Source organism: Chryseobacterium taichungense (assembly GCF_900109935.1).
GTDB classification, from domain to species: domain Bacteria; phylum Bacteroidota; class Bacteroidia; order Flavobacteriales; family Weeksellaceae; genus Chryseobacterium; species Chryseobacterium taichungense.
On the sequence record NZ_FOBV01000006.1, the window covers coordinates 56,822 to 114,492 of the forward strand.

General features: G+C 37.3%; 57 protein-coding genes and 1 pseudogene (2 of these 58 running past the window's edge). 24 read left to right on the top strand and 34 right to left on the bottom strand.

The features are described 5' to 3' along the window. The 8 genes from BMW64_RS13585 to BMW64_RS13620 form a co-directional block, all read right to left on the bottom strand. Positions 1-498, bottom strand: partial view of a beta-carotene 15,15'-monooxygenase gene (locus BMW64_RS13585; RefSeq protein WP_090000502.1) — the 5' portion only. 843 nt of this gene lie to the left of the window's left edge; 498 of the gene's 1,341 nt are visible here — the first part of the coding sequence; its start codon is at positions 496-498; its stop codon lies off the left edge, out of view. 6 nt (positions 499-504) lie between these two features. Continuing rightward, positions 505-912: a hypothetical protein gene (locus BMW64_RS13590; protein ID WP_090000503.1), complete on the bottom strand. Its 408-nt coding sequence runs from the start codon at positions 910-912 to the stop codon at positions 505-507. Continuing rightward, positions 881-1,312 (bottom strand): DUF6804 family protein, encoded by a 432-nt coding sequence (locus tag BMW64_RS13595; RefSeq protein ID WP_090000504.1) that lies wholly within the window; start codon positions 1,310-1,312, stop codon positions 881-883. The genes BMW64_RS13590 and BMW64_RS13595 overlap by 32 nt, the downstream gene beginning before the upstream one ends. Positions 1,313-1,318: 6 nt before the next feature. Then, positions 1,319-1,828 (bottom strand): SH3 domain-containing protein, encoded by a 510-nt coding sequence (locus BMW64_RS13600; protein ID WP_090000505.1) that lies wholly within the window; start codon positions 1,826-1,828, stop codon positions 1,319-1,321. Positions 1,829-1,869: 41 nt separating this feature from the next. Beyond that, positions 1,870-2,229 carry a YegP family protein gene (locus tag BMW64_RS13605; protein WP_090000506.1) on the bottom strand — a complete coding sequence of 120 codons (360 nt, stop codon included), beginning with the start codon at positions 2,227-2,229 and terminating at the stop codon, positions 1,870-1,872. Positions 2,230-2,462: 233 nt separating this feature from the next. Then, entirely contained in the window at positions 2,463-3,128 is a 666-nt protein-coding gene (locus tag BMW64_RS13610; RefSeq protein WP_090000507.1) for a response regulator, read from the bottom strand. Positions 3,129-3,141: 13 nt separating this feature from the next. Further along, entirely contained in the window at positions 3,142-4,815 is a 1,674-nt protein-coding gene (locus BMW64_RS13615; protein WP_090000508.1) for a tetratricopeptide repeat-containing sensor histidine kinase, read from the bottom strand. A 63-nt stretch (positions 4,816-4,878) separates the two neighbouring features. Then, the gene (locus tag BMW64_RS13620; protein ID WP_090000509.1) at positions 4,879-5,079 is read right to left on the bottom strand and encodes a hypothetical protein; all 201 of its coding nucleotides are present in this window, start codon (positions 5,077-5,079) and stop codon (positions 4,879-4,881) included. A 384-nt stretch (positions 5,080-5,463) separates the two neighbouring features. Here BMW64_RS13620 and BMW64_RS13625 point away from each other — a divergent pair, with 384 nt between their 5' ends. The 14 genes from BMW64_RS13625 to BMW64_RS13695 all read left to right on the top strand — a co-directional run bounded on the left by BMW64_RS13625 (position 5,464) and on the right by BMW64_RS13695 (position 22,847). Beyond that, positions 5,464-6,243: a hypothetical protein gene (locus tag BMW64_RS13625; RefSeq protein WP_090000510.1), complete on the top strand. Its 780-nt coding sequence runs from the start codon at positions 5,464-5,466 to the stop codon at positions 6,241-6,243. 72 nt (positions 6,244-6,315) lie between these two features. Beyond that, entirely contained in the window at positions 6,316-8,103 is a 1,788-nt protein-coding gene (locus BMW64_RS13630; protein WP_090000511.1) for a metallophosphoesterase, read from the top strand. Positions 8,104-9,471: 1,368 nt separating this feature from the next. Continuing rightward, on the top strand, positions 9,472-10,425 hold the full coding sequence (locus BMW64_RS13640) for a C-type lectin-like domain-containing protein (RefSeq protein WP_090000513.1): 954 nt from the start codon (positions 9,472-9,474) through the stop codon (positions 10,423-10,425). Positions 10,426-10,452: 27 nt separating this feature from the next. Beyond that, positions 10,453-11,184: a DNA-binding domain-containing protein gene (locus tag BMW64_RS13645; protein ID WP_090000514.1), complete on the top strand. Its 732-nt coding sequence runs from the start codon at positions 10,453-10,455 to the stop codon at positions 11,182-11,184. A gap of 1,615 nt (positions 11,185-12,799) precedes the next feature. Beyond that, positions 12,800-13,174: a VOC family protein gene (locus BMW64_RS13650; protein ID WP_090000515.1), complete on the top strand. Its 375-nt coding sequence runs from the start codon at positions 12,800-12,802 to the stop codon at positions 13,172-13,174. 280 nt (positions 13,175-13,454) lie between these two features. Beyond that, a complete protein-coding gene (gene hflX / locus BMW64_RS13655) occupies positions 13,455-14,684 on the top strand; it encodes a GTPase HflX (RefSeq protein WP_090000516.1) in 1,230 nt (409 codons plus the stop codon). Then, on the top strand, positions 14,684-15,313 hold the full coding sequence (locus BMW64_RS13660; RefSeq protein WP_090000517.1) for a DUF4919 domain-containing protein: 630 nt from the start codon (positions 14,684-14,686) through the stop codon (positions 15,311-15,313). Before hflX ends, BMW64_RS13660 begins: the two co-directional genes overlap by 1 nt. Before the next feature lie 26 nt (positions 15,314-15,339). Next, a complete protein-coding gene (locus BMW64_RS13665) occupies positions 15,340-16,620 on the top strand; it encodes a cation:proton antiporter (protein WP_090000518.1) in 1,281 nt (426 codons plus the stop codon). A 60-nt stretch (positions 16,621-16,680) separates the two neighbouring features. Then, complete coding sequence (locus BMW64_RS13670; RefSeq protein ID WP_090000519.1) at positions 16,681-17,397, top strand: DNA alkylation repair protein; 717 nt, start codon at positions 16,681-16,683, stop codon at positions 17,395-17,397. Between the two features lie 13 nt (positions 17,398-17,410). Beyond that, on the top strand, positions 17,411-18,079 hold the full coding sequence (locus BMW64_RS13675) for a hypothetical protein (RefSeq protein WP_090000721.1): 669 nt from the start codon (positions 17,411-17,413) through the stop codon (positions 18,077-18,079). A gap of 14 nt (positions 18,080-18,093) precedes the next feature. After that, entirely contained in the window at positions 18,094-20,133 is a 2,040-nt protein-coding gene (locus BMW64_RS13680) for a hypothetical protein (protein WP_090000520.1), read from the top strand. Next, positions 20,133-21,362, top strand: a complete 1,230-nt coding sequence (locus BMW64_RS13685; RefSeq protein ID WP_090000521.1) for a hypothetical protein — start codon at positions 20,133-20,135, stop codon at positions 21,360-21,362. The genes BMW64_RS13680 and BMW64_RS13685 overlap by 1 nt, the downstream gene beginning before the upstream one ends. Before the next feature lie 11 nt (positions 21,363-21,373). Next, the gene (locus tag BMW64_RS13690) at positions 21,374-21,712 is read left to right on the top strand and encodes a DUF6122 family protein (RefSeq protein WP_090000522.1); all 339 of its coding nucleotides are present in this window, start codon (positions 21,374-21,376) and stop codon (positions 21,710-21,712) included. Between the two features lie 64 nt (positions 21,713-21,776). Continuing rightward, complete coding sequence (locus BMW64_RS13695) at positions 21,777-22,847, top strand: calcium:cation antiporter (RefSeq protein WP_090000523.1); 1,071 nt, start codon at positions 21,777-21,779, stop codon at positions 22,845-22,847. 14 nt (positions 22,848-22,861) lie between these two features. Here the strand turns inward: BMW64_RS13695 and BMW64_RS13700 are convergent, their stop codons facing one another. Next, on the bottom strand, positions 22,862-23,242 hold the full coding sequence (locus tag BMW64_RS13700) for a group III truncated hemoglobin (RefSeq protein WP_090000524.1): 381 nt from the start codon (positions 23,240-23,242) through the stop codon (positions 22,862-22,864). 120 nt (positions 23,243-23,362) lie between these two features. On the opposite strand from BMW64_RS13700, the gene BMW64_RS13705 reads away from it, so the two are divergent. The 4 genes from BMW64_RS13705 (at position 23,363) to BMW64_RS13720 (ending at position 25,764) form a co-directional block, all read left to right on the top strand. Then, complete coding sequence (locus BMW64_RS13705; RefSeq protein WP_090000525.1) at positions 23,363-24,334, top strand: ion channel; 972 nt, start codon at positions 23,363-23,365, stop codon at positions 24,332-24,334. Continuing rightward, positions 24,334-24,822, top strand: coding sequence for a YkgJ family cysteine cluster protein (locus tag BMW64_RS13710; protein ID WP_090000526.1), 489 nt, complete (start codon positions 24,334-24,336; stop codon positions 24,820-24,822). The genes BMW64_RS13705 and BMW64_RS13710 overlap by 1 nt, the downstream gene beginning before the upstream one ends. A 121-nt stretch (positions 24,823-24,943) precedes the next feature. After that, positions 24,944-25,291 (top strand): hypothetical protein, encoded by a 348-nt coding sequence (locus tag BMW64_RS13715; protein ID WP_090000527.1) that lies wholly within the window; start codon positions 24,944-24,946, stop codon positions 25,289-25,291. Between the two features lie 179 nt (positions 25,292-25,470). Further along, a complete protein-coding gene (locus tag BMW64_RS13720; RefSeq protein ID WP_090000528.1) occupies positions 25,471-25,764 on the top strand; it encodes a hypothetical protein in 294 nt (97 codons plus the stop codon). A gap of 178 nt (positions 25,765-25,942) precedes the next feature. On the opposite strand, the gene gdhA is transcribed toward BMW64_RS13720, so the two are convergent. The 3 genes from gdhA to BMW64_RS13735 all read right to left on the bottom strand — a co-directional run bounded on the left by gdhA (position 25,943) and on the right by BMW64_RS13735 (position 29,438). Continuing rightward, positions 25,943-27,301 carry an NADP-specific glutamate dehydrogenase gene (gene gdhA, locus BMW64_RS13725; RefSeq protein WP_090000529.1) on the bottom strand — a complete coding sequence of 453 codons (1,359 nt, stop codon included), beginning with the start codon at positions 27,299-27,301 and terminating at the stop codon, positions 25,943-25,945. Between the two features lie 190 nt (positions 27,302-27,491). Further along, entirely contained in the window at positions 27,492-28,601 is a 1,110-nt protein-coding gene (gene dprA, locus BMW64_RS13730) for a DNA-processing protein DprA (protein WP_090000530.1), read from the bottom strand. Positions 28,602-28,667: 66 nt separating this feature from the next. Beyond that, on the bottom strand, positions 28,668-29,438 hold the full coding sequence (locus BMW64_RS13735) for a rhomboid family intramembrane serine protease (protein ID WP_090000531.1): 771 nt from the start codon (positions 29,436-29,438) through the stop codon (positions 28,668-28,670). A 243-nt stretch (positions 29,439-29,681) separates the two neighbouring features. Here BMW64_RS13735 and BMW64_RS13740 point away from each other — a divergent pair, with 243 nt between their 5' ends. Next, positions 29,682-30,608: a DUF3078 domain-containing protein gene (locus BMW64_RS13740; RefSeq protein ID WP_090000532.1), complete on the top strand. Its 927-nt coding sequence runs from the start codon at positions 29,682-29,684 to the stop codon at positions 30,606-30,608. A gap of 257 nt (positions 30,609-30,865) precedes the next feature. On the opposite strand, the gene sufD is transcribed toward BMW64_RS13740, so the two are convergent. The 7 genes and pseudogenes from sufD to BMW64_RS13775 form a co-directional block, all read right to left on the bottom strand. Continuing rightward, a complete protein-coding gene (gene sufD / locus BMW64_RS13745; protein ID WP_090000533.1) occupies positions 30,866-32,170 on the bottom strand; it encodes a Fe-S cluster assembly protein SufD in 1,305 nt (434 codons plus the stop codon). A 51-nt stretch (positions 32,171-32,221) separates the two neighbouring features. Continuing rightward, positions 32,222-32,620 carry a four helix bundle protein gene (locus BMW64_RS13750; protein WP_090000722.1) on the bottom strand — a complete coding sequence of 133 codons (399 nt, stop codon included), beginning with the start codon at positions 32,618-32,620 and terminating at the stop codon, positions 32,222-32,224. 31 nt (positions 32,621-32,651) lie between these two features. Then, positions 32,652-33,395: a Fe-S cluster assembly ATPase SufC gene (sufC, locus tag BMW64_RS13755; RefSeq protein WP_090000534.1), complete on the bottom strand. Its 744-nt coding sequence runs from the start codon at positions 33,393-33,395 to the stop codon at positions 32,652-32,654. A gap of 236 nt (positions 33,396-33,631) precedes the next feature. Next, positions 33,632-34,036 carry a GxxExxY protein gene (locus tag BMW64_RS13760; RefSeq protein ID WP_090000535.1) on the bottom strand — a complete coding sequence of 135 codons (405 nt, stop codon included), beginning with the start codon at positions 34,034-34,036 and terminating at the stop codon, positions 33,632-33,634. A 93-nt stretch (positions 34,037-34,129) separates the two neighbouring features. Then, the gene (sufB, locus tag BMW64_RS13765) at positions 34,130-35,578 is read right to left on the bottom strand and encodes a Fe-S cluster assembly protein SufB (protein ID WP_090000536.1); all 1,449 of its coding nucleotides are present in this window, start codon (positions 35,576-35,578) and stop codon (positions 34,130-34,132) included. Between the two features lie 63 nt (positions 35,579-35,641). Then, a pseudogene (locus tag BMW64_RS13770) lies at positions 35,642-36,036 on the bottom strand (four helix bundle protein). A 32-nt stretch (positions 36,037-36,068) separates the two neighbouring features. Continuing rightward, entirely contained in the window at positions 36,069-36,398 is a 330-nt protein-coding gene (locus tag BMW64_RS13775) for a HesB/IscA family protein (protein WP_090000537.1), read from the bottom strand. Positions 36,399-36,542: 144 nt separating this feature from the next. On the opposite strand from BMW64_RS13775, the gene BMW64_RS13780 reads away from it, so the two are divergent. Beyond that, positions 36,543-37,370 (top strand): GLPGLI family protein, encoded by an 828-nt coding sequence (locus BMW64_RS13780; RefSeq protein ID WP_090000538.1) that lies wholly within the window; start codon positions 36,543-36,545, stop codon positions 37,368-37,370. 47 nt (positions 37,371-37,417) lie between these two features. Here BMW64_RS13780 and ypfJ read toward each other — a convergent pair whose 3' ends face one another. Next, positions 37,418-38,269: a KPN_02809 family neutral zinc metallopeptidase gene (gene ypfJ / locus BMW64_RS13785; RefSeq protein WP_090000539.1), complete on the bottom strand. Its 852-nt coding sequence runs from the start codon at positions 38,267-38,269 to the stop codon at positions 37,418-37,420. 75 nt (positions 38,270-38,344) lie between these two features. Here ypfJ and BMW64_RS13790 point away from each other — a divergent pair, with 75 nt between their 5' ends. From BMW64_RS13790 to BMW64_RS13800, 3 genes are read left to right on the top strand one after another with little or no spacing between them, the layout of a single operon-like run. Then, positions 38,345-38,671 carry a hypothetical protein gene (locus BMW64_RS13790; RefSeq protein WP_090000540.1) on the top strand — a complete coding sequence of 109 codons (327 nt, stop codon included), beginning with the start codon at positions 38,345-38,347 and terminating at the stop codon, positions 38,669-38,671. Next, positions 38,671-39,003, top strand: coding sequence for a hypothetical protein (locus BMW64_RS13795; protein ID WP_090000541.1), 333 nt, complete (start codon positions 38,671-38,673; stop codon positions 39,001-39,003). Before BMW64_RS13790 ends, BMW64_RS13795 begins: the two co-directional genes overlap by 1 nt. Positions 39,004-39,005: 2 nt before the next feature. Further along, a complete protein-coding gene (locus tag BMW64_RS13800) occupies positions 39,006-40,136 on the top strand; it encodes a glutathionylspermidine synthase family protein (RefSeq protein WP_090000542.1) in 1,131 nt (376 codons plus the stop codon). Here the strand turns inward: BMW64_RS13800 and BMW64_RS13805 are convergent. The 13 genes from BMW64_RS13805 to BMW64_RS13865 form a co-directional block, all read right to left on the bottom strand. Further along, on the bottom strand, positions 40,126-42,210 hold the full coding sequence (locus BMW64_RS13805; RefSeq protein ID WP_090000543.1) for an LTA synthase family protein: 2,085 nt from the start codon (positions 42,208-42,210) through the stop codon (positions 40,126-40,128). The two genes, BMW64_RS13800 and BMW64_RS13805, sit on opposite strands and share 11 nt — an antisense overlap. Positions 42,211-42,427: 217 nt before the next feature. Next, positions 42,428-42,946, bottom strand: coding sequence for a 6,7-dimethyl-8-ribityllumazine synthase (ribH, locus tag BMW64_RS13810; RefSeq protein WP_090000544.1), 519 nt, complete (start codon positions 42,944-42,946; stop codon positions 42,428-42,430). 3 nt (positions 42,947-42,949) lie between these two features. Next, a complete protein-coding gene (locus BMW64_RS13815; protein WP_090000545.1) occupies positions 42,950-43,657 on the bottom strand; it encodes a YfgM family protein in 708 nt (235 codons plus the stop codon). 217 nt (positions 43,658-43,874) lie between these two features. After that, positions 43,875-44,411, bottom strand: a complete 537-nt coding sequence (locus BMW64_RS13820) for an adenine phosphoribosyltransferase (RefSeq protein WP_090000546.1) — start codon at positions 44,409-44,411, stop codon at positions 43,875-43,877. A 2-nt stretch (positions 44,412-44,413) separates the two neighbouring features. Then, positions 44,414-45,601, bottom strand: a complete 1,188-nt coding sequence (locus BMW64_RS13825) for a hypothetical protein (protein WP_090000547.1) — start codon at positions 45,599-45,601, stop codon at positions 44,414-44,416. Between the two features lie 56 nt (positions 45,602-45,657). After that, entirely contained in the window at positions 45,658-46,659 is a 1,002-nt protein-coding gene (locus BMW64_RS13830) for a hypothetical protein (RefSeq protein WP_090000548.1), read from the bottom strand. Between the two features lie 29 nt (positions 46,660-46,688). Continuing rightward, positions 46,689-47,690, bottom strand: coding sequence for a hypothetical protein (locus BMW64_RS13835; protein WP_090000549.1), 1,002 nt, complete (start codon positions 47,688-47,690; stop codon positions 46,689-46,691). A gap of 147 nt (positions 47,691-47,837) precedes the next feature. Further along, positions 47,838-49,169 carry a quinol:cytochrome C oxidoreductase gene (locus BMW64_RS13840; protein WP_090000550.1) on the bottom strand — a complete coding sequence of 444 codons (1,332 nt, stop codon included), beginning with the start codon at positions 49,167-49,169 and terminating at the stop codon, positions 47,838-47,840. An 8-nt stretch (positions 49,170-49,177) separates the two neighbouring features. Further along, positions 49,178-49,894: a c-type cytochrome gene (locus BMW64_RS13845; RefSeq protein ID WP_090000551.1), complete on the bottom strand. Its 717-nt coding sequence runs from the start codon at positions 49,892-49,894 to the stop codon at positions 49,178-49,180. Then, a complete protein-coding gene (locus BMW64_RS13850; RefSeq protein WP_034691794.1) occupies positions 49,887-50,408 on the bottom strand; it encodes a DUF3341 domain-containing protein in 522 nt (173 codons plus the stop codon). Before BMW64_RS13850 ends, BMW64_RS13845 begins: the two co-directional genes overlap by 8 nt. Continuing rightward, on the bottom strand, positions 50,395-51,792 hold the full coding sequence (gene nrfD, locus BMW64_RS13855) for an NrfD/PsrC family molybdoenzyme membrane anchor subunit (protein ID WP_090000552.1): 1,398 nt from the start codon (positions 51,790-51,792) through the stop codon (positions 50,395-50,397). The genes BMW64_RS13850 and nrfD overlap by 14 nt, the downstream gene beginning before the upstream one ends. Positions 51,793-51,817: 25 nt before the next feature. Then, on the bottom strand, positions 51,818-54,880 hold the full coding sequence (locus BMW64_RS13860; RefSeq protein WP_090000553.1) for a TAT-variant-translocated molybdopterin oxidoreductase: 3,063 nt from the start codon (positions 54,878-54,880) through the stop codon (positions 51,818-51,820). A gap of 22 nt (positions 54,881-54,902) precedes the next feature. Continuing rightward, entirely contained in the window at positions 54,903-56,270 is a 1,368-nt protein-coding gene (locus BMW64_RS13865; RefSeq protein WP_090000554.1) for a c-type cytochrome, read from the bottom strand. 185 nt (positions 56,271-56,455) lie between these two features. Between BMW64_RS13865 and BMW64_RS13870 the strand changes: the two genes are divergently transcribed. Further along, positions 56,456-56,995, top strand: a complete 540-nt coding sequence (locus BMW64_RS13870) for a sporulation protein (protein ID WP_090000555.1) — start codon at positions 56,456-56,458, stop codon at positions 56,993-56,995. 95 nt (positions 56,996-57,090) lie between these two features. Here BMW64_RS13870 and BMW64_RS13875 read toward each other — a convergent pair whose 3' ends face one another. Next, positions 57,091-57,671 carry the final stretch of a DUF6080 domain-containing protein gene (locus BMW64_RS13875; RefSeq protein WP_090000556.1) on the bottom strand. The gene runs 694 nt beyond the window's last position, so 581 of the gene's 1,275 nt are visible here — the last part of the coding sequence; its start codon lies beyond the right edge, outside the window — the gene reads right to left on this strand; it ends in the stop codon at positions 57,091-57,093.

Sequence of the window (57,671 nt, forward strand, 5' to 3'; positions counted from 1 at the left end):
GAGAAGAATCAGTCCGATCCAGAATTTTGCAGAAGCTCCTTTGGTGGCTTTTACATTGTATTTTTCAGGGTTTCTGGGCAGGTCAAGAATTTCAGATTTCAGATTTTCAATGGAATTCTGATGGTCTTCAATTTCCTTATTTTTAGTTTTGAGCTGTTCCTCTTTAGTTTCCTGCGAAACCGTTAAGGCTTTGATTTCCGTTTCCCTGTTTTTCTGTTCATTAATGTAAGACTCTTTCAGCTTCTGCTGTTTTTCGACCATTTCTTTTTCTTCGTTCTGGAATTTAGAATAAACAGCATCCAGGCAGATGGATAGAGTAGAGTGGTTTCCGCTGGTGCGCGAGCTGTCTCTGTATCCTGATTCGTGATAGGTTCTTTTCCTGCTTTCTTCAGAAGATTCTTCGTTTGTATTGATTTCGGCTTTAGGCAGCTGCTCCTCTTGCTTTTCTATCGGAACGGATTTTAGTTTAAATAAGTTTTTTATGCTGGTGGTATCCATGACAGGTTAGTTTTTTAGTTCATATAAAATTTCACTTTTATTTTTTCCAATTTTTACGGCTTCAATGAGATAATCGACAATGGCCGTTACATTTTCTTCCAGAAACCCGAACATCAGTACGTATTTCTGCATCGCAGAATATTCATTGGGAGAAACGACTCCGTCTGCCCAGATCATTACGGTGAGATCGTACAGATAATCCACTTTTTCCTCAATCGTTTTGGGAACCAGTGATTTTATGTTAATCGGATTTAAAAGCACTTCATCCAGGTTTTTGGAGGAAATACCTCTTTCTTCGGCACACCGGTACAGCATTTTCAGTTCCAGGGCACTGAAATCATCATCACAGATGGCCATTTGATACAATCTTAAGAAGTGAGCTTTAAGATTTTCCGTTATCTGATTGTTTTCCATACAATTGTTCTTCTTTTGGTTTTTTAGTGTTAATAATTCGGTCCCGCGAAGGAAAGCTGAGGTTGGCGGAATGATCTGCCGTTTCTTCGGTATTGGTGACTTCACTTTTCAGTTCCAACTTATCCACAAAAGTGATCAGCAGAAATAATATTCCTGTAACCGTATCGATAGGAATCCACAAGCTTTTCCGGAAGAGATATATGGGAAAAACAGGATTAAAAACGATAAGGACAACAAGAAAAATGATGCTGAAATAATGTTGTTTAGCGTGTAGGGTTACATACAGAACAAGTAACGCCGCAACTGAAACGAGAATTCTGAGAAAAGTATAATACTCTATGGGAAGCCTGAAAATACCGATGAAACAACATAACGCACAGAAAGTGAGAAATGGTTTCATGATTTTTTATTTTACATTTTTATAATAAACATATCCTTTTTTGCCACTTGATTTCACCTGTACCCTGAACCATTGTCCTTCTTTTGAAAGCTGAATCAATTTGGTATTTTTAGAAACGATGGTTACCACTTTAGATTTAAATGACGGTTTTTCGTAAATGGTTGTGGCATTGATTCCTGCGATATACCTGTTGTTGGAATTAACATTTACGTTCAATTCAACTTTCGGAGTTTTAGCTTTTGAAGAGTTGTAAGAATCCGGAGTTTTGTGCTTTTTCGATTTACTTCTTTTGTAGGAATTTCCGGAAGATGAGTTTTTGCCGGAAGAACCATCACTGCAGACTCCACAGGTTCCGCCGCTGCTGCAATGTCCGCATCGCGAGCAGTTTGAGCAGGCCGTACAATAGGCAGAACCTGTGCATCTTCCATCATGTCCTATATTATCATTGGCTTTCACGCAGGAATGTAAAAGGAATACGCTGAAAGTAAGTATGATAAATGGTATTAGTTTTTTCATGGTTATTAATTTTTAATTATAATTTTCTAAAGTTGGTAAAGCTATTTAGGTTGGTTATCATATATATAGTCAATGGTTTCGTCGATAACTTCTGCATTCGGAGCATTGATTTTTAATGAGTTAATGCCGTTTTCCATTTCTAATTCTGTGTAATACAGCCGGCTTTTTCCTAAGATTCTTCCGTTTTTGGCTCTTAAGACGAAATATTCTCTGTCGTTTTTTGCAATTTTTCTCACATATCTCGCGTCATCATGAGCCATCGCTCTTACGGCTTCTATTCCGATCAGACATGAATTTTTCTGATTATAGCCATCGCTGGTTAAAATGTTTTCTCCGCTGTCGGTTTTTAGATTAAACTGAAATTCGTCGTTTACTCTCTTGGTAACTATAAATTTTCCCATCGTTAATAACTTTTATTGTTTAATGAATCTATCTGAAATTTACGTTTCGTTTAGAGTTTGATTTGCAGTGGCAACAAATGGTATTACTTTATATTCCATGATTGTTTTTATTTTACACTCCAAAAATATAACCCTTTCAAAACCAATCCTTACGGTTTCCCGTAAAACGAACAAAAATAAAAAAAACCTTCCAAAAGAATTGAAAGGCTGTTGAATAAAGAGCTAAAATAGCATCAGATAATCCCAATATCTTTACAGAAAGCAACCAGTTGCTCATTGCTGGTCACTTCAAGGTCTTCCTTAAGGCTGTTAAGTTTTTTCTCCACGCTGCTTAAGCTATAGGGTTTGATGTTTTTCTCCTGTAGATATGATGGAATATTTTTCTGCAGGACACCTTTTGAAAGAAGAGAAACCAATGCAATATCATAGGCCGAAAATTCGTAGCTGTTCAGTTTTCTGACTTCCTGCTTGAGGTCGAGTGAAAGATAATTCTCATTGATGTAAACGGATGCAATGGATTTTTTCAGTTCCTTGGAGTCATTTCTTGCCTTCCGCACGTAGCCGTTGATGTGATAATCTTTAAAGAGTGAATCGATAATACCGGATTTATGTTCGGCAGAAAAAACAATGACTTTTAAAGACGGCTGAATTTCCCTGATCTTCTCAATAAGTTCCCGTCCGTCTTTTAAATGTTGGGTGTGATGATCCTCTTCATAGTAAAGATCAGTGATCAAAAGATCGTAAGGCTGTTGCTCACGGATTGATTTCTGCACTTTTGCCAGGGCGTCGTCGCAATAATACACATAGTCTACAATCGGAATATTAAGTTCTTCCAGCGTTTTCTGTACGGAAATATTGATGCTTTCATGGTCTTCCGCAATTAAAATTTTTTTGAACATTCTTTTAGTTTTTTTAAGAAACAGGAAATGAAATATTGATCTTCAGTCCTTTTTCAGTTTTGGTGTCAAAAATAATTTCTCCGTGGATACTTTCTATACGGGAAACCGTAGAAGAGAGGCCGTTTTTATACATGATATCCCCGGGAATTCCGATTCCGTTGTCTGAGTAGTAGATGCTAATCGTATCGTTTATTTTTTCAAACCTGAACGAAACTGCATTGGCACCGCTGTGTTTTCTCATGTTCACAAGCAATTCGCGGATGATTTGGTAAACTTCATCCTGTGCATTTTTGCTTACATTTTTCCAGAGCTCTTTTTCGTTTCCGGCAGTATAGGTGTTGACTTTTTCGTTCTTAAATGAACTGATTAACTCTGATATTTTTTCACTGATATCTTTCTCTTCATTGGAAGGATCAGCTTTCTCATAAGAAATATCCCGCGACTTCTCATAGACGAATTCCAGTTCATCCAACGCTCTGTTTCTGTCAAAATCTTCCTGATTCTCAATTTTCGTCATCACCTGATAAATACCATTCGCCACCACGTCATGTACTTTTTTGGATAGTTTGAGCTGTGTGTTTTTTACTTCAAGCTCTTTTTCCTGCTTGAGACGGATTTGTCTTTTTCGGTATAGTATGACAATAAAGATGATTGCTAAAATTAAAATCACTAAAAGAAAATACTGACGTTGAATGTGATTATCTTTTTGAATATTCTTGTTTGTTAAGTTTAAATTTTCAGCTTTTTCTTTTTCAATCCCATATCTAAAGTATGCGAATTGGTTTCTCGCCTTACTTCTTGAAATTGTTATACTGTCATTAATGTTTTGAAACTTTTTGAAATAATATAGATAATTATCTTTATCAAGATTGATAATTTTTTGTAGTGCTTGTATCTGATCTTCAGGATTATTAATTTCAGTAGATTTTTCTAACATTTTCTTTGCGTACATTAAGGATTTACTTCTATCCTTATCTAAATAAAAGTTTGCTAAAGTTGCAAAACTGGAATTTAGTCCATCTCGATCATTATTTTTTTCTCTAATTTCTAAAGCCTGATAAAATTCTGGGAGGGGATTATAATTTTTATCTTCTAATAGTTTTGCTCGTCCCAAATTATTTAAAGCCATTGACTTATTTTTATTGTCTTTAGCTAAAATAGCATATCCTAAATATTTCTGAGCTAATTTAGAATTCCCTTGACTTATAAGTGCATCAGCTATGTTGTTATAATAAATATATTCCCTTTCCTTATCAGTATTATATTTTAAAGCCTTTTGATAAAAATCAAAAGCGTTACCATAATTGTATAGAAAAGAAGACGCTATTGCCATATTATTATAGCTTGAGGCTAAATCTCTTTTTACAATCGTGTCAGTTTCCCTTTTTAGGAGTTTATTTGCTTCAACAGATGATTCAATACTACCATAAAAATCTCCGTCATTGGTTTGTATGATTGCCATATTAATTAATGATTCAGCTGCTCCTATAGAATCATTTACTTTTAAATATTCATCTTTTGCGAGATTGTAATAGTAAAATGCAGAATCCGAAATACCTTTAGTTCTGTAATCTCTAGCTTTAGAATAGTAATTATTTTCAACATGATTTTTTTTAACACTTATTTTCTCTTTATGACAGGACAATAAGGTTATTGATATTAAAAGAAATAAAGAAATATTTTTCATGGTTAATAGTTTAATACAAAATAAAAAAAAAGAACAGATTTATGCAATCTGTCCTTTTATAAATTATGGATTAGTGAAAGGAGGAGGTGTTTGTCCCGTATTTCCTGTAGTACTTCCTCCGTTCCCCGGTCCATCCGGATCCACTCCTTCTCCCGGATCTATTCCGCTGCCTGGGGCTAATTGCGTGGTTACCTGTCCGTTGTTATCGTTGTTGCATGTTGATGTTTGGGCATTATGGTGTCCGAATGCTAGTCCTAGTAGCATCAATATAAATTGAATCATTGTTTCAAAAAATTTAATTGTTAAAGCATTCGTGTTCTTCCCTGCGAAACCGATCGCAGGCGGTGTTACACGTTAAAAAATTTCGAAGCGCTTCTTAAATTTTTTGGGAAGTGAACCTTCAAAAACGGAAGAGAAACATCTGCTTCCCAACCCGGAGTTTTCTTCCGTTTTATCTGGTGATTTTTGAAATCAGTTTTGTAAATTTGTTTTTGTAATGTTTTGTTTATCACTGATCTCTGATGCAAAGATGCAACGGAAAAGAAGGTAAGGGTTAGAAAGTTTTTGGAAAGTTTTTGGAAAGTTTTGTACGGGAAACCGTAATGTTTTTAGTGGTAAACACATTATTTTTCCAAATAATTTAGCTATATGTCAAAATTTTTACCTCAGAAAAGAAAACTATTAGAAGAAGTATTTCAAAAAGCTTCAAATGACACACCTGAAAAATCATTTAATGGAATTGTAAATTACCTTGAAAGGACTTTGAAGGATGATTACCAAATTCTTTTAAGCTATAAATCTTTTGAAACATACTATAAAACTGTAGTGGAGAGAGATGAGGATTACAATATAAAAACTGTAATCTTAGATGATTTGAGTAGATATTTGGAATATGATAATTTCAGAGCATATTGTTTAGATTGGAAGACGATAGAATACACAATAAGTCAAACTCTATCGAAAATTGTAATTAATATTACGAACAAGCCAATCTTTACAATGCCGGACTTTTTTAAGAAAAATGGGTTGGGAATTATGGAAATGGTTTTCGTTTTACTCCTTGTTACCGGAGGCGTCGTTTTTTCCAATCCCAAGAGCTCAACCCGTTTGGGATTCATATCAGGTTCAAATCCTCCCGCCACAGACAAACCTTTTATGTATTGGAATAAAGACCGGTATATGGCGACAGACAGCAGCTACTTGGGGCCACAGATAAAAGTGGAGCCAATGGATGAAGAAAACTTCACTTATCTTAAAAAGATTACCAGACCTGATACACTTACGGTAGATAATGCATTGCATAAAGTCTGGTATGATAAAAGCAATAACGAAGTGGAATTTTTTACAAGCTTCGGAAAACATCCTGAAAATGGAAAAACTCTGAAAGAAGTAACCCCATATATAATTAGTACTTATGCAGGAGAATAACTTCCTTCACAATTATTTAAAATTCAATTAAACACCTTCCTGAAATATTCCTTTACCTTCGCCTTTTTTAAGATGAATAAAGGAATATTCTCGTTTTTAGTCTTTGTGTTTTCGGTTGTTTCGGCACAGGAGAAGCCGATGCAGATTGCTTTTCTGTCGGATGTTCATTTTCAGGATCTGTACGGAAGCTTTTCCGATAATGATTTTAAAGGGATTGTCAATCCAAAGACGGGGAAGGCAACCATTCTCCGGACCATGGATGCGCAGCTTCATTCTACCAGAATCTTCAATGAAAACTATTTTGCCTTTCTGAAAGCACTGGAGGATATCGCCCAAAAAGGAATCCGGATTGTAGCGATGCCCGGTGATTTTTCAGATGACGGACAGGCGTATAATCTCCGTGGACTGCATAAGATTCTTGATAAGTACCACCAGAAATACGGGATCGAATTTTACATCACCACTGGCAACCACGATCCGGTTGGCCCTTTCCGGCAGGACGCAGGAAAAGACGATTTCCTCGGGCAGGATGGTTACCCGCTCGGGATTTACAGTAAAGAAAACATCGGGAAGACCGATCACAAGATCATCACCAGAGATATTGCGGAATCAGGATATCTTGAAATACTTGATGAGCTGAAAGACTTCGGGTTTTATCCTAAAAAAGAAAATCTGTTTTGGAGTACGCCGTTTTCAAAGTATTCCCTGAAAGATTATTCCTACAAAAAAGCGTTGCAGGATGCGGATTATGCTAAAAGAATATACAACGTTTCCGAAGGTTTTCCGGTTCCTGACCTGAGCTATGTTGTAGAGCCGATACAGGGAATTTGGCTGATGGCAATCGATGGAAACACGTATATTCCTAAAAATACCGTTGCTAATCCTGCCGATGCAGGTAATTATAAAGGTGCCGGCATCGGTTACAATAAGGTGCTCACCAATAAAAAACACCTGATCGACTGGGTAAAAAACACCATGTCAGAAGCCAGGAAATACGGGAAAACCGTGATTGCATTTACCCATTATCCCATGATCGATTATAACGACGGGGCAACGGACGAAATCAAAAAGCTGTTGGGAGAAAAGAAATGGCAGATGGAAAGAGTGCCGGAGGAGCAGGTCGCACAGGCTTTTGCAGAAGCCGGACTTCAAATTCATTTTGCCGGGCACATGCATATTAATGATACCGAGATCAGAACAATAGGGAAAAATATGCTGGTGAATATCCAGGTGCCATCACTGGCCGCATATATCCCTGCCTATAAAGTGCTTACGATACATTCTCCTGACCAGATGGAGATCCGGACGGAAGTTATACATGAGGTTCCGCGCTTTAATGAATTGTTCCCGCTGTATGAAAAAGAGTATGATGTTCTGAAGAAAGAAGGAAAGAAAACCATTTGGAATAAAGATATTCTGAAATCTGCCTCCTACCACGATTTTATGCTGTTTCACCTGAAAGAGCTGGTGCGGCTGAGAATGATCCCAGGTGACTGGCCCAAAGATCTTATCGAAAGCACAAAAGACCTCACCGGTGAAGATCTGTTACGGTTAGTACAGAATAAAGGACTAGAGGAGGAAAGAACAGATACCGAAGCTTTTAAGAAATGGAAAATGGAAGATCTGCTGCTGGATCTTTATAAATTTCAGTCGGCTGACGAACTGGCTTTTAAAGATATCCCCACAGAAAGGCTTCAGCAATACCAGGTATTGGAAAAACGGTTTGATCGTTATGAAGGAACAGATGCGCTGATGCTCAAGCTGAAAAGTATTTTTAAAATTCTCTCACTCCTTTCCCATGGAGATCCTGCTGATCATTTCGAGATCGATCTGAAGAAAAGATCCGTTAACAGGCTGTAACCGTGAATTAAATCATTATTTCACAATTTGCTATACTTCGTAAAAAAGAAAAATGGGAATTGTATCGTGGTATGAAAAAAAGTAGTCTGAGTGGGACTACTTTTTCTGAGACAAATGTAAACAAATTATCGTTACTTCCAAATAATAAGGCTTTGTTTTTTAATATGTTAATCAATTAAAAACTATAATTTCTTTTAAAAACTGGCCGTTTCAGAGGAAAAGAAACTGTCCTCGTTTTTACCCTAAAAAAACGAGATCATACTGATTGCTAGATCATTGGTTTTATAAGTAGTCCCACTCAGACTACTTTTTTAAACACAATGCAACTACAAATGATGACCCTTTCCCAGCTCCCTCATTTCCTGCGTTTTAGCGTAAGGATGCTGTGTTTGCAGGTATTTTTCATTGCTGTTTTCATCAGTTCCCAGGCTCCCTTTTCTTATTCCGATTCAACACTTTTTATCTCTGACGATTCCTATTTATATGTTGAATTACCGGTTCACATTTCCACTGTAACATCTCCGTCAGGAAAAAGTCAGTCATCGGGAAAACAATATAATAGGTTTAAACGTAAAGCGTTCTTCAAGCTAAAAACATCATTCATTAGCAAGAGTCACGTTAACCAAATAAGCCAGATTTGCTTTACAGTTCCAACGAGTTCACATTATGTTGGAAACTCAAATAATTCTTTATCAATAGCTGTATTAGGAAGTTCTTTTCCTGCAAAACATCACAAAATGATGGACTCCGTTCTAAGAGTTTTCCTGGTCGTAAATCATACTAAAAAGAAGCTTTTATATCCTCTTATTAACCATTTCAATCTCTTAAAAATTATAACCAATCACTTCAGTCGCCCTCCACCTATAATTGCGATATTTTATCAAACACAAATGACACGAATTATTAAACACAAATGAGCACAAATGAGCACAAATAGCACAAATGCTTTAAATGCAACGGAACACTTTCCTCTCCGTTTGTCATCCCGTAGGGATCTCAGCAAAGCATTTTCACACCACATTTATGAAATTAGTGTTCAACTATCAGTACCATTCGTGTTTCGTCAATTCGAGTGTTTTTTCGTAACAAAGTGAAGAAAAAATGTATCGAGAATGAAATTGATTCTCCAACTCATAAACTTCTCGATATGATTTTTTCAAAATCTACTCGAAGTGACGATAGACTCAGCGGACTCTTTTAAGTAGAACGCCTTTGTGAAACTCAAAAGCATATCATAGATAAGAAAACTTAGTGCGCTTTGTGTTCAAAAACAATGTGATAGACAATGTCAGGCTGAGCCGTCGAAGCGCAGCTCATCGTGTTTAAAAACCGATTTAAAAAATTATAACAACAATATAAATACAAAACATGAAACATTTATTTACAACTGCAGCAATACTTTTCAGCATAACTGCATCAGCACAAGTGGGGATCAATACTACTACACCAAAAGCCACACTCGAAATCAAAGCCAAAACCACAGATGGCAGCAAACCGGAGGGGATCATTGTTCCCAGATTGACTGCCGATCAAATTCAATTAGGAACATACGGCACAAACCAAATCGGAACACTTATATATGCTCTGGCAGCAGCCTCCGCTCCCAATACCTTTACCGCAGAAATTACCGAACCCGGATTCTATTATTTTAATGGGACCAAATGGAAAAAGATAAACAGCTCAGGAAGCACTATAAGCTATACCACGATTGCAGATCCCAATATCTTAGGCTATGCACCCAGCACCACGGCAACAGCATCAGTCGATGCTCCGGCAACTTTAACGATAGGCTCTGCTACTGCCACCCGAAAAGGAATAGGGACTTTTGGAGGGCACACCTATGCATCCTATTCTACCAATGCCGCAGTAACATGGTATCAGGCCTATAATGCGGCAAAAAATATGGGAGGCTATCTTGCAGCTTTCACTTCTGATGCAGAATGGCAATATGTAGAAACCAATTTACTAACAGCCTATTCCATATTTGATACTAATGGTGCGTGGATTGGTATGGCTAAATTTTCATGGTTTGCAGGAACAGCTATTTCACCTGATCCTGAATTTAAATGGATTACCGGAGAGCAACCTTATCATGATTATTCTGCAGGAGGAACTTCAGCAGTAAGAAAATCAAATTGGTTTGCTTCAGGAGAGCCTAATAATACAGGTGGAAACGAAGGATTTATACAAGTTATGAGTAAAAATACGGCTGTCTCAAAAACCTATAATGGATATACCAGCACTCATCTTTGGAATGATGTTATAGCTAATAGTACCAATCAAACATATACTTGGGGCTTCATAGTAGAATTTCAGCAATAATAATTAATAATTAAAAACAAAAGTAGAATGTCAATATTACACAAAATCAAAGCATATCTCTACGATAACACATTAACCAAAGACAACCCCAATGATTTCATTGCCCGTACGGCAAGCGAGCGTTCTCTTTCTGTAAAACAGATATGTGAAGCTGCAACCAGCCGTGGTGGAGCAGATGTTTCCGCTTCGGCGATGGAACATGCGACCGAGCTTTTCCTTAAAGAAATGGCCTACCAGCTGTGTGATGGCTTTTCAGTGAATACCGGATACTTTACCGCAAGCACCACCATCCGTGGGGTATTTGACAGTCCGTCTGAGACCTTTAACAAAGATAAACACAGCATTATCTTCCAGTTCAACCAAGGGGAAAAGTTACGGGCAGAGATTCCGAATATTGAGATTGATATTCTGGGTGTAGCAGAATCTTCTGCGGTCATCTTACAGGTTACGGATGTGAAGAGTGGTTCGGTGAATGATCTTCTCACTCCGGGCAGAAATCTGAAGATCGTGGGCAGTAAGATCAAAGTTGCAGGAGATGAAGCTTCAATAGGGATCTATTTTGTAGACACAGCAACACAAGGAAGAACCAAAGTAGAGCAGAATGATATTGTCACGAATAACCCTTCGGAGGTTATGGTGGTAATTCCTGCACTAGCAGCAGGAACTTATAATCTGGAAGTGGTAACGCAGTTTACGCAGGGTGCTCTTCTGAAAGAAGTGCGAACGGCTACCCTTGATAAAGTACTTACCGTGGTGTAAGAGAAAAAGAAGCGCTACAGTTAACACCGTGTTGACCGCCCGATCAAGGGTGCGTTGACCGCTCGGTCAAGGGTGTGTTGACCGCCCGAGTGTGGGGGTGTTGACCGTACGGAGGTTATTTAGTACTAAAGTAAGGCTCATAAGCGTAAGAGTCCATCATTCCATCGTAAAGATGGGTATTTTCATCAGTGTGTTACTCCGGTTGGGATCTTTTCCCGGCCGGAGTTTTGGCTTCGGCTCCGCTCAGCCACCGTTGGGTTGGAGGGTTTGGGAGTTTGAGGGTGGTTACGAGAGTTTATTAAGATTCGCTATCATTTGCTGAGTGCTAACGGCTTTGCGTTCAAAAGAATATGCATACTATATAATCTCTTGCGGACATAGCGTTAAAAATTAAAAGCTAACGTTTCCCGCTATGCCGAGATTCCTACGGAAATCACAGATTCGACGTAGTCAATGACAAAGTGTGTGGGTTAGTGTTTGAGGGTGAGAGTGCTGAAGGGTTTAAAGCGGCACAAAATTCCCCTCCCTTGGAGGGGTGGCGAAAATTCGAAAGAATTTTTGACGGGGTGGTTTAAGAAATATTCTGGGATTGGTGGCTTCGAGTCACCTCAGCCAGTAAGGGTTTTTGAGGGTTAGAAAGTCTGAAGTTGGCTATGACAGTTTCAGTAAAATTTGCTATCATTTGCTGAGTGTTTAAGTTTATGCTGAGCCTGTCGAAGTACCTTTGCGCTCAAAAGAATATGCATACTATATAAATCTCTTGCGGACATAGCGTTAAAAATTAAAAGCTAACGTTTCCCACTATGCCGAGATTCCTACGGAAATCACAGATTCGACGTAGTCAATGACAAAGTGTGTGGGTTAGTGTTTGAGAGTGAGAGTACTGAAGGGTTTAAGGCGGCACAAAATTCTCCTCCCTTGGAGGGGTGGCGAAAATTCGAAAGAATTTTTGACGGGGTGGTTTAAGAAATATTCCGGACTGGTGGCTGAGCGGAGCCGAAGCCACCATTGAACAAATGTCATTATTTGTATTGCCCTCATAATCGATAAAAATACCAGAAGCAAACCAAGGTTAAAGAACATACTTTGCACTCTGATAGCGTAACAGACCACCCCGTCGCAAATTCCGTTGGAATTTCCGCCACCCCTCCAAAGGAGGGGAATTCAGAAGCGGTCGATTAGCGGCTCTCGAAGACCCGCGTAAAACAGGCAAATAAAAAATCCTCAGAAGATCTGAGGACTAAAAACTAATAACCGAGAATAAACAAGGGTTTCTATCCCACCTCAAAACTATTAATCAGAAACGATATATAATATGATTACAATCAAGCTCTGGTAGAAAAATTATATTTTCAATAAAAAAGGAATAACATTTCTGCTATTCCTTACTACACACATAATGATATAAACCATAAATTCGCAATAAAACTAATTCATCATTAGAAAATAGGGTATGATTGTGGTCAACCCTTTGAATTTATTCGGAATTGATTGAAATAACAGGCTGTTAATGTGTAATATATTCATTGTAATTTTATATTCAACAAGCCGGAATATTTAATCGGTTCAGCTTAAGAGTTAAGGATCATCAGCAAACGATAATAATTAAAATAAAATGAAAAAAGTAACAGGAATCGGAGGGGTTTTCTTTAAATGCAAAGACCCCAACGCAGTGAATGAATGGTACAAAACGCATCTCGGATTTGATACCACGCCCTACGGAACAAGCTTTGAATGGCTTGAAAAAGATACCGGAAATACAGGCGTTACCCAATGGAATCCTTTTCCGGAAAGTAGTACGTACTTTAATCCCTCGGAAAAAGATTTTATGATCAATTACCGGGTAGATAATCTGGAATCTCTTGTCGCAGAGCTTAAAGAGCAGGGCGTTTCCATCGTCGATGAAATTGAATCCTATGACTACGGAAAGTTCGTCCATATCCTGGATATCGAAGGAAATAAGATTCAGCTTTGGGAACCGGCAGAGTAAAAAATGATAGGTTACTATGAATTAACAGGATGTCTCTACAGACATCCTGTTTTTTATTGAACTTCAGTGATCCTATCAATAGGAGTGGGCTGAAGCCCACTTTTTATGATTAAAAGAAAAAGGCTTTAGCCAAAACTTATCGTAAGTTTAGCTAAGCTTTTATATTGTTCGTATTTAAAAACACGGCTGATGCTTCATTAATCAATACCACGAAAATTCATGTTGGTTTTTTTACTTAAAAATGGTATCTTGTAAATCTCACAAATACAGATAGAATTTAATGCTAGAAAAGAAAGAACACAATTACGAGAAAGCCGTTTTGGTAGGGGTCATCACGCAGCATCAGGATGAGGATAAACTTCAGGAATATATGGATGAGCTGGAGTTTTTGGCGTACACCGCAGGGGCTACCGTAGACAAACGCTTTACCCAGAAATTGACGCAGCCGGATTCCAGAACATTTATAGGAAGCGGTAAAGCTCAGGAAATCAGAGAATACGTAAAAGAACACGAAATAGGAACTGTCATCTTTGATGATGAGCTGTCGCCGTCCCAGTTGAAAAACCTGGAACGCGAGCTTGAAGTGAAAATCCTTGACAGAACCAACCTTATCCTCGATATTTTTGCCCAGAGAGCCACAACCTCCTACGCAAGAACACAGGTGGAGCTGGCACAGTACCAGTATCTTCTGCCCCGCCTTACCAGAATGTGGACCCACCTTGAACGTCAGAAAGGGGGAATCGGGATGAGAGGTCCGGGGGAAACGGAAATTGAAACCGACAGACGGATCATCCGCGACAGAATCTCCTTATTGAAAGATAAGCTGAAGACCATCGACAAACAAATGGCCACCCAGCGAAACAACCGTGGGAAGGTGGTAAGAGTAGCATTGGTAGGATATACCAACGTCGGAAAATCAACACTCATGAATGCGCTTTCAAAATCTGAGGTTTTTGCGGAAAACAAATTATTTGCAACCCTTGATACCACCGTCAGGAAAGTTGTGATCGGAAATCTTCCCTTCCTGCTTACCGATACGGTAGGGTTTATCAGAAAGCTTCCGACGCAGCTGGTAGAATCTTTCAAATCTACCCTTGATGAGGTACGTGAGGCAGATCTTCTGATCCACGTTGTGGATATTTCGCATGAAAGCTTCGAAGACCATATTGATTCGGTAAATCAGATCCTAATGGAAATCAATGCGCATCAGAAGCCCATGATCATGGTATTCAACAAGATCGATGATTTCAGCTACGAAAAGAAAGACGAGGATGATCTTACGCCTTCCTCCAGAAAGAATATTTCCCTGGAAGAATGGAAAAATACCTGGATGGCAAAATCTAAGTATCCGACCGTATTTATCTCAGCGCTTACGAAGGAAAACTTCCCGGAAATGAAAAGGATGATTTATGATGAGGTGATGAAGATCCATATTTCAAGATTCCCGTATAATGACTTCCTTTTCGAATATTTTGATAATGACGAGGAAGAAAACAACCATAAGGAATAATGAAATATCACCTGCTTTTTTTATTGCTTTTCGTTTCGGTTTTCAGCTTCGGGCAGAAGCCGAAGATTGATCTGAAGATGATCGGAAAGGATCTTAAAAACCAGCAGTCTCCCTACAATTATGAGAAGCTGATTTTTAAATATAAAGCCTATCCCAAGTCGCTGGATACGATAGAATCTCAGCACTTGTATTACGGAAGAAATTTCAGAAAAGATCTTGTTTCCACAATGGACGATGAGTTTAAAACGCTGGCAGAAGCTTTTAAGGACAAAAATTTTGATGAATGTATAAATAAAGGGAAAATTCTTTATGAAAAAGACCCCACCAATCTTGATGTTCTGCTCATTCTGCTGCAAGCCTATGACTCTAAAAAGGAAGGAGATAATTTTATGCATCACCTGAGCCAGTTTCGTACGCTTACAGATGCAATCAGAAGTTCCGGAGACGGTAAATCTGAGAAAACAGCATATCTCGTCAATACAGTAGGAGACGAATATATTCTCCTGAATATCCTAAATCTTGGGCAAGAGTATTCACGAGGCTCTAAAGCGGCCAAGGATGGGATGTATGACATCTGGCAGAAAGACAACAATACCGTTTATATCAAAGTACTTTATATCGATTTTTAACACCAAATAATAAAAAAAACAGCTTAGTGGAATTATATTATTCATTTTCAGCTTTAATCGTTTTAGCATCCATATTTGCATACCTTAATTACAGATTCCTGAAACTTCCGAGTACCATCGGGATTATGGTGATCGCCATCGCGGTTTCCATATTTCTGGTTTCCTTCGGGGAAACGGTACTGCCAAGAACCTTCGGCCACCTTCATAACCTGATGAGCGGCATTGATTTTACGGAAGTGCTGATGGGGGCCATGCTGAATTTCCTTCTCTTCGCAGGAGGGATTCATATCAACATCGATGACCTGAAAGAACAGCTGCGCCCCGTGCTGATATTCTCGACACTTGGGGTGGTAATTTCCACATTTGTAGTTGGTTTCGGGATGTTCTATCTGTTGCCCTTTTTAGGTATTGATCTCCCTTTTATCTATTGTCTGCTTTTTGGAGCACTTATTTCGCCTACTGATCCTGTAGCCGTGTTGAGTGTCCTGAAGCAAGCCAATGTTTCGAAATCTCTCGAAACAAAAGTAGCAGGAGAATCTTTGTTCAATGACGGTATGGCCGTAGTGGTCTTTACTGTTGTTCTTCAGCTTGCTATCGGAAACGAGGTCGACCTAGGCATTGAAAGCATCGGGCTGCTGCTGCTTAAAGAAGCCGGAGGCGGATTATTGCTCGGGGTAATCTTAGGATGGGTCACTTCAAGGCTGATGCGTGAAGTAGATGATTATATTATTTCCGTGCTGGTGACATTGTCTGTGGTAATGGGTGGTTATCTCATTGCCCGTCAGATGCATATTTCCGGGCCTCTAACCATGGTTGCTGCAGGATTGTTTATGGGTAATTTTAATGTTAAATTTAAAATGAAATCCATTACTCAGGATTACCTGATCAAATTCTGGGAGCTGATCGATGAAATTCTCAATGCGGTACTTTTCCTATTCATCGGGTTTGAACTCCTGGTGATCAAAGATCTCAACCACTTTATGATTCCGGGGATTGTTGCTATTGTTGTAGTATTGGTCGCAAGGTTAATTTCCATCTATGGGCCGACGAAATTTATGCGGAGAACTTTCAGCCCGCAAACGGTAAAGGTACTGGTCTGGGGAGGAATCCGGGGTGGAGTGTCGATTGCACTGGCACTTTCAATCCCCAAGAATGAATACAGCAATGCAGTCTTAAGTATCACTTATTGTGTGGTTGTATTTTCTATTGTTGTTCAGGGACTTACTATTGCTAAAATTGCAAACCCGAACAAGATTGCCAAAGAGGAGCAGGAGCTGGAAACGGTCACTTTAAATAATGAGGAATAAAATTTTGTGAATAAAGAGATTACGATTGAAATTAAAGGGTAAACTAAGACGTGAATTCAAATGGGTGTCGTTAAAGAAATACAGGAAGCATTAGCTGTTTTATCCGTTCCCGAAAAAGCGGAATTCTTTCCGAAGTTTTTCAAAACAGGGAAAGGGGAGTATGGTGAAGGCGATTTGTTTCTGGGCGTAAAGGTTCCTGACCAACGTTCCGTTGCCAAAGAATATTATTCAAAGATGTCATTACCGGATATTGGCAGGCTGATTTCGTCCCCTTATCACGAACACAGACTTACCGCTTTATTTATTCTTGTTTCAAAATTTGAAAAAGCCAAGAGTGTAAACGTAAAAAACGATATCATTGAACTATATCTGGATCATCTGGAGTACATTAATAACTGGGACCTGGTCGATTCAAGCTGTTATAAAATTCTGGGAAGGTATTGCTTTGAAAATCAGAAAGAAGACCTGTTGCGAAAGCTTTCCGGCTCTGACGAAATGTGGCACAAAAGAATTGCTATTGTCGGAACCCTGCATTACATAAAAAAAGGTTCATTTGAACTTACGAAAGCGCTCGTGACACAAAACCTAAAGCATCCCCATGATCTGATGCATAAAGCAAATGGCTGGATGCTCCGTGAAATGGGACAGAAAAATGAAAAGGAACTGATCAGTTATTTAAACCTTAATTATCATGAAATGCCAAGAACCTGTTTGCGCTACGCAATAGAGAAGCTTGATGAAGATGTGCGGCAGGATTATCTTAAAGGCAGAATTTAGTAAGAATCTTATTATGAAAAACTATATTAAACGGCTGGTTGTGTTATTGCCCCTGTTGCTGCTTACGAGCTGTTTCGATATTTTAGACAAAGTAAATATGAAAGCAGACGGAAGTGGTGAGTACACGATTATCCTGAATGCAAGCAAAAGCAAAACAAGATTGGCCTCCATCTCAAAAATGGAATCCATTAACGGAAAGAAAGTTCCGAAAAAGCCTGAAATCGAAGCCAAGATCAACGAAGCCGCCAGAATATTCAAAGCTACACCGGGAATTTCCAATGTAAAAACCTCAATGGATTTTGATAATTACATCATTAAATTAAGCTGCCATTTCACTAAGATCGAAAATATCAACTCAGGGCTGGAACAGCTAAAGGCCAGGAACATCATTGGTAAAATGGTTCCTACGAATATTTACAGTCAGAATCCGGAGAAAAAGACATTTATGAGGAATAAAGTCAATACTTTCAAAAGTGATTATGATAAAATGAGCAAAGCCGATAAAGAAGTTTTCACTGATGCTCGCTATATTTCCGTATTGCAGTTTGAAAATACGGTGAAATCGCAGTCGAACAATGCATATTCTCTCTCTCCAAACAGAAAGGCGCTGAAGCTGGAGGCTACGGTTTTGGACCTTATTCTTCAAAAGAAACCTTTACAGAATATTATTTTATTTCAATAATTCAAACACGAACCATGAAATCTATCGTACAAAAGACAAAAATTATAATTTTATTTCTCACTTTTTCTCTGGCCTTTGCACAGCAGCGCATGAAAATGCCCGCAGATGTTCTTTTTTACATGGAAATCAACGGACAGCAATTGGGTAAAAAGATCAACTGGCAAAAGTTTAATCCGATCTTACAGGAAGTCACAAAGAAAGGAAAAGGAAAAGAAAAAGCTTCATGGACCGATTATTCTAAAACCGGGATTAAATATGATGCACCACAATATCATTATGCTTCTTTCAATGATTCTGTGCAGGTGTATTCAGCACACTTTATTGTGGACAATAAAGATAAATTTCAGGAATTTATCAATTCAGTGAAGAAAGACGGATTGGAAGTTTCCACAAAAAGAAACTATTCTTATGTGAATCTTGATGATGATGTTTTTGTCGCATGGAACGACAGACGTGCTGTTCTGAAAATGATTAATTACAATAAACCTTTTAAGGATGAGCTGGCTGCTGACAGTACGGTAGCTGTTGTAGACAGTGCCGTAGCTGTTGCTCCCGACAGCGCATCTATTGAAGAGCCTGAAAAGCCGTTCGATTATAAAGAAGAGATTAACTATCTGAAAGATGATATTAAATATTTAAAGGAAAGCATTAAGGATAATAATGCCGAAATACAAAGGATTCAGAAAGACATCAAGTATCTTGAAAAGCATCACGAATATCCGAAAGAGAAGAAAGGTGCGACGGATGAGAATTATTCAGGTGACACAATAGAAGTTGAGCCTGCGCCAGGGCCGGAAGAAGATAGGGAAGATCTGCAGATACCGGAATATGATGACTTTAAGAAAGAAATGGATTCTCTGAAGATAGAAAAATTCAAGGTGCTTAAAAAACTCGCCGAAGAATCTTTCGATCAGTATTTTAACTCGAATCTGGAACTCGATGTTCCAAAAGAAATGACTGCTTTTCGGGATGCCGGATCAGATGTGTTCGTGTATACCGATTACGGAAGTCTGGTCAATAATGGCGCTTACGGAAAAATGATGAGACAATACGAGTTTGGAAATCTGTTTAATTCCGTATACAATTCAAATTCTTCTTACAATCTCTATTTTGACAAAGATAAAGTGAAGCTGGTCAACAGTTATCAGCACAAAAATCCGGAGGTTCAGAAAAGTTTTTCGGAAATTTATAAAGGAAAGAAGAATAAAAAGCTTGCGAGGCTCATCAATGATAAAAGCATCGGTTACTATGCTATGAATGTCGATGGAAGCAAATATTTTGATATGATGTACGCGCTCATGAAAAATGCAGGAGATTCGGGATATCAGAAAGAAACGGAGCTCATCATGGAAACGGTAAAGATTGTTCTGGACGAAAAAGCCATCGCAAAAATAGCTCCCGGAAACGGAATTTTTGTTCTTAATGAGCTTAAGTCTAAAACGGTAGAATACACTGACTATGAATACGATGACGACTACAATGAAAAAGAGGTGAAAAAGACGAAAGAAGTGGTTGTCCCGGACTTCACTTTTGCTTTCGCAACAGAAAACCCCGGATACTGGAACCGTATTTTCGATTTGCTGGCCACCAATAAAAAGACATCAAAGCATTTTTCCAGAAATGGAAATTTATACACTTTTAAAGAGGATAAAGAAACAGGATTTATGGATCAGCTTTACTTTAAGGTCAGGGATAATATCGTCTATGTAATGAGTTCTGAAAATGGCTTAGAAGTTAAAAATCAATCAGATAAATCTAAAATCTGGATGAAGGAATCATCAAAATACCCGGCATCAGGAAGATTTGATATCCAAAAGCTTCTGGTTGGGCTGGAAAAAGAATTCAAAAGTACTTCTGAACGAAAGATGCTGGATCTGGTAAGAAAAAATGTAGGAGAAGTTAATTTTAAATCAGAATCAAAAGGAGATAAGATTGAAACGGAAATCAATTACTCCATTAAGAATGCTTCAGAAAATAGTCTGATGTATTTCTTTGATCTGTTCGACGAGATTTACAAATTACAGGAAACAGACAAAAAGCAGCCGGTTCTGTAATGAAAAAGAAAATTATTGGCGTCATAGCACTCCTCATTGCGGGTATTATTTATTTTGTTTTTTATCATACAAGGAACACTTATACCACAGTGCCTCTGGATGCAGATGCGATAATATTAATAGATGCCAAAAAAGTAAAGCGACAATATATTTCTGATCTGCTAACCCATCCGTCGGCTTGGTTTAAGAAAGGACCTGAAAATTCGGCTTTCCTTAACGATTCAGGGATTGTTATTCCTGATTTCTTCCAGTTTTTTCATCTTAAAAACTCTTCGCTGACAGAATGGTACAGTATTTTTGATCTGAAGGACCAACAGCAGTTTTTGAAGTTTTTACAATCACAGAAATTTAAGAAGCTGAGCGAAAATGTCTTTAGAAAGGATCATGCGTTTATTATGGTTTACGATAATTTGTGTATTGCTGGAACCTCAAAGATAGGGTTGGAAAGTATTCATAAACAGGTTTTTAAGCTTTCACAAAAAAATATTCTTGATGCAGCGTCTCTTGTTGATAAAGGTATAGGCAGTATCATTTTTAATGACGGGAAAAGCAGCTACAATCTGTACATTGATCTGAATTCGGATGAAATGGAATTTAGAACCAACTCAAATTTCTATGATTCGGAGCCTATTATCGCAAAGCTTTTAAAAACCAAGTCATTTATTGAGACGGAATTGGATTCTGAGAATATGCGTCTGCTGAGCTCTGTTTTTCCTTTTAAGAATTTAGGAGATGCCAAGGTTGATTATTTAAAAGCTAATGCAGACCTTCAACAGGTAAATGACACGATTATCACTTACGAGTACGACGATAATTTTAATGAAATTGAGAAAAATACGGTCCGGAAAATTGTGCAGCCTGCTTACGTCGTTTCTCTTCATAGTTCAGATCCGGAAAAGACAGCGCAATATTTTCAAGATAAAAAATGGATTAACGCGCAGCGACAGTTTGTTGTGATTCCTTTCCAACCGAATGTGATTGAAAAAAAGAAAAATGATTTTGAAATTCGATCAACAGGAAAAAGTATTCAGCCTTCCTTGAGAATGAATGAAAATTATATTTTTATCACGAATAATGAGTTATTATACTCTCATTTAAAATCCTTCACGCTAAGGGAAAAGAAAATAATTTCTGATATTGACTATATTTTTTATGGTCATAAAGATCAGGATTATTATGTAAAATTAAAATTTAAAGAAAGTGAGCTACCTTTAGTTCTGAGGTGGTAGCAGGTTAAAATATGGATTTATCAGATCTTACCTACGCCAAGACATTTGTACATTATTCTCTGCATTTTGTCTTTCCGGTTTTCATAGCATTGATTTTTTACCGGAAAGATTGGAAAAGGGTATATCTCATTCTGCTGGCTACGATGCTGGTTGATCTGGATCATCTTTTTGCCGATCCTATTTTCGATCCTGACAGGGGAAGTATCGGATTTCATTTTCTGCACTCTTATTTTGCCATTGCGGTGTATTTTTTGATGCTGTTTTTTAAAGGAAATATAAGAATTGTCGGTATAGGTCTTCTTTTTCACATGCTGACGGATTTCCAGGATTTTTATTTATGGAACCATTAAATAAGATTAATATTTTCTTTTAATATTTCAAAAATCATAGATTTTTTGTATTTTGTAAACGCTTATGGGATTAAAAGAACTTTTACATTATACCTATATTTTCCCCCTTCTCGCTGTTGGATATTATTTTTCAGGCCTGATGGGTAACGGGATTATTTTTGATGTTATTGCGGGTATTTTATTGACAGGAAGCGTAATTTCAGCTGTTCATCATGCGGAAGTTGTTGCGCATAAAGTAGGAGAACCTTTCGGTACGATCATTCTGGCGCTCTGCATCACTATTTTGGAGGTTGCTTTGATTATTTCGCTGATGGTTGCCGGTGGTGATCAGGCGATTACATTAGCAAGAGACACCGTATTTGCGGCCGTTATGCTTATTCTCAACGGGATTTTAGGAATCGGAATTCTCGTAGGAGGAGTAAAATATTATGAGCAGTTTTTTGCCAGGACCTCGGCGACTACCTATCTGGTAAGTATTGTTTCTATTCTTGTTCTTACCCTTGTTCTTCCGAATTTTACGTCAAGCGTTAACGGACCTTTTTATAATCAGGCACAGCTGATTTTTGTTTCAATCGCCTGTCTCGTTATTTACGGAACTTTCCTGATGGTGCAGACGGTGAGGCACCGAAATTATTTTATCGTTCCGGATGAGCATCCCGAAGAAAACTATATTCCTTCTTTTCAGAAAACAATGATCAGTTTTGTCTTTCTTGTGATCTGTCTTGCCATCGTGGTATTCATGGCGAAAGGACTTTCTGAAACAATTGAAAATATGGTACAGAGTATCGGAGCTCCGAAATCGCTGGTAGGAGTGATTATTGCTGCGGTGGTTCTGTTGCCGGAAGGGCTGGCGGCGATCAGGGCGGCTCGCAGTAACCAGATTCAGTCGAGTCTTAATCTGGCTTTAGGTTCTGCGCTGGCAAGTATAGGGCTTACGATTCCTGCTGTTTCTATAGTCTGTATCTTGTATGATATTCCGTTGGTTTTAGGACTGGATAAAAAAGATATTATTCTTCTTTCACTGTCCGTTTTCATTGTTATGCTTTCTTTAAGCCGAGGAAAGACCAATATCCTTTATGGAACCGTGCTCCTCGTGAACCTTGCAGCCTATATTTTCACGGTAATTGTTCCTTAAAAACTATGAAATAATTATAATCTTCTCGCAAGATCCATTTTGAATGCCATGAGTTTGGCAATGTTTTCAGATTTGTAAATGGCCATATCTGCATTTTTACCTACGAAATTTTCTTCAATGGTCGTTCTCCAGAGCTCGAGCCAGCGGTCAAAATGTTTTTGCTCCATCGCCTGCATTTCATTGATGGGGAAGTGCGCACCCATAGGATTTCCTTTATAGGTCATCTGCCCGAACAGTATGGATTCCCAGAAAGAATACATTTTGGGTAAGTGCTTGTCCCAATCTACTTTAGCGATATCGGTAAAGAAGAAGCTTATCGTTTCATCTTTAATAACTTTTGCATAAAATGAATTAACAAGATGCTCAATATCTTCTCGTGATTCCAGCTTTTTCATAGATCAAATTTAGTTTAAAATTTATTGTGAAATTCAACCAGCTTGTTGATAAATTTCATGAAAACAATATTTTATATTTGCATCTCATTTATATATCAAACTTAAAACAAGAGCAACACGATGGCAAAAGGATTCCGTCAGAAAATTCGCCAGAAAAATACCGATAACAGTGGCTTCGGAGATTATTCTTCAGGACGGTTTATCAATAAAGATGGCCTTCCGAATGTCAACCGGAAAGGCGTAAATATTTTCAACCGTTTCAGTTGGTATCATACGATGCTGGATCTTTCGACATTCAATTTCCTTTCTTATCTGGTTATTGCCTATATTCTCGTAAATCTGTTTTTTGCATTGATTTATTACCTCATTGGTGTGGAACATTTAACGGGAATTGATAAAAGCGATCCTGTGAATGAATTTATTGATGTTTTCTTTTTCAGCTCACAGACGTTTACTACAGTTGGCTACGGGAGAATTGCACCAGTGGGCTTTATGGCAAGTTTGGTGGCTACTTTTGAAGCTTTCTTGGGATTGCTTACCTTTGCCATTGCAACGGGACTTTTCTATGGAAGATTTTCAAGGCCGAGAGCATATCTAAAATTTTCTGATATTGCTTTGATTGCTCCTTTTAAGGATAAGACAGCGCTAATGTTCCGGCTGGCTCCTTATAAAAATAATGCATTAACGGATGCAGATGTTATTGTTTCAGCGGCTATTGAAGTGATTGAAAATAGTGTTCCGAGAAGTAATTTTTATACCCTGAAAACACAGTTGAATAAAATCAATACATTGGCGCTGAACTGGACAATTGTTCATTTAATCGATGAAAATTCTCCATTCTTTGGCTTTTCTGAAGAGGATTTTAAAAATACAGATATTGAAATTATTGTTCATCTGCGTGCCTTTGATGAAGTATTTTCCAATACGGTAGTACAAAGGACATCGTATGTATCGAAAGAAATTGTGTATGGAGCCAAGTTTATCCCGATGTATTATCCTGATAAGCAGAATCTCTCTACAGTGCTGGATCTGGATAAAATAAATCACTATCAACAAGCAGATCTTCCGGTATTTCAGGAAGATAACAAATAATGAATTTAGAACTTTACAAAAAACAGGCTTTACAAAAGCAAAAAGAGCATAAAAAGTTTTTGGATGGTATTAAAAAAAAGCCACCGAAAAACCTGGATTATGTAGTACAAGAAACCCATGATGAAGTTTTTGAAACAATCGACTGTTTACAATGCGCCAATTGCTGTAAAACCACGGGGCCATTATATACAGAAAAAGATATTGAAAGAATCGCCAAGCATCTTCGCATGAAACCGGCTGATTTCGAAGCTAAATATTTGCGTGTGGATGAAGATAATGACAAAGTTTTACAGAATCTTCCCTGCTTTTTTTTAAACAGTGATAATACTTGTTCCATCTACGATGTTCGCCCTAAAGCCTGTCGGGAATATCCTCATACGGATAGGAAGAAGATCTATCAGATCAATCATCTTACCATGAAAAATACGCTTATATGTCCCGCTGCATACGAGTTTGTGGAGAGAATTATGAAAAATTTAGCAAAATGATTAAATATTCAAAATCATTCTTAAATAATTATAAAGTGCGTTAAATAAAGGTCTTGCAGATAATATTCGATAAACCGTCAGCGTTTTAACTAAACAAACCATATTAAAAATATTAATTATTATGAAGAAGTTAGTTTTAACAGCAGCGTTTACATTAGTCGGAGTAATCGCAGTATCGGCTCAGACGGACACAACACAACAGAACCCGTCACAAAATCAAAATTCTAGTAACCCATCGACAACTCAAACACAACAGGATCCACAAGCGTCTTCAACTTTAGGAACAGCTTCCTCAAGTTCGGCACAGGACCAGAATACAACAGCAACTGCTACGGTAGATGCATCTGCAGCAACTACAGCTACTGATGCTTCAGCTAGTGTAAGCACAGATCCGAATGCAGATGCTACCAAACCTAATGACGAGGTGACTAAAGAAGAAAAGAAGTCTAAAAAGAAAAAGTCTAAGTAAGTATTTAAGTAAAAGTAGAAATGAATCCCGGAATTATCTTCCGGGGTTTTTATTAAACCTGTTTATAATGTAATTTGTCTTAAATTATTATAAATCAAGTTAAAACATTTTTTATAAGTAGTGCTTTGTACGATTATTGTACTTAGTCTAAGACAACCAACCACTAAATCATTTATATTATGAAAAAGTTAATTTTAGCGACAGCACTCGCAATGTTTGGAACGATCGCAGTATCTGCACAGACAACACCACAAACGACCACAGTTGACACAGCAAGACCTGATACAACGAAGAGCAAGGACATGAGAACCGATAACATGAATAATGGAAATAACGGCTCCTTGAATAATGGTAATACCAACGGTACTACAAACAACAATAACAACTGGGACAAATCAAAAACTGATAGTGCCAACTGGAAGAACAGAGATGCAACAACCGGCGACAGAAAGTCAAAAAAGAAAAATAAATAGATAATGCATCATAATAAGAATCCTGAAAATTTTTCAGGATTTTTTTTGGACTAAATTTTAATAAAAAAAGCGCTGAATACTCAACGCTTTCTCCTTTCACTTTTTACTTTTATCCCATTTATAATCCCGGGAACAGGTTGTATGAAAAAAGGTCGGGAATTTTCCCAACCTTTGTATTTTATACGACTCCCTGAGCCAGCATTGCTTCTGCAACTTTCACGAAGCCAGCGATATTAGCGCCTTTCACGTAGTTTACATAGCCGTCTTCTTCTTTACCATAATCTCTACATGCTTTATGGATTCCGATCATGATCTCTTTCAGTCTGGCATCAACTTCTTCAGAAGTCCAGTTCAGACGGATAGAGTTTTGTGTCATTTCAAGACCTGAAGTAGCAACTCCTCCCGCATTGGAAGCCTTTCCCGGAGAGAATAACACTTTATTATCAAGGAAATAATTAATAGCATCTAGTGTTGAAGGCATATTGGCTGCTTCCGTTACACAAACGCAACCATTTTCCACCAGTTGCTTAGCATCATCAAGATCCAGCTCGTTTTGAGTTGCAGACGGTATGGCAACATCACATTTCACTTCCCAAGGACGTTTTCCTGCAAAAAATTGTGCAGAAGGATATTTTTTAGCATAATCTTCAGCTCTGTTGTTTCCTGAAGATCTTAATTCCAATAGATAATCGATTTTTTCGCCATCAATACCGTCTTTATCATAAACATATCCGTCAGGTCCGGAAATAGTTACTACTTTACCGCCAAGTTCAGATACTTTCTTGATCACACCCCAGGCTACGTTTCCGAAACCTGAAACCGTTACCACTTTATCTTTAAAAGTTTGTCCGATCGTTTTCAGCATCTGCTCTGCGAAGTATACCACACCATAACCTGTCGCTTCAGGACGGATCAATGAACCACCGTAGGCAAGACCTTTTCCGGTAAGTACCCCTGTAAATTCATTTCTGATTTTTTTGTATTGACCGAATAAGTATCCGATCTCTCTGGCACCTACACCGATATCTCCTGCAGGAACGTCAGTTTCAGGTCCTACATGCTTGCATAATTCTGTCATGAATGCCTGGCAGAAACGCATTACTTCCATATCAGATTTTCCTTGCGGATCAAAGTCTGAGCCTCCTTTTCCACCACCCATTGGTAATGTTGTCAGTGAGTTTTTAAATACCTGCTCAAATGCCAGGAACTTAAGAACCGAAAGATTTACAGTAGGATGGAATCGGATTCCTCCCTTATATGGCCCAATAGCAGAGTTCATCTGAATTCTGAAACCTCTGTTTACCTGGATTTCTCCTTTATCGTCAACCCACGGAACTCTGAAAATGATGATTCTTTCAGCCTCTGCCATTCTTTCAAGAAGTTTCATGCCTGTATATTCCTTCTTCGTCATAATAAACGGAATTACTGTAACAGCAACTTCTTTTACCGCTTGTAAAAATTCTGGCTCATTAGGGTTTTTGGCCTCAATTTTTGCTATAAATTCTTGTATTTTCTGGTCAATATTATATTGTTCCATATATTAGGGTTGAATATTATTGTCAACAAATTTAATTTTTTTTTCAAGATTCACAATACCTTAATGAATGATTGTTGAAATTTTAATAATATAAATACTTAATATTATTAAGTTGATAATTTGAGCTTTAATTTTATTAAAAATTAAAAGTTATGTTTAAAACAATGCAATATTAAGAAAAGGTTAAATCTCATATTATCATAAATTGTCTCCCCGAAAGTGATTTTACTTTCCCTAAAAGTTCTAATTCCAGAATTGTGGGTAATATTTTGTGAGAGGGCAGACCTGTTTTCTCTATGATATCATCCAAAGAAATTTGTGGATGATCTGAAATAACAGTAAATATTAATTGTTGGCTGTCAGTTAATTGGATATTGATTTCACTGTGGCAAAATAATTCTTCCATTTTTATTTTAGGCTTTTTAATTCCTAAACTATCAATAAGATCTTTCACTGTAGAAATTGCCGCTGCTTTATTCTGAAAAATCAGTTGATTGCAGCCCTGGCTTTGCTTGTCTGTAATTTTCCCGGGCAATGCAAATACTTCCCGGTTATATTGATTCGCAAAAGTTGCTGTGCTCACTGATCCGCCTCCGAAAGCTGTTTCTACGACAATTGTCGCAGGAGAAATACCGGCTACAATTCTATTTCTTTGAATAAAATTTTCCCGGTCAGGTTTTCGCGAAGAATTAAATTCTGTGAATAGCGTTCCTCCTTCTTCCACGATTTTTTCGGAAAGCCTTCGGTTTTTGGAAGGATAAATAGTATGAAATCCGTGCGCCAATACGCCAACTGTAGGAATTCCTTTCAGGAGAGACTGTTCGTGAACTTCTTTGTCGATACCCAGGGCAAGGCCGCTAACAGAAATAAATGGGCAGGATTTTATCTCTTCAAAAAAATCATTCAGAAAATGGCTGCCGTAAGACGTCATGTTTCTGGTTCCTACAATGCTTACTTTTTGTTTCTTTTCGTCGAAGCTTCCTTTTTGATAAAGAATTGCCGGTGCATCATAGCATTCATTAAGTAATTTTGGAAGTTCGCCAGCATGACGAAGGTTGATGATAATATTATTCTTTTCGCAGAATTTTAGTTCTTTTTCAGCAAATTTCAAATGGATAGGATTTCCGATATCAGCGACCATTTTATAGCCCAGGCCATCAATTCTTTTATATTCTTTTTTGGTATGCTGCCAGGCATTTTTTGCACTTCCAAAAGTGCGGACAAGCTTGTAAAAATTGATATCACCGATTAAATTACATTCGCGGAGCGCGATAGAATATAGATGTTCTTCAGAATACATTTGTGTTGTTTTGACAAATGTAAAGAATTTAATATTAATTTTTATATGATTAAAAATTGATAAGGCTTATTTTCTTCTCAGCTCATCCAGATGTTCCCAAATGTCATCTTTCTTTTTATAAGGTAATTCCATGAAGTCTTCGGGATGGTTTTCTTTGTATTCCTGCCAGAGTTTGTCGTCTTTTTCGCTGTAATAATTCGGAAATTCCCAGATGAATTTTTTCTTTTTATCGCCTACTTTTTTAAACATAAAGGCCAGGATAATTCCCACCACAGCGCCTGCAATGTGTGCTTGCCATGCAATCTTGCTAGGTTCCTGGAGATTGTAAAACAATTCCTCTGGCAGCATTCCCCAAACCAGACTTCCATAGTATAGAACTACCAGGAGAGAAATAGTAAGCAACTTCATGTTCCACTTAAAGATACCGCTGAAAAAAAGAAAGAATGCGAGTACGTATACCACGCCACTGGCACCAATTGTACAGGTATAAAGATAATCACCAGTCATGATGTCTATAGGCGGCAAAAGCCAAACTAACAATCCTGTAGCCAGCCATCCTAAAACGAAAACTTTATTAGCCACCAATGGATAAAACTGATACAGCAGAAACATCAGAATAGCAATAGGAATAGAATTCCCTACAATATGATCCAGATTTCCGTGCAGAAGGGGAGAAGTAATAATGCCGAGCAGTCCTTCAGGCAATAACGGAATAATGGCTCCAAAACAACTTTCAAAAAAGCCATGAAGCTGAAGAAAATATCCCAGCCACATTGCTGCAAGCATCAGCAAAGGATTTATAATCGCTTTTTTGGAAATTACATTGTTTTTTAGCATGCACTGTTTATGTCAAATGGAAAGCCAATGCTAAATTTCGGAAAATTTGGCGATGAATTAATCAGTCATTTATTTTATTTCAGCCAAAAAGTAATCTTTTCTTTCGTATATATTAAAGAATATCTTATTTGTCATTAAAATGTTAGGTGAGTAGGAAAATGTAGTTTTGCCTGTGCGATTTGTTTTTATCAAATTTATATTTGATATTTTTGTGTAGAATTTTGTAAAATGAAATCCTGACTCATGAAGAAGTTTTTATTAATTCTTTCCTTTTCTATAGGAATTTTCAACAGTGCACAAGTGCTTCTGGACACTGCCTCTATCAAAGTAGATACGGTAAAACACTGGTCTGTTCTTGGTAAACAGACCTTAATGATCAATCAGGCTGCATTCTCCAACTGGGTTGGAGGTGGTGGTAATAATGTCGGCTGGCTGGTAGGTGCAGATTACAACATTACCTATGAAAAAGACAAGGATCTCTGGGAAAATATTATTCTTTTGAATTATGGTCAGAATGATACGAAAGGTCTTGGAGTAAGAAAAACTCAGGATGTTATCAATGTTTCCACGAATTATGGAAGAAAAGTTTCTAAAAGTTGGTATCTTTCTGTCGGAGCAGGCATACTTTCTCAGTTTACTGTGGGATATGAAGACGGCAACAATCCTGAAGCCAAGAAAATTTCCAACTTTATGGCTCCCGGTTATCTGAATGTCGGGATGGGGATTACGTACAGGCCCAACGATAACATCAATGTAACGCTGCGTCCTTCCAACGCCAGATGGGCTTTCGTTTTAGATAAAGATCTCCAGACTGCAGGAACGTACGGATTAAAAGCTGATGGAGACAATTCATTATTACAGTACGGTTTTCTGGGGACAGCTTATTATAAATTTAAATTAATGGAAAACGTAAATGTTACCAATACCGCATCTGTTTTCTCAAATTATCTTGACTATCCTGAAAGGCTGGTGCTCGCGTATGGAATGATATTAAATTTAAAAGTTAATAAATTCATCTCCTCCAACATTACTGTTGACCTCATGTATGACCATAACCAGATCAAAAGAACACAGCTGAAGCAGACATTGGGTGTTGGGTTTGCCTACACCTTAGATAATGGCGTAAAACGGTCTAACAGAAAAGACAGCCAATGGTGGATAAAGAAATAATCATTATCAACTTGAATAAATATCTACAAAATCAATAGGTGTGGCTTTAGCCCACTTTTTTATTTAATACTTTAGCCAAATTTTAAAATACAAATGCCACAAATATTTTTAACAAATTGCACGACTCTCTGCAGTGCTTTTATAAGTGAATGGCTTTACAAACAAAAAGATCACAATCATTCAAATCTTCATTAAAATACTAAAAAAGCAAAAGCACCCCAAATTTGGAGTGCTTACTTATTATCAATTATATATTGTTAAAACTCTATATCAACTTCAAGTTTCTCAGCCAAAAGCTTTGAAATTTTTTCTTTTAAAGGCTCAATATCAATATTCTGCATTGCATCGTTAGCGAAAGCATACAGCAATAATGCCTGAGCTTCTTTTTTAGAGATACCTCTTGCTCTTAGATAGAACAATGCATCTTCATTCAACTGTCCAACGGTGCAGCCATGAGAACATTTTACATCATCTGCGAAAATTTCCAACTGAGGCTTGGTATCAATAATAGCCCCTTCGCTTAGTAAAACATTGTTATTCTGCTGATAAGCATTTGTTTTCTGAGCAATTTTATCCACAAAAACTTTTCCGTTGAAAACACCGTGGGATTTTCCGTCGAAAATACCTTTGTAGTTCTGATAACTTTCACAGTTCGGGAAGTTGTGGTGAACCGCCGTGTGATGGTCTACCAGCTGATCTTTCCCGATAATCGTGATTCCGTTCATGAAGGAATTGATATTCGATCCGTTATGAATAAAATCAAGGTTGTTTCTTACCAGTTTACCCCCGAAAGAGAACGTATTTACCGTTGTTAAGCTATCTTTTTCCTGTCTAGCAAAAGTATTGTCAATCAAATAAGAAGTATCATTATCGTTCTGCAGCTTATGCCAGTCGGCTTTTGCATTCGAATAGGTGAAAATTTCTGTCACTGAATTGGTTAGTACATAAGTACTGTCAAAATTATGATGACTTTCAATGATTTCCACTTTTGCACCTTCCTCTACGATCAATAAATTTCTCGTATTGTAGAAAGTATTTTCTTCCTGGTTTTGCGAAATATAGAAAACATGGATCGGTTTTTCAATCACAACGTTTTTTGGAACTTTCAGAAAGAAACCATACTTGCAGTAAGCCTGATTTAAATTCGTAAAAGCAGATTTATCTGAAGCAATTGTGTTAAAATATTTCTCAAAAACATCTCTGTGTTTCTCATCATTTAAAGCATAATTAAATGAAAGAAATTCAACGTTTTCAATTGAAACTTTTGACAGCTCTTTGTGAAGTTTACCGTTGACGAAAGTGATCCAGTCAAAGTTTTCTTCACCCAAATGCAGTTCATCCAGCTGTTCCTTAGTGATATTGTGGTGTTCTTTCGGGAAAAAGTTATATGCTTTTTCAGTGATCTCTTTTAAGCTGGTATATTTATATTCTTCGTCTTTTTTGGTCGGAAAACCCATGCTTTCAAATCTTTGAAGAGCTGCTTTTCTGTCTTCGTCCAAAAATCTGTGACGAAGACTCTCTAAAAAAGAAGAATGATTATTTAAAATTTGTTCTAATAACATATTTATTTGAAATTTGAAGTTTGAGATTTGATATTCTGTGTGACATTTGCACTATTCAATATTTCGGTTAAATTTATTTCCTTTGTGAGTCGAATTCTTAAGATAATTAATAAATCCCGAAAGTTTTTTTGAAATCTCAATACTCTCATTTTTAAGTTTTAGGAATTTTTCTTCATCTAAATATTTTCTGTCATAAGCTCTGATAAGTTGAGAACGCACTTCACCACAAGAACCTTTCGACATGGTGAGAAAATTAATGAATTCCCGATTGCCTTCTCTTTCAAAACCTTCTGCAATATTATCCATAATAGACGAAGATGCTCTGTCAATTTGTGATTTATCATGTCTTTGAAATTTATCATTTTGAAGGCAATTCTGATAAATCAATTCGCAAAGGCGTCTTGCATCCTTCCAAATCTCTAAATCTTCAAAATTATTGATCGTCCCCAAAATTTCAAATTTCAAATTTCAAAATCTCAAATTAATTTAAAAGCCAGTCGTATCCTTTTTCTTCCAGTTCTAAAGCCAAAGATTTATCACCGGTCTTGATGATTTTTCCATTTGCTAAAACGTGAACAAAATCAGGCTGAATATAATTAAGCAATCTTTGATAGTGTGTAATCAAAAGCACTGCATTTCCTTCATTTTTAAATGCATTTACACCATCTGCAACGATTCTCAATGCATCAATGTCTAATCCTGAATCTGTTTCATCAAGGATGGCCAATTTAGGATCAAGCATCATCATCTGGAAGATCTCGTTTCTTTTCTTTTCACCTCCCGAGAATCCTTCATTCAATGATCTTGAAAGAAAATCTTTTTTGATTCCTAACTTTTCAGATTTCTCACGGATCAGCGAAAGCATTTCTTTAGCAGGCATTTCTCCCAGTCCGTTTGCTTTTCTGTTTTCATTCATCGCTGCTTTGATGAAGTTGGTTACAGAAACTCCCGGAATTTCTACCGGATACTGAAAAGAAAGGAAAATCCCTTTGTGTGCTCTGTCTTCAGGAGCGTCTTCGATGATATCTTCACCTCTGAAAATAATTTCTCCATCAGTCACTTCGTAATCTTCTTTTCCTGCGATAACAGAAGAAAGAGTAGATTTACCGGCGCCGTTTGGACCCATGATTGCATGAACTTCACCCGGCTTTATTTCAAGATTGATTCCTTTTAAAATTTCTGCGCCGTCTTCAATTTTGGCGTGCAAGTTTTTTATCTCTAACATACGTTTAAATTTATCGCAAGGCTAGACTAAGATTTTTTTAATCTCCTTTGCTTTTTAAGATAAACAAAGGCGCTAACGCTTATCAATGAAATATTATTTGTTTTTTATTTTAAACATTAAGAATTTAAGTTATTAGTCTTAATGTATCATTTATTTTTTAAGCAAATCAATAAATTGATTTTTTGATTAAGTTGATTTAGCTGTTGTTGTAAATTTAACTTAATTTGAATAAAATATTATTCAGGGAGTTTTGAAAAATACTCATTTATTAAAGGAATCATTGACTTTGTAATATTGTCCGTATAAAAATTAATCAGAAGACCTTGAGGCTTTTTCAATATTTTCATATAAGTCATCAGCTGAGCCTTATGAACGGGCAATAAACTTTCTACCGTTTTGATTTCTATAATAATTGTGTCATTCACTAGCAAATCAATTTTTAGCGGAGTTTCAATTTCAATTTTTCCATAATTGATTTTGGTACTGATCTGTTGATTTACTATAAATCCTTTCTCTTTTAATTCATATGCCAAACACATTTCATAAACACTTTCCAATAAGCCCGGGCCTAATTCCTTATGAACCTTGATGGCACATCCAACAATGTCATAGGAAAGCTGTGTTATTTGTGCTTTGTTCATCTTAATTTTCTTTATAAGAATTGATCAATCAATTCCTTCATATTTAAATCGTTAAGTATTTAAGATAAAACTTAATTTCTTAATGTTTAAATATTATCCCACAGAACCTTCCAATGAAATTTCAAGTAATTTCTGAGCTTCAATAGCGAATTCCATTGGTAATTTATTTAAAACTTCTTTACTGAAGCCATTTACGATCAAAGCAATTGCTCTTTCCGTATCGATACCTCTCTGGTTGCAATAAAAAATCTGGTCTTCCCCGATTTTTGAAGTTGTTGCTTCATGCTCCAACTGTGCGGAAGGATCTTTGATTTCAATATAAGGGAAAGTATGTGCACCACATTCATTACCCATTAACAAAGAGTCACATTGGGAAAAGTTTCTTGCTCCTTTTGCGGAAGGCATTACTTTTACCAAACCTCTGTATGAGTTCTGAGATTTTCCGGCAGAAATACCTTTAGAAATGATTGTTGATTTGGTATTCTTTCCGATGTGGATCATTTTTGTTCCGGTATCTGCATATTGGTGATTATTAGTCACGGCAATAGAGTAGAACTCACCGATTGACCCGTCACCTTTTAAGATGCAAGAAGGGTATTTCCATGTTACGGCAGAGCCTGTTTCTACCTGCGTCCAGGAAATTTTTGCATTCTTTTCGCAAAGCCCTCTTTTCGTTACGAAATTGAAAACTCCTCCTTTTCCTTCTTCATTTCCGGGATACCAGTTCTGAACGGTTGAATATTTAATTTCTGCATTATCCAAAGCGATCAGTTCAACAACAGCGGCATGAAGCTGGTTTTCATCTCTCGATGGTGCGGTACATCCTTCAAGATAAGAAACATAACTTCCTTCATCAGCGATCACAAGTGTTCTTTCAAACTGGCCGGTACCTGCCTGATTGATACGGAAATACGTAGAAAGTTCCATTGGACATCTTACCCCTTTCGGAATATAGCAGAAACTTCCGTCAGAAAACACCGCGGAATTCAAAGCGGCGTAGAAATTATCACCTCTCGGAACTACTTTACCAAGATATTTCCTAACAAGGTCAGGATGATTTTTAATGGCTTCAGAAATGGAACAGAAAATAATTCCTTTTTCCATCAACGTATCCTGGAAGGTGGTTTTTACAGAAACTGAATCCATTACGATATCTACGGCAACGCCGGAAAGCCTTTTTTGCTCTTCAATATTGATCCCCAATTTTTCAAAGGTTTTCAATAATTCAGGATCAACTTCATCCAGACTGTCCAGTTCAGGTTTTACTTTTGGGGCCGCATAATAGCGTATAGCCTGAAAGTCAGGCTTTTCATATTTAATATTAGCCCATTCAGGTTCTGTCATTTTAAGCCAGATTCTGAAAGACTCTAAACGCCATTCTGTCATCCATTCCGGCTCTTCTTTCTTCGCAGAGATGGCACGAATGATATCTTCATTCAATCCTGTCGGGAAGTCTTCATAATCGATTTTGGTTTCCCAGCCGAATTCGTATTTTTTATTTTCTAAGTCGACGCGTAAATCGTCCTCTGTATATTTATTCATATTTAATATTCAAAAAATTCAAAATTCGAAATTCAAAATTTTGCATCTTCGAACCACTTTTATTTATCTGTTTTTATATTTTGAGCCTTTAAGATCACTGTTCTGTAAATAAAATATAAAGCCTCCAATTTTCTTGCTTAAATCTGTTGTCTTTGTTTTTAAAACTTCAAATTTTTCATCAGAAATAAAATTCCTGTCTAATACTCTGTACAATTGAGATCTTGTTTCTCCACACGATGCTTTAGAAATATATAAGAATTGTATAAACTCTTTATTTCCATTTCTCTCAAACCCTTCAGCAATATTATCCATTATTGAGCCTGAAGATCCGTCAATCTGATTTGCCAGGCGAAATTGTTCTTCAGCTCAGAACTTTCAATAATTTCGTAAATGTCGTTACAAAGTTCTCTGGAAAGCTGACATATATCCAAATCTTCAAAACTTCTATACGTTGCCAATAATATTGAATTTTAAATCTTAAATTTTTGAATTAAAGAGAAAAACTTTCTCCGCACCCACATGTTCTGGATGCATTGGGATTGTTAAAAACAAATCCTTTTCCGTTTAAGCCCCCCGAATATTCAAGAGTTGTTCCTGCTAAATAGAGGATTGATTTTTTATCTACAACAATTTTAATGTTATTGTCTTCAAAAATTTGATCAGTGTCTGTCTTTTGGTTGTCAAACTTCAAAACATATTCTAAACCAGAACATCCTCCGCTCTTTACCCCTACTCTTATATAGTCTTCCACAGGGTTAAAGCCTTCTTCTGTCATCAGTTGAACGGCTTTTGCCTTTGCTTGATCTGATACTTTTATCATTGTATTTATTTAGAATGATTTAATAATGCAAAAATACGAACAATAATTAGCATATGAAAATAAGCGATTTTATTTTATCGATTTTTATTATTGATATCTTTAACTTTGCTAACGATTTAAAATCCAAATAATAAATTTACTTCAATGAAAAAAATTGGGATCTTTGTATTGTCGTTATTTATCCATACTTTTTTTGCGCAAACCAACAGATTTGTGTATCAGGTGACCATGAAGCCAGACGCATCGGATAAAAATGATATCAAAACAGAAAATGCATATCTTGATATTTCTCCTGAAAAATCAATGTTCTATTCTGAAAACAGGATCAAAAGAGATTCTGTAATCCAGTCAGCCATGCAGAGTGGGGGAGCCAGAGGTTTCAACAGAGAACAGATGGAAGGTTTAAGATCAAATATCAATTATTCCATCGAAAAAGATAAAAAAAATCAGAAAACGACCTTTAAAGACAGAATTGGAAGGGATGTTTATACTTATGAAGAAGACAGACCTTTGAACTGGAAAATATTGTCCGAAACTAGGAAGATTGGTGAATATAAAGTACAGAAAGCCGAAACTGATTTTGGTGGCAGAAAATGGACAGCCTGGTTTACTACAGACCTGCCTTATCAGGATGGGCCTTACAAATTTGGCGGGCTTCCGGGGCTTATTGTAAAAATAGAAGATGATAAAGGTGAATATTCTTTTGATTTAATGAAAAACTATAAAATCGCAGCTTTTCCTACAATGAATCAATTTGGAAATACCATTAAAGTAAAAAGAACGGACTACGTAAAACAGCAGAAGAAATTTATGGAAGATCCAATGTCATTCATGACGCAGGGAGGCGGTGGCGGTCCTCAACCACCGATGAGAATAGGCGGAAATTCAAATCTTGGCGATATGAGAAAAAGAATGGAAGAGAGAATTAAAGAAGAAGCAAAAAGAAACAGTAATCCAATTGAATTACAATAAAATAAAACCCTGAAGAACTCCTTCAGGGTTTTATTTTACTTATTAAATTACTTCAAAAGTTGATCGAAGGTATCACCCTGCCTGATGTCTCCGGTATTATATCCTTTCATAAACCATTCTTTACGCTGTGCAGAAGAACCATGCGTAAAGCTTTCCTGATTTACATATCCCTGAGACCGTCTCTGAATATTATCATCGCCTACCGCTTCTGCAGCATCAATAGCAGACTGGATGTCTCCTGCTTCCAGAATATGCTTTTCGGCATCTGTTCTTTTTGCCCAGAGTCCGGCATAAAAATCTGCCTGTAATTCTGTAGCCACAGAAACCCTGTTCATCTCTGCTTCGCTGTATCTACCACTTCTTCTCATTTCGTCTACTTTTTGCGTTGTCCCCAAAAGCGTCTGAACATGATGGCCAACTTCATGAGCAAGTACATATGCAACAGTAAATTCGGTTACTTTGGCTCCGAATCTTTGCTGAAGTTCATTAAAAAAGGTCATATCCATATATACTGATTGATCTGCAGGACAATAGAAAGGTCCCATCGCAGCCTGAGCTGTTCCGCAACCGGATTGTGTCGTTTCTTCAAAAAGTACAATTTTTGGAGGATCGTAAGTCATTCCGTTTTCCTTAAAAACCTGCTCCCAGGTAATAGTGTTCCATTTTCCCATCATATCAACCATTTCACCGATTTTCACTTCTTCCGGTGATAATTCTCTTTGTTCGGTCCTTGCCGACCCGGAGCCGCTTCCGGATGAAAGTATGGAAGAAGGATCTCCTCCCAGGAAAAAAATAATGGCAGCAATAATCAGTGTTCCCAGTCCGCCTCCTACTACGGCCCCGCCGCCTAGTCCACGTCTGTCTTCCACGTTGCCGCCTCTGTCGTCAGTCCATCTCATAGTTTAATTTTTTATAAAGTAAATCTATAATTATTATCTTACTAAATAATTACATTTGTACAAAATTATGCCAAAGTGAAAAGAATTAAACAAATTTCCTTAATGATCTTTTTAGTAAGTGTTTCTTCCTGTAATGAAAAAGAATATAAGGAAGATGAAGTAAATAGCATAGACAAAAAATCAGCGATAGAAACGGAGCTTTCGGTGCAGCATATCGATACGGCGGATGTTTTGATAACCAAGCACAAGATCTGGAAGGATAAAAAGCTTGTAAAAGAAATTATAAAAAGGGATACCGTTCCCAGCCTTGGAGATACGCTTATGGAAACTGAGGATAAAGATGGGATTTCCCATACCGTTCATACCAAAAAGGATTACGAATTTTATATAACAGTGCAATAATGAAAAAGTCGGGTTCTGTAAAATTACTTTTCGTAACGGGAATTCTGGCTGCCTGTTCGCAGGAAAAGCCCAAAGACGAGTGGAAGAACGAAAAAAAGGTGTATATGAGATCCGATACCACGGCCTCTTATTCCAGAACGCATGGTTTCATGCCGGGCTTTTTCTGGTATCACGCTTTCCGGCCTTACGGAGCTTACAGCAACGGTGGATATCACCGGACGGGATACTACAGTGATGCAATCAGCTCAAAATCAAATATCGGAAGAAGTTCTTATAAAGGAAGTGTAATAAGAGGCGGACTGGGCAGAAGTGGCTTCAGAGCATCATCGTAAATATGAAAAGAATAGCATCGCAATTTCGCAAAGACTGGGAAAATAAGCTTGAAAACCTGGGATTCGGATATCATTCTTTGGAAGGACTTTATTGGGATGAAAGCCATTATTATGAGTTCTCCATGCAGGAGGTTGATACACTTGAAAAGGCAACCGCCGAATTATGGCAGATGTGCCTGGAAGCAGTGGATTACATCATTGAGAAAAACCTCTGGGACCGTTTTAATATTCCCGATTGGTTTAGGAATTATATCGTCACCAGCTGGGAAGAAGACCATCCGTCTATCTATGGCAGGTTTGACTTCGGTTTTGATGGTAAAAATTTAAAACTGCTTGAGTTTAATGCGGATACGCCGACTTCACTGTATGAAGCATCTGTGATCCAGTGGTATTGGCTGCAGGAAATGTTTCCGGAGCGAGACCAGTTCAATTCGATTCATGAGAAATTAGTGGATTACTGGAAATACCTCATCCAATATATAAATCCCCGTTATATTTATTTCGCTTCATTAACGAATATTGAGGACGTTACCAACGTGGAGTATCTTCGTGACTGTGCGACACAGGCGGGCTTTGAGACGGAATTTATCCCGATTCAGGACATCGGCTGGGCAGAAGAGATCAGGGAATTTATTGCGGGAGACGGCTCGATCATGGATTATATTTTCAAACTGTATCCTTACGAGTGGATTCTTGAAGACGGCTTCGGGCAAAAGCTGGTAGAAAATGGTTTTCGCTCTCAATGGATCGAGCCGGCGTGGAAAATCCTTCTTTCATCAAAAGCGATTCTGCCTATACTTTGGGAGATGTACCCGGATCATCCTTATCTGTTGCCTGCGTATTTTGAACAGAAAGACTTAAAGGATTTCGTTAAAAAACCCATTTATTCCCGGGAAGGTGCCAACATCAGCATATATAAAAATGGGGTGCCTGTAGAACAGAATTCCGGAGTTTACGGAAAAGAAGGCTTTATTTACCAGCAGTCATTTGATCTTCCTGAGTTCGATGGAAATTATCCTGTGATCGGAAGTTGGGTAATTGGGCAAGAGTCTGCGGGAATCGGCATCAGGGAAAGTGTTCACCTGATTACCAATAACCAGAGTCGTTTTGTTCCGCATCTTATCAGCGGTTAAGCATATTCTTTTTCAGCCAGTAAGAGGTAGACTGATAAGCAGAGATTGTGGCATTCACCAATTGTTTGTCCTGATCTTTTTCTTTTAATGGGTTTTCATCAAAATAAATGTTGAATTCAGGGGAAAGATTGTTCTTCTGCTGTACCAAAGAATATTGTTTCACTTTCCGAACCGGGGAAATGATGGTTAAATAATTATCTTTAATGAGCCCTAAATCTTCATAAGTCGCAACATACGCTTTGGGCTGAAAATCTTTGGTGAAAACATCCTGTCCTAAAAATTTAGACTGATATCTAAAATTAAGCAGACCTAAAAGGGTAGGCATTACATCAATCTGCGACATGGTTTGTGTAAATTTTTGAGGCTGAATAAATCCTTCCGAAAAGATCATCGCAGGAATTTTATATTTATCCATCGGAAGTTCCGTATCTCCGGCACTTGAAGCGCAATGGTCGGCAATGATCACAAAAACTGTATTAGAATACCAGTCCTGCTTTTTAGCCATTTCAAAGAATTTTCTTAAAGAATAATCCGTGTATTTTACACCTCCTTCACGGGATTTTGCATCTCCGGGAATATCTATTTTTCCGTTCGGATAAGTGAATGGGCGGTGATTGGAAACCGTCATCCAATGATTAAAAAATGGTTTTCCAGACTTTGCCTCGGCGTTCATGGTCTGAATTGCCTTTTTTGCCATATCCTCATCTGCAACACCCCAGACATTAGCAAAGGTAATCTCTTCAGGCTTGAAATTATCTCTGTCAACGATGCTGTAGCCATTTCCTTCATAGAAATCCTTCATATTGTCGAAGTAGCTGTAACCGCCATACAGGAACTTTACGTCGTAACCTTTAGATTTAAAAACGCTTCCGGTCGTAAATTTATTTTTATTGTTTTCCCTTTTAATAATACTTTCACCAGCAGTCGGAGGAATACAGAGTGTAAGGGCCTCCAGTCCGCGAACGGTTCTGTTTCCTGTTGCATAAAGATTGGTGAACATTAGAGAGTGATCTGCAAGACTGTCTAAAAATGGAGTTATTTTCTGCGTATTGCCATAATGTTCCATAAAATCTGCCGACAAACTTTCGATAGAAATTAAAACAACATTTTTCTTTAATTCCGGTTTGTCCGGTTGAATATTTCGTTTGAGAGTTGGCGTAGAATATTGGCTTAAAAAGGTTTTTTCGGCTTCCTGTTGATTGATCACCGGGTAAAACTGGAAATAATCCAATTCATTATGCGTAAAGGCCCAATAGAATTTTGGCAATCCATTAGCCTGGATTTCTTCCTCAAAGACGTTGTCAGATTTTATTTTTGTGGTAAAATGTAATCCGACAAGACTGATTCCCACCAAAATACAAAATGAAATTAATAAAATCAGTTTTTGTTTTAAGTTAGGAAGAACCAAAAGCTCAACTTTAGTTTTTCGGTAAATATAAACTGTAAATATCGCAGCCACAGCAAATATGGCCAGGAACATAGGCACGACCGGATAACTTTCCATGATATTTCCGATAACTTCATTGGTATAAATGAGATAATCTACCGCTATGAAATTATATCTGAGTCCAAATTCGTTATAGAAGAAATACTCACTTACTGTATTAAAAACAATGAGCAAAACATAAAGAAAGACGGTGATGAAATATAGTGTATTTCTGATTTTTATACGTTTTTCCGGCAAGAACAGCATGAGACTGAAGAAAATGATTTTCAAACCAATAAAGGCGAGGGCAATTTCAGCAGCAGACCCTCCGTATTGCTTGAAAATATTGTTTGGAACTACAAGAATGTATAAAAATAAAATAGCTAATAGCCCTAAAATTATATGTCCGTAAGGCTTTTGATATTTTGAGTCTGATAAAAACAGAAAATAGAGCGCCAAAAAGGGACAGGTTAATATGAAAACCAGAGAATCATTTAAGATTCCGATCATTAAGATTTCTACGATATCAACAAAGCTAAATTCTGCTGTCGTAATGGGATGAAATATAAAAATGAGCCTTAAAGCTAATGAAATTGTAAGATAAAAAATTCCCAAATAGAGAAAGGGCTTTATTTTTTGGAGGAACATATGAACTAAATGTTAATTCCTGCAAATTTAGCAATTGGGAGTAATTTCTTATTATAAAATCATAAAATTTGAAATTAATTAAGAAATTTATAATTATTTAAAATAAAATTAAAAATTTAATATTGAAGAAAAGTAATAGCACAGCCCGTTTGCAGTATTTATAAAAAAAGAGGACCATTTTAATGATCCTCAAATATCTAAAAAATTAGGTACAAAATTATGAGTGGCCGAAACCGATATTTCCCTTTTTACCTGTCAGATTTTTTCTGAAATCGATCATTCGTAATGCCGTAACTGCTGCTTCCACACCTTTATTTCCCAAATCTCCACCACTTCTTGCAATTGACTGCTCTTTTGTGTCATCTGTAAGCACACAGAAAATAGTAGGAGTATCTGTCAGGATATTGCAATCTTTGATGCCCTGAGCAACTGCAGAACATACATAATCGAAATGAGGTGTTTCACCACGGATTACACATCCGATAGAGATTACCGCGTCATATTTGCGCTCTTTGCAAAGCTGCATGCTTGCGTAATTCAGTTCAAAAGCACCCGGAACCGGAAAAAGCTTGATGTTTTCAGATTTTACACCTTCCTTTTGAAGGATTTCCAATGCTGCATCACGAAGATTATAGGTTACAAAATCATTCCACTCAGAAAAAACAATGCCGATAGAAAACTCATCGGCATTGGTTATATGAAGTGGCTTGTAATCGGAAAGATTAACTGTTGCCATTTTTTAGTAATATTTAGTCATTTCAATATAAGAATCAGACATTCCGTTGTCGTAGTCCTGATATTTTTCATCAATCGTAGCAAAATATTTTTTAGCATCTGCTTTCTTATTAAGGCCTAAAGCCAAAATCCCTGCTTTTCTTGTAAAATAATAAGTTGTGTACGGATCGTCAGAAGCAGAAGCCGCTTTATCAAGCAATTGCAAAGCATCGTCGTTTTTATTAAGACCGGACTGTGCGTCTGCCATCGCACCATACTTCATTGCCATTAATGTTTTGTTGTCTGATGAAAACTTGTCAAGAAGATCATATGCTTCCTGGAATTTTCCTTCTTTAAATTTCAAAATTCCGGCGTTGTAAGCAGAAAGTTTACCAATGTTTGTATCAGAATATTCATTATAAGTCCCTAAGAAACCAGGATTTGCAGCAGATTTTCCTCCCAGTGCTTCTTTATCTTTACCTTCCGTAAGATTTTTCTGAGCGGCAAGGAAAGTTTTTACAGCTTCAGCATTTTTAGGAGCTACAACAAACTGCTTGTAAGCGAAGAATCCCAGAACACCTAAAACAAGTACCCCGAAAACAATACCCAACGGTTTTGAATATCTTTCAATAAATCTTTCGGTGTTTAAAGCTTCTCTGTCAAGATCTTTAAAAAACTCTACTGTTTCTTTACCTTCTTGCTCTTGTTGAGCATTCTTTGTAAGTTTTGCCATAAATTGTTAAAAATTGAATTGCAAATTTAATTGTTTCTGAATGATTTACAAAATACTTTCTGAGTATTGTTGATTTTATTTAAACAAATAAAGTGAATTCTGAATTGTTGTGTGTGAATTTATAAGAAAAATGCTTCGACAGGTGCAATATGACAGTTTAATTGCGATATGCTTAATGCAATACTGCTTTGTCATGCTGAGCTTGTCGAGGCAGCCATTAATATTCTAAAATGTGATATACTTCTGCATTGAATTTCTTCAGTTTTTCTTCTCCGTTTAATCCTTTTAAGCCAATCAGAAAACTGAATTGTGCAACTGTCGCTCCCTGTTTTTCAATCAGCTTTGCGGCTGCTTCTGTGGTACCTCCCGTTGCCAGAAGGTCATCGTGAATCAGAACTCTCTGGCCGGGTTTTATCTGCCCTTCCCGGGTTTCGATGACGGCATTTCCGTATTCAAGATCATATTTTTCTGAAATAACCGGCGGTGGCAGTTTTCCCGATTTTCTTATTAATACAAACGGAACTTCCAGAGCGACAGCAATAGCAATTCCGAAAAGATAACCACGGCTTTCAATTCCGCAGACGGCATCAACTTTTCCTTTGCTGAATGCTACCAGGTCTGCGATAACATCTTCATATAATTTCGGATCCAGGAAGATTGGCGATATATCTTTAAACTGAATTCCCGGAATCGGAAAGTCAGGAATATTTTCTATCGTTTCTTCCAGTCTGCTGATTAATTCTTGTGAAGGCATTATTAAGGATTGATTTTATAGCTGGAGATTTTCCATTCCCCGTTTACATTCTTTAAACCGAAAGTTGCTTTCAGCGAAGTTGTTCTTCCGTTTTTGTCGGTAACATCGTATGTTGCATTTACGCTGGCAACATTGGCATTGGACAGGTTTGTAGAAATATTTTTAACGCTTACATTTTTCACCGATCCGAATCCTGAAGTAGGGTTTGCGAAAGATTCATAGCTTCCCCAATTTGGATTGCTCGCCGCACCATAAGCGGCTTTAAGGTTTTGAGAGCTTACATTATTTAAAAATCCGGATACTACGTTTTTAGGATCTGCTGCCGGTTGTTTTGGCGTTGCCGGAGCAGTAGTAGCATTTGGATCTGTAGGAACGGTTGTTCCAGGATTATTAGGATCTATAACGGCCGGATCCTGATTAACAGCGGTAGAATCAACTACCGGCGACGTAGGCATTTTCAATAACAAAGGATTTACATCTAAACCTATTTTTGTCATTTTAAATGTTTTTGCGGTTGTTTTTACAGATACCGTGATATCAATTTTATTGTCAACGACTTTAGCAGCCGGAATGGACGAAAATTTTAAATTAAATCCTTTAAAATTATTATCCTGCATCAGATTTTTTGCAGTAGAAAGTTTTACCCCATTACTGAATACTTCAAGAGTGGCCTCAAGACCTGCTCCTGTAAATGCAACGGGATTTCCTGCATTGTCAACAAGTCGTGGAACAATCTGAATAGCAGTTGGTGCGCCTGTTCCATCATCTCCGGTAGGTCTTGTAATAATGCTCAGTGAGTTTGCTTTTACATCATTAGGATCACTTTCTTTTGCCTTGTCGTCACCGAAAATATTCATCTCTCCTAATGAAGGAGGAGCTGTACTTGCCCATTCTATGCCATTTTTCTGTGCTACTTCATCGGCCATTGCCATAATTTCCGGAACTTTTTTACCGTTGATCAACTGGCCAAGTGCTTTTAGTTCTGCTACATCGCCATCTGCATCAACTCCGAAAGTCTTTAAGATGTAGAGAGCTTCATTAAATTTTATCTGTTTAATGGTAGGAAGACTCGCCGTCATATCATTGATACTCGACTGCAGCGTTTTAGTATTGGTAGCATCTACGTGATCCTTCTTGCATGCTGTAAAAAGCAACAGGCTGAAAATTAGTAGAAAAGACAATTTTTTCATTTTTCTTCGTTTGCCACAAATTTACTAAAACGTTTATTAATGGGAGATTTTATTTTTTATTTTTCTTTTAAATCGTCTTTAAAGAACGAGCTGAAAACGGTCTGCATGTTTGGAAATGAAGCGTCTTCCCAATATTTTGAGGTGTAATGGCCTTGCTTCTTATCATACTTTACTTCGGCAATGTCTTTGTCATTACTGAAATCGAGTTCGGTCGGATAAAAATTTTTATAGGAAATGATCTGGTTATATTCGGGTTCCGTTTTATGCTTCAGTTTAAGATATTCGATTGAATTGTATTCAATAAAATCACGGAGCGATTTTTTAGAATCTTTTTCAAATGAAAAATTGGCGATGACCCGAATATCGAAAAGCCGGTATCCTAAAATGGAAAGTTCTTTTTCCTGAAGTTCTTCCCCACGTATTTCTATTTCATCTTTGGTTGGCGTTTTCAGTTCCTTTACCTTGAGTTCGCCGTTATTATATTTTTCAAGATTTCCGGCGTATTTCAATTTTGGTAAGTCTAAAAACATTCTGTAATCCCAGACTCCGACCTCTTTTTTTTCGAATGTAGCGCCTTCAAGACTGAAGATGCGGTATTGCTGTATCTTAATGTCTTTTACTTTTTTATTTTTATTGTCAAAAACATACGTTGCTATTCCATCCACATAGCAGTTAAGCACATTGTTCACGGTGACATAAGCATTAAAATTACCTTTTATCAAAAGGTACTTTGCTGGTTTATTATTTTTTACCACTACGGGCTCAATGTCCTTGATCTTTTCATCAAGTTTTACAATATCTCTATCAATCTCAGAATAAGGAATTTCTGCCAGAACAATATTTTCGTAAACAAGCCTGAATTTTTCCTGTTCTGGTTTTATCAATTGCTTATCGATTTTCCCGTCAATATCCGAAAATGCAACAATGCTTCCGTCTTTTGCAAAAACTGAAACTTTCGGAAGCGGTTTATTGGTTTTTTCAGAAATGAAAGTAATAGTTTGAGCATTGAAAAGATTTAATAAGAATGTCAAAAATAATAATAGAAGACTTTTTTTCATAGTTTTATTAAGTTAGATTGGAAGCTGTTTTACATTTCATTGGGCTTTTCTTTTAAATCGCTTTTGAAATAGCTGCTGAATACCGTCTGCATATTTGGAAAAGAAGGCTCCTGCCAGTAAGAAGTCTTGTAATTGCTGTTGCTCTTGTTAAATGTTACTCTGTTAATATCTTTGTCATTACTAAAACTAAATTCTGTCACATAAAAATTATTGTATAACGCTAATTGGTTCGGCTCTGGTTTTTCTTTATATTTAATTTTTGAGTAGCGTACATCACTATATTCCAGAAAATCTCTAAGTGTTTTTCCCGATTCTTTTTCAAAAGATAGGTTTATAATTTTTTTAAAATCATAAAGGGTTATTCCGAAAGACGTAGTTCCTTTTTCCGAGCCGATTCTATCTATTATTTCTAGTTGATCACTTTTGTCGCCCTTTAATTCTTTAATATTCTTTTTTCCGGATTTATATTCCTCGGGGTCTCCTACGTATTTAAGTTTTGGGATCTCTAACCCTGCCGTGTAAGATAAGAAAGTCCTATCCATTTCAGTCTGCAACGAAAAGATTCTGTATTGTTCTACATTCGTACTTTTAAGTTTTTTTGTTTTATTATCGAAAATATAGGTTATAATTCCGTCAGCATAGGATTTGGGTTTATTGTTGACCGTTACGTAGGCATTGAAATTTCCTTTAATAAAAATGTATTTTGCCGGCTTGTTGTTTTTTATAACGACTGCCTCGATATCTTTTATACGGTTGTCAATTTTAATAATGTCCTTATCAAAATCCGAATACGATAAGGTGGCCACCGAAACATTATCATACACCAGCTGAAATTTTTCCTGCTCGGGCTTCAATAATTGTTTATCGATTTTCCCGTCAATATCCGAATAAGCAACAATGCTTCCGTCTTTTGCAAAAACTGAAACTTTTGGCAACGGGTTGTTGGTTTTTTCAGAAACGAAAGTAATGGTTTGAGCATTGAAAAGATTTAATAAGAATGTCAAAAATAATAATAGAAGACTTTTTTTCATGATTATTTTATTATAATGATTTTTGCTTAATTATATGACAAAGAAAATTAAAAAAGGTTGCCTGAAATTTTAATTTTTTTCAATTAGTACAAAAAAAAGACTGATTGTTACAATCAGTCTTTTTCGTTTTATCTTGTTATAAACTCCTTAGAAAGGATATTCATAAATTTCAGATTCGTGAAGATAAGGGTTTCCTGTAGGAATAAGTTTAAGTTTTGATAATGCTGAAAGCACGGTAAACATAAACAAACCAACTACGAAAAGGATAGCTCCTAAGATCAACAAGAATACTTCCGGAGTTTTCCAGTATGGTCCTACCGTACCAGGCATTACCATGTTGAAGTAATCTAAAATGTGACCACAGATAACTACTACTGCCATGGTGGTAACCACTTTGTAGTTTCTCTTAATGCTGCTGCTTACTAATACCAATAAGGGTAATAAGAAGTTTACGATCAGCATTGGCAAGAAAGTAGGAGAGTAGTGTTGGAATCTTCCGAAGAAATAATTTACCTCTTCCGGAATGTTCGCATACCAGTAAAGCATAAACTGTGCAAACCAGGTATACGTCCAAAGCATACTTGTAGCAAAAAGGAATACTCCTAAATCATGTAAGTGATTATCATTGAACTGTGGAAGGAATCCGTTTTTCTTTAAATAAACACTTAAAAGAATGATTACTGCAATACCACTTGAAAGGCAACTCACCATTGAATACCAGATATACATGGTAGAATACCAGTGAGGGTCAATAGACATCAACCAGTCCCAAGCCCAAGCCGCAGAAGCAAATCCGAAGAATGCGATATATCCTACTGCCCATCTGTAAAGCATTTGATATTCTGTTCTTGATTTAGTTTCGTCAACTTTTTTAGACTGAGCCTTCAGTTTCCACGCGAAGAAAGAAGCACCCAATACATAGATAAACGTTCTTACAGCATAGAAAGGTATATTTAAGAAAATTCTTTTTTCAAATAAGATCACATCAAAATGAGCAGAATTTGGGTCTGTCAATTCAGGGTCCATCCAGTGGAAAAGGTGTCCTTGATGGGTGATGTTTAAAAGCATCAAGATGATCAAAATAGCACCACCATATGGAATATAAGAAGCGATTGCTTCCATTACTCTGGTAATGATGATTGGCCATCCTGCATGTGCAGCGTGCTGAATAGAATAGAAAAATAATACGCAGCAACTTACTCCGAAGAAAAATACAGCTACAAAATGTATTGCCGCTAAAGGTTGGTTGTGAACCTGAAGAGTTGCGTGCTCAAGATGAGCCGCATGATCCTGAGGACCTACCATTTCACTGGAGTGCGTAGGTGCATTATGACCGGAAGCGTGAACCGCCTCCATCATTTGTTCTATTTTCTCAGTGGAAATTCCTTTATTTAAAAAGAAACCGATACCAAACAGAACTAAACCTACAACAAGAAGGATTATAGAAGTTGATTTTAATTTTGGTGAAAAACTATACATTTCTTTTCTTATTTTTTAGTTTCGGTAGTCTTTGTTTCAGTTGTCGCCGGTGCTGCCGCCGTAGCTGTCGTTCCGGCAGGTGTTGCCGTAGCTGCTGCTCCTTTTTTGAAGGCATTCATGACATACATGGCTACTCTCCAACGGTCTCCTGCATTCAGTTGTCCCGCATAAGATCCCATCGCATTTCTACCGTTTGTGATCACATAATGAACAGATCCTACAGTAATTTCTCTGTCGGCGTAGTTTGGTACACCTGAGAAAGCACCTGATTGAACGATTGGTCCCTGTCCGTCTCCTCCTACACCATGACATGCTGCACAAGTATGTTCAAATAATACTTTACCTCTTTCGAGATCTTTTGCTGAGTTGGCAGGATTTAAAGGAGAGGTAGTCATGCTTTTGGAAGCATCATAACCAGCGTTATATTCATCCACATTTTTCGGAAGTAAACCTTCTTCAAAAACACCATCTTTATTTTGAGGTACAGAACCTTCTACAGGAGTAAGACCTGTTGCCCCATTATTTTTAACGAAAGCAGGGATTTCATTTTCATGATCTGAATAAGCATCCTGAGCTTTCATTAATGGATCGTAAGCTACCGGAAAATACATGTCCGGGAAATATACTAACGGGGTATTTTCTTTTGGTCCGCAAGAGTTAAGTAAAACTGTTGTTAAACCTAAAACTGCTGTAATTTTTAATACATTCTTTTTCATTTTAAGCATCTTTAACAGTTATTTCTTCAACTCCAGTTTCAATGAGTAACTGTTTTACAGATTCTACATCTTCAGTTACAAATTCCATCATGAATTTATCATCCGTTGTTCTTGGGTCCGGGTTTTGCGCAGGCGCTCCAGGATACATTTTATTTCTTACTAAGAAAGTCAATGACATCATGTGAGCGGCACAGAATACCATAAGCTCGAACATTGGTACTACGAAGGCTGGCATATTGTGTCCCCAGTCAAAAGCCGGTTTACCACCAATATTTTGAGGCCAGTCATGGTTCATTACGTACCATGTCAAAGTAGCTCCAATCGTTACTCCATAAAGAGCGTAAAGAAAAGCGGCATCAGAAATTCTTGTTTTCTTTAAACCTAAAGCTTTGTCTAGTCCGTGAACCGGAAACGGAGTGTAAACTTCGTTAATTGCGATTCCTTTATCGTTGAATGCCTTAACGCCGTTCATCAAATCGTCGTCGTCAGCATAAAGTCCGTATACAATTTTAGTGGTGCTCATCTCCTTCTTTTGCTTTATAAGTTTCACCTGAGATTTTCAAAATCGATTTTAATTCAGCCTGTGCAATTACAGGGAATGTTCTTGCATATAATAAGAATAATACAGAGAAGAATCCGATTGTTCCTAAGTATACACCCACGTCAATAATCGTTGGCTTAAACATCGTCCAAGATCCAGGTAGGTAGTCTCTTGAAAGGTTGATTACGATAATGTCGAAACGCTCAAACCACATACCAATGTTGATGATCAACGCAACGATGAATGTCCAGATAATATTCGTTCTCAATTTCTTGAACCAGAATGAAGCAGGAACAACAAGGTTACAGATAATCAATGACCAGAATGCCCACCAGTAAGGTCCAACAGCAGCACCAGGAGAAAGATAGGTGAAATCTTCAAATCTTGATCCTGAATACCATCCGATGAAATATTCTGTAGCATATGCCACTGTTACCATACCACCTGTTAAGATGATTACGATGTTCATGATTTCGATATGGTACATCGTGATGTAGTCTTCTAAATGACATACTTTTCTTGCTACCAATAAAAGCGTCTGTACCATCGCGAATCCTGAGAAGATCGCACCGGCAACGAAGTAAGGAGGATAGATCGTAGAGTGCCATCCTTTAATTACCGAAGTGGCGAAGTCAAAGGATACCGTGGTGTGTACTGAGAATACAAGCGGTGTTGCCAACCCTGCAAGAACCAAAGAAAGTTCTTCGAATCTTTGCCAGTGTTTTGCTTTACCACCCCAACCGAATGCAAGGAATGTATAAATCTTTTTAGTCCAAGGTGTTTTTGCTCTGTCTCTGATCATTGCAAAGTCAGGAATTAATCCCATGAACCAGAATACTGTAGATACTGAGAAATACGTAGAGATCGCAAATACGTCCCAAAGTAGAGGAGAGTTGAAGTTACCCCAAAGAGAACCGAACTGGTTTGGTAAAGGGAATACCCAATATCCTACCCAAACTCTACCCATGTGAATTACCGGGAAGATTGCTGCCTGTACTACCGCGAAGATCGTCATCGCTTCTGCAGATCTGTTTACAGACATTCTCCATCTTTGTCTAAATAATAATAATACTGCGGAGATAAGTGTTCCGGCGTGACCGATACCTACCCACCATACGAAGTTGGTGATATCCCAACCCCAGTTAATAGTTCTGTTAAGTCCCCATGCTCCAATACCTGTTCCGATAGTATAAGCGATACATCCGAATCCATAGATGAATAGAACTAAGGCTGCATATAATGAAATCCACCATAATTTGCCTGCTCTTTCTTCGATAGGTCGTGCAATATCTTCTGTGATATCGTGATAAGTTTTGTGACCAATAATTAGAGGTTCCCTTATCGGAGCTTCGTAATGTCCTGACATTTTTTACCTATTTATTATTTAAACTTTATTTTTCTACTCTGTTTCTTACTTTAGTGTGATAGAACACATTTGGCTTGGTTCCGATCTCTTCAAGTAAATAATATCTTCTGTCGCCAGCGTATAATTTTCTAACTTCAGATGCTTTATCATTCATGTCTCCGAACTGGATAGATCCTGTAGTACAAGCTTTAGAACATGCTGTCTGGAATTCTCCGTCTTTCACGATTCTGTTCTCTTTTTTAGCTTCGAGAATAGTCGTTTGAGTCATTTGGATACATAATGAACATTTCTCCATTACCCCTCTTGTTCTTACAACAACGTCTGGATTTAGTACCATTCTTCCAAGATCGTTGTTCATATTGAAGTCGAACTTGTCATTAAGGTTGTATGTAAACCAGTTGAAACGTCTTACTTTATAAGGACAGTTGTTTGCACAATATCTTGTACCGATACATCTGTTATAAGCCATGTGGTTTTGTCCCTGCTTACCGTGTGAAGTTGCCGCTACCGGACAAACTGTTTCACAAGGAGCATGGTTACAGTGCTGACACATTACAGGCTGGAAGATTACATCCGGATTATCAGCTGGGTGGTTCAACGCACCGCCTTCTTTGTTGAATGCTGTTCCATATAATTCTGGAACGGCCATTCCTTCTTTTAATCCTTCATATACTTCTACTTTCTGTCTTGCCGAATAGTAACGGTCAATTCTTAACCAATACATATCTCTTGACATTCTGATCTCGTCTTTTCCTACTACAGGAACGTTGTTCTCTGCCTGGCAGGCAATGATACAAGATCCACAACCTGTACAAGAGTTTAGGTCGATCGACATGTTGAAGTGAGGTCCGTCCGTATCATCGAAAGCATCCCAAAGGTCAATCTTTCTTGCCGGAAGAGCTCCGCTGATCGTGTGATATTCCAAAGGTTTATTCCATCCTTTATGTTCATCATCAAATGCTACGTTTAAGAAATCTGCCAAAGGAACTTCCTTAGCAATTTCGTAACGTCCCATCAATGTATTTTGAAGCTGGATCCCTGCGAATTCGTGATCTTCTCCGGTTTTTTCTAATTTAACATTAGAAACCACTAAGTTAGAACCATCAAATAAAGGATAAGCATTTACCCCTGTATCAGCTGTAGCTCCTGAGTTTTTCTTTCCATATCCAAGTGCAAGACCTACAGATCCTTCAGCTTGTCCTGGTTGTACAAATACAGGAACATCTTTTATTGTAACTCCGTTTACTGTAAGGTTTACGATAGAACCATCTAGCTGCATTCTTGCATTAAGATCGTTTTCAATTCCTAATCTTTCAGCATCTTTAGGAGACATAGTCAAATAGTTATCCCAAGACATTCTTGTGATCGGATCCGGTAATTCCTGTAACCAAGGGTTGTTGGCCTGAGTACCATCTCCCATTGCTGTTTTAGTATATAATACCAATTCTAAATCGGAAGGTTTAAAGTTTCCTAATTCAGCAGCAGCCTGGGCACCGTTACCTCCTGCATACGATAATGTAGTCGCATTGGTAGAGGCATTAAATCCGTTATATAAAGCTTTGTTGAAAGAAGTTCCTCCGAGTACGGAAGAAGCATTAGCTTTTAAATAATCGTAGTAATTGTTAGCAGCGTTGTTCTTTCCATTTTTCCAAACCAATAATGACTCTTCGATCTGTCTTGATTTGTAAATTTTCTGAATCGTTGGCTGCATTAATGAATATACTCCTGTCTGCGGTTCGATATCTCCCCAAGACTCAAGCCAGTTGGCTACAGGAATTACAGCTTTCGCTGCTTTATACATTTCATTTTTCTTATCAGCAACAGCAATTACGTAAGGAACTTTTGTTAAAGATTTTTTGAAATCTTCCCCTTTGTGGTAAGAATAAATAGGGTCTACATTGTTGGCGATCAATACACCAACCTGACCTGCATTTACCCATCCCAGGAATTCCTCGAATCTTGCTTTGTCAAATTCTTTTAATAGGTTTGCTTTACCTGTGAAAGCAGTTGAACCAAGTTTCTGGTTGATCAGGTGGGCTAAAACCTGAGCACCTTTAGAACCGTCAGCAAAAACTACTGCTTTGCTTCCTTTTGCCTGTAATTCTTTAGCGATTTCAGAAGCTGTTTTGTCTGAAGTTCCTCCACCAACGATGGCATTGTAAACCTCAACTAGAGTTTTATTTACCTGACTTGGTTTTAATCTGAATCTTTCGTCAGCATTAGCGCCAGTCAATGACATGTTTGATTCCACCTGAATGTGTCTCAACATGTTTGGTCCTGGCTTTCTTGCAGCAGCGTAAGACGATTCTAATCCTCCTCCGTTGTAATCTCCTAGGAAATCAGCCTGGAAAGCGGCAACCAATTCAGTACCTCTAAGGTCGTAAACCGGTAATGCTCTTGTTCCGAAAACTTCCTGAGCAGCATCTAATGCTGCAGCATACGGATAAGCATCATACGTTACTAACTCTGCTGTAGGATATTTTGCTTTAAATTCAGCGAATAATTTTTTGAAAGTTGGCGAAGCGAAAGAATGTGATAAAAGCACGATTCTTTTTCCTGCTGCATTAGCTTCCTCCAGTCCTTTGATGATGTAGCTGTCTACTTTATCAAAAGTTTCATCCTTACCTTCAAATTTAGGTTGTTTTACTTTATCATTGTCGTAAAGAGAAAGTACACTTGCCTGTGCTCTCGCACTTGTTTTTCCTAAATCTCCTGCTGTAGGATTTGGTTCTATTTTGATTGGTCTACCTTCTCTTGTTTTTACTAAAACACTCGCAAAGTCAAAACCATCGAAATATGTTGAAGCGTAATAATTTGGAATCCCCGGAATGATATCATGCGGTTTTACCACATAAGGGATCGTTTTGATTACCGGAGCTTCACATGCAGCTAATGTTACCGCTGCAGTAGAGAATCCTAATAGTTTTAAGAAATCTCTTCTTGAAGTACTGGATCCGTTCTTTTCAGCATCTCCAAGGAAATCTTCTACCGGAATTTCTTCCTGGAACTCTTTCTGAGCCAGCTTGTTGTTTAGAGCCGGATCTTTAAGTTCGTGAATACTTCTAAATTGTATTTTGTTTGAAGCCATTTATACTTCTAATTTTTAGTTATTAATAATGACATTTACCACACTCAAGACCTCCAATTGCATCTACAGTAATCTTACCACCATCTTTAGGGTATTGTTTTTTCAATTTGTCATGTAGATTCTTGAAGTATTCTTTATTATAACCGTTGTTCATATCAACCTCAGTAGTTCTGTGACATTCGATACACCATCCCATTGTGAAGTCATTAGCCATCTGAACAACATTCATTGTGTCAATTTTACCGTGGCAAGCTTTACACACAACATCGATTTTGTTGTTTGGATTCTTTTTGTTGAAAGAATTGATGATGGCCTGCTCACCTGCTATAACGTGCTGAGAGTGGTTGAAGTAAACGAAGTCCGGCATGTTGTGGATTCTTGTCCATTCAACCGGTTGTGTTTTACCTGTGTATTGTTGTTTTGCAGGATCCCAACCTGTAGCGGCATAGATTTTCTGGATTTCTCCGTCGTAGAAAGCTTTATCTTTTCCTGGCTCCATGTAGTGCTCTGCATTATATTCGGAAATTGTTCTGTGACAGTTCATACAAACGTTCATAGAAGGGATTTCAGATACTTTACCGTATTTAGCACTTGAGTGACAAAGCTGACAGTCGATTTTTTGTTCCCCTGCGTGAATTTTGTGAGAGAAATAGATAGGCTGTTCCGGCTTATATCCTTTGTAAACACCGATCCACATGATCCAGTTCCATACGCCGTATGCAGCTAATAATGCGAGAATTGCAATTAATCCTTTACCGATGTAATGGTATTTCTCGTAAATTTCGCTGAAAGATTTAACTCTTGTTTCGTTAAGTCCGGCAAGATCTTCGGATTGTCCTAATTTTACTAATTGTCTTAGTTTTATTAAGATCCAAACCAATAAACCTGCGATAGCTAAAAGTGAAATGATAACGATGCTTGTCGTAGCAGAATTTTGTGGTGCTGCATTTGCAGATCCTGCATTTGCGGTATCTTTGGCAGCATCGGTTTTTGCAGGTTCCGGAGCCGGAGGATTAGTTGTGTAAGCTAAGATGTCATCAATATCCTTATCCGTAAGATTTGGAAAGACCTGCATCTCAGTCTTGTTGTACTTTTCAAAAATTTCATTGGCGTACTTGTCACCGGAAGCTCTTAGCTCCTTGTTGTTTTTGATCCACTTGTGAAGCCAGTCTGTATCTACGCCACCTTCTGTCTTTACCCGTTCTACAACACCCTTCAGCGGCGGTCCTACAACTTGTTTGTCTAGTGCGTGACATGCAGTACAATTTGCTTTGAAAAGCTTCTCACCATTCTTAGGATCACCGTCCTGCCCGTAAATTGAAGCACTGGTTGATAACAATAAGCCTATTGCGATCAACGTTTGTCTATAATGCTTTCTCCAACTAATCATTTAAATTATCTTATGTTAGTAAAATATTGAACATTCAATCAATTCCGCAAAAATAATATATTTAACAGGAATTTAACGGTATATAGAAAGGGGAAAATATCATTTACGTTTAATTTGTAATTATTCTAAATAACTCAATTTGGTATAATTTTTTAATTTGTCTAAATTTGCGGAAACAAGTTTAAATGAAAAATTTGATTAAAATATTTTCGATATTACTGTTTGGAGGATTTTATACTCTTGATGCCCAACAAATTGTAAAAAAAGATACCTTAGCTGGTACCGAATTGGTTATGACCATGGATTCTAAGGTAAATACTGCTTTGGAAAGCATTGAGGATAAATGCTCAAGAACAACCAATGCAGTGATTTCCAGGGATGATGATGAAGATAGCGGAGCTTCAAAACCGACAAAAATCTATGTGCCAAACAGAGAATTGACCAATGCGGAGATCTGCAGAAAAAATCCTAGGATTTTAGGATACAAGATCCAAATTACAATTGTGAAAAGTAATGATGAAGCTAATGAGGTGAAGTCGTATTTCAGAAAAAGATTTCCAAACCTTAAAGTCGAAACTGATGCTTCTTTAAGACCTAACTATAAAATCTTGGCGGGAAGTTATTTTACTAAACAAAGTGCCGCTTCTGATTTGGCAAGAGTAAGAGAATATTTCAAATCTGCTGTAGCTGTACAATACAGAATTTTCTGTGCAGAAGCAAAATAAAAGTTTAAAGATTAAAATTAAAGCTGGGAATAATTTTCTCAGCTTTTTTTGATTTATATTGAAACAAGTTTTATTCGAATTTGATATGTTTTATTTTAATAATACCTATTTAAAAATGAAAAGAATTCGCTCATTCTCAAGTAATTGTTAGTCAGTAGATAGGCGAACATAATGCAGAAAACGGCCATTAGAAAAGATAATGTTTTTGGTGAGTTTTTATAAGAATTAATCAACCAGCCAAACATCAAAGGATATATAAAAACAAAATGCCCACCGTAGATAAAAGAGGTGTGTAATCCGAATCTCATGATGCAATGAATAACAATATCAATTATGAAGGAAATCATGAGAATCTGCGCCAGTTTATTTCTGAAATTTTTAAAATAACTCCACAAAACCAAAGCCAGTAAAACAGCAATAAATAGGTAGGGTACCCATGATAAATAAACGTCCATCAAAAGCCCCTTGTATTCATATCCCTGCATGTTATTTCTATCTGTGATAATGAAATTGGAAAACAAAACATTTCCTCCAAAAAAATAGGATAGAATCATATCCCATAAGGGTATGGAGTTTACATTTGAGAATTTTTCATACTGTTCATTTGTCTTGCTGAAAATATTTTCATATTTAAAATCGATTCTGTTCAGATACAACAGGATAAAACAAATGCAGG

Coding starts and splice junctions, on each gene's coding strand:
- BMW64_RS13590 (WP_090000503.1), bottom strand. CDS start 912: ATGGAAAACAATCAGATAACGGAAAATCTTAAAGCTCACTTCTTAAGA.
- BMW64_RS13595 (WP_090000504.1), bottom strand. CDS start 1,312: ATGAAACCATTTCTCACTTTCTGTGCGTTATGTTGTTTCATCGGTATT.
- BMW64_RS13600 (WP_090000505.1), bottom strand. CDS start 1,828: ATGAAAAAACTAATACCATTTATCATACTTACTTTCAGCGTATTCCTT.
- BMW64_RS13605 (WP_090000506.1), bottom strand. CDS start 2,229: ATGGGAAAATTTATAGTTACCAAGAGAGTAAACGACGAATTTCAGTTT.
- BMW64_RS13610 (WP_090000507.1), bottom strand. CDS start 3,128: ATGTTCAAAAAAATTTTAATTGCGGAAGACCATGAAAGCATCAATATT.
- BMW64_RS13615 (WP_090000508.1), bottom strand. CDS start 4,815: ATGAAAAATATTTCTTTATTTCTTTTAATATCAATAACCTTATTGTCC.
- BMW64_RS13620 (WP_090000509.1), bottom strand. CDS start 5,079: ATGCTACTAGGACTAGCATTCGGACACCATAATGCCCAAACATCAACA.
- BMW64_RS13625 (WP_090000510.1), top strand. CDS start 5,464: ATGTCAAAATTTTTACCTCAGAAAAGAAAACTATTAGAAGAAGTATTT.
- BMW64_RS13630 (WP_090000511.1), top strand. CDS start 6,316: ATGAATAAAGGAATATTCTCGTTTTTAGTCTTTGTGTTTTCGGTTGTT.
- BMW64_RS13640 (WP_090000513.1), top strand. CDS start 9,472: ATGAAACATTTATTTACAACTGCAGCAATACTTTTCAGCATAACTGCA.
- BMW64_RS13645 (WP_090000514.1), top strand. CDS start 10,453: ATGTCAATATTACACAAAATCAAAGCATATCTCTACGATAACACATTA.
- BMW64_RS13650 (WP_090000515.1), top strand. CDS start 12,800: ATGAAAAAAGTAACAGGAATCGGAGGGGTTTTCTTTAAATGCAAAGAC.
- hflX (WP_090000516.1), top strand. CDS start 13,455: ATGCTAGAAAAGAAAGAACACAATTACGAGAAAGCCGTTTTGGTAGGG.
- BMW64_RS13660 (WP_090000517.1), top strand. CDS start 14,684: ATGAAATATCACCTGCTTTTTTTATTGCTTTTCGTTTCGGTTTTCAGC.
- BMW64_RS13670 (WP_090000519.1), top strand. CDS start 16,681: ATGGGTGTCGTTAAAGAAATACAGGAAGCATTAGCTGTTTTATCCGTT.
- BMW64_RS13675 (WP_090000721.1), top strand. CDS start 17,411: ATGAAAAACTATATTAAACGGCTGGTTGTGTTATTGCCCCTGTTGCTG.
- BMW64_RS13680 (WP_090000520.1), top strand. CDS start 18,094: ATGAAATCTATCGTACAAAAGACAAAAATTATAATTTTATTTCTCACT.
- BMW64_RS13685 (WP_090000521.1), top strand. CDS start 20,133: ATGAAAAAGAAAATTATTGGCGTCATAGCACTCCTCATTGCGGGTATT.
- BMW64_RS13690 (WP_090000522.1), top strand. CDS start 21,374: ATGGATTTATCAGATCTTACCTACGCCAAGACATTTGTACATTATTCT.
- BMW64_RS13695 (WP_090000523.1), top strand. CDS start 21,777: ATGGGATTAAAAGAACTTTTACATTATACCTATATTTTCCCCCTTCTC.
- BMW64_RS13700 (WP_090000524.1), bottom strand. CDS start 23,242: ATGAAAAAGCTGGAATCACGAGAAGATATTGAGCATCTTGTTAATTCA.
- BMW64_RS13705 (WP_090000525.1), top strand. CDS start 23,363: ATGGCAAAAGGATTCCGTCAGAAAATTCGCCAGAAAAATACCGATAAC.
- BMW64_RS13710 (WP_090000526.1), top strand. CDS start 24,334: ATGAATTTAGAACTTTACAAAAAACAGGCTTTACAAAAGCAAAAAGAG.
- BMW64_RS13715 (WP_090000527.1), top strand. CDS start 24,944: ATGAAGAAGTTAGTTTTAACAGCAGCGTTTACATTAGTCGGAGTAATC.
- BMW64_RS13720 (WP_090000528.1), top strand. CDS start 25,471: ATGAAAAAGTTAATTTTAGCGACAGCACTCGCAATGTTTGGAACGATC.
- gdhA (WP_090000529.1), bottom strand. CDS start 27,301: ATGGAACAATATAATATTGACCAGAAAATACAAGAATTTATAGCAAAA.
- dprA (WP_090000530.1), bottom strand. CDS start 28,601: ATGTATTCTGAAGAACATCTATATTCTATCGCGCTCCGCGAATGTAAT.
- BMW64_RS13735 (WP_090000531.1), bottom strand. CDS start 29,438: ATGCTAAAAAACAATGTAATTTCCAAAAAAGCGATTATAAATCCTTTG.
- BMW64_RS13740 (WP_090000532.1), top strand. CDS start 29,682: ATGAAGAAGTTTTTATTAATTCTTTCCTTTTCTATAGGAATTTTCAAC.
- sufD (WP_090000533.1), bottom strand. CDS start 32,170: ATGTTATTAGAACAAATTTTAAATAATCATTCTTCTTTTTTAGAGAGT.
- sufC (WP_090000534.1), bottom strand. CDS start 33,395: ATGTTAGAGATAAAAAACTTGCACGCCAAAATTGAAGACGGCGCAGAA.
- BMW64_RS13760 (WP_090000535.1), bottom strand. CDS start 34,036: ATGAACAAAGCACAAATAACACAGCTTTCCTATGACATTGTTGGATGT.
- sufB (WP_090000536.1), bottom strand. CDS start 35,578: ATGAATAAATATACAGAGGACGATTTACGCGTCGACTTAGAAAATAAA.
- BMW64_RS13775 (WP_090000537.1), bottom strand. CDS start 36,398: ATGATAAAAGTATCAGATCAAGCAAAGGCAAAAGCCGTTCAACTGATG.
- BMW64_RS13780 (WP_090000538.1), top strand. CDS start 36,543: ATGAAAAAAATTGGGATCTTTGTATTGTCGTTATTTATCCATACTTTT.
- ypfJ (WP_090000539.1), bottom strand. CDS start 38,269: ATGAGATGGACTGACGACAGAGGCGGCAACGTGGAAGACAGACGTGGA.
- BMW64_RS13795 (WP_090000541.1), top strand. CDS start 38,671: ATGAAAAAGTCGGGTTCTGTAAAATTACTTTTCGTAACGGGAATTCTG.
- BMW64_RS13800 (WP_090000542.1), top strand. CDS start 39,006: ATGAAAAGAATAGCATCGCAATTTCGCAAAGACTGGGAAAATAAGCTT.
- BMW64_RS13805 (WP_090000543.1), bottom strand. CDS start 42,210: ATGTTCCTCCAAAAAATAAAGCCCTTTCTCTATTTGGGAATTTTTTAT.
- ribH (WP_090000544.1), bottom strand. CDS start 42,946: ATGGCAACAGTTAATCTTTCCGATTACAAGCCACTTCATATAACCAAT.
- BMW64_RS13815 (WP_090000545.1), bottom strand. CDS start 43,657: ATGGCAAAACTTACAAAGAATGCTCAACAAGAGCAAGAAGGTAAAGAA.
- BMW64_RS13820 (WP_090000546.1), bottom strand. CDS start 44,411: ATGCCTTCACAAGAATTAATCAGCAGACTGGAAGAAACGATAGAAAAT.
- BMW64_RS13825 (WP_090000547.1), bottom strand. CDS start 45,601: ATGAAAAAATTGTCTTTTCTACTAATTTTCAGCCTGTTGCTTTTTACA.
- BMW64_RS13830 (WP_090000548.1), bottom strand. CDS start 46,659: ATGAAAAAAAGTCTTCTATTATTATTTTTGACATTCTTATTAAATCTT.
- BMW64_RS13835 (WP_090000549.1), bottom strand. CDS start 47,690: ATGAAAAAAAGTCTTCTATTATTATTTTTGACATTCTTATTAAATCTT.
- BMW64_RS13840 (WP_090000550.1), bottom strand. CDS start 49,169: ATGTATAGTTTTTCACCAAAATTAAAATCAACTTCTATAATCCTTCTT.
- BMW64_RS13845 (WP_090000551.1), bottom strand. CDS start 49,894: ATGCTTAAAATGAAAAAGAATGTATTAAAAATTACAGCAGTTTTAGGT.
- BMW64_RS13850 (WP_034691794.1), bottom strand. CDS start 50,408: ATGAGCACCACTAAAATTGTATACGGACTTTATGCTGACGACGACGAT.
- nrfD (WP_090000552.1), bottom strand. CDS start 51,792: ATGTCAGGACATTACGAAGCTCCGATAAGGGAACCTCTAATTATTGGT.
- BMW64_RS13860 (WP_090000553.1), bottom strand. CDS start 54,880: ATGGCTTCAAACAAAATACAATTTAGAAGTATTCACGAACTTAAAGAT.
- BMW64_RS13865 (WP_090000554.1), bottom strand. CDS start 56,270: ATGATTAGTTGGAGAAAGCATTATAGACAAACGTTGATCGCAATAGGC.
- BMW64_RS13870 (WP_090000555.1), top strand. CDS start 56,456: ATGAAAAATTTGATTAAAATATTTTCGATATTACTGTTTGGAGGATTT.